Annotated in this window: 47 protein-coding genes and 1 tRNA gene (2 of these 48 running past the window's edge); 18 read left to right on the forward strand and 30 right to left on the reverse strand. The window is 67.5% G+C overall.

Translation table 11 applies throughout. The annotated features are described in order from the left end of the window. A protein-coding gene (locus AC3IPM_RS13550) for a phytoene desaturase family protein (RefSeq protein ID WP_489300446.1) crosses the window boundary here: on the reverse strand, window positions 1–110 show its 5' end (the start). It extends 1,489 nt beyond the left edge of the window; 110 of the gene's 1,599 nt are visible here — the first part of the coding sequence; it begins with the start codon at window positions 108–110; the stop codon falls past the left edge of the window. A 337-nt stretch (window positions 111–447) separates the two neighbouring features. Here AC3IPM_RS13550 and AC3IPM_RS13555 point away from each other — a divergent pair, with 337 nt between their 5' ends. From AC3IPM_RS13555 to AC3IPM_RS13565, 3 genes are all read left to right on the forward strand, one after another. Beyond that, a complete protein-coding gene (locus tag AC3IPM_RS13555; RefSeq protein WP_489300447.1) occupies window positions 448–3,438 on the forward strand; it encodes a TonB-dependent receptor plug domain-containing protein in 2,991 nt (996 codons plus the stop codon). Window positions 3,439–3,633: 195 nt separating this feature from the next. Further along, complete coding sequence (locus AC3IPM_RS13560; protein ID WP_489304143.1) at window positions 3,634–5,742, forward strand: M13 family metallopeptidase; 2,109 nt, start codon at window positions 3,634–3,636, stop codon at window positions 5,740–5,742. 327 nt (window positions 5,743–6,069) lie between these two features. Next, window positions 6,070–8,079, forward strand: a complete 2,010-nt coding sequence (locus tag AC3IPM_RS13565; RefSeq protein WP_489300448.1) for a M13 family metallopeptidase — start codon at window positions 6,070–6,072, stop codon at window positions 8,077–8,079. A 108-nt stretch (window positions 8,080–8,187) separates the two neighbouring features. Here AC3IPM_RS13565 and AC3IPM_RS13570 read toward each other — a convergent pair whose 3' ends face one another. The 8 genes from AC3IPM_RS13570 to AC3IPM_RS13605 all read right to left on the reverse strand — a co-directional run bounded on the left by AC3IPM_RS13570 (window position 8,188) and on the right by AC3IPM_RS13605 (window position 16,801). Next, window positions 8,188–9,846, reverse strand: coding sequence for a saccharopine dehydrogenase family protein (locus AC3IPM_RS13570; protein ID WP_489300449.1), 1,659 nt, complete (start codon window positions 9,844–9,846; stop codon window positions 8,188–8,190). Window positions 9,847–9,859: 13 nt separating this feature from the next. Further along, a complete protein-coding gene (locus tag AC3IPM_RS13575) occupies window positions 9,860–10,531 on the reverse strand; it encodes a rhomboid family intramembrane serine protease (protein WP_489300450.1) in 672 nt (223 codons plus the stop codon). A 75-nt stretch (window positions 10,532–10,606) separates the two neighbouring features. Continuing rightward, window positions 10,607–10,975, reverse strand: a complete 369-nt coding sequence (locus AC3IPM_RS13580) for an MGMT family protein (RefSeq protein WP_489300451.1) — start codon at window positions 10,973–10,975, stop codon at window positions 10,607–10,609. Continuing rightward, window positions 10,972–11,895, reverse strand: coding sequence for a DMT family transporter (locus AC3IPM_RS13585; RefSeq protein WP_489300452.1), 924 nt, complete (start codon window positions 11,893–11,895; stop codon window positions 10,972–10,974). Before AC3IPM_RS13585 ends, AC3IPM_RS13580 begins: the two co-directional genes overlap by 4 nt. 88 nt (window positions 11,896–11,983) lie before the next feature. Further along, window positions 11,984–13,339 carry a glutathione-disulfide reductase gene (gene gorA / locus AC3IPM_RS13590; RefSeq protein WP_489300453.1) on the reverse strand — a complete coding sequence of 452 codons (1,356 nt, stop codon included), beginning with the start codon at window positions 13,337–13,339 and terminating at the stop codon, window positions 11,984–11,986. Next, window positions 13,336–14,586, reverse strand: coding sequence for an NAD(P)/FAD-dependent oxidoreductase (locus tag AC3IPM_RS13595; RefSeq protein WP_489304145.1), 1,251 nt, complete (start codon window positions 14,584–14,586; stop codon window positions 13,336–13,338). Before AC3IPM_RS13595 ends, gorA begins: the two co-directional genes overlap by 4 nt. 2 nt (window positions 14,587–14,588) lie before the next feature. Further along, window positions 14,589–15,764, reverse strand: coding sequence for a DUF418 domain-containing protein (locus tag AC3IPM_RS13600; protein ID WP_489304147.1), 1,176 nt, complete (start codon window positions 15,762–15,764; stop codon window positions 14,589–14,591). Window positions 15,765–16,321: 557 nt separating this feature from the next. Next, window positions 16,322–16,801, reverse strand: a complete 480-nt coding sequence (locus AC3IPM_RS13605) for an FKBP-type peptidyl-prolyl cis-trans isomerase (RefSeq protein ID WP_489300454.1) — start codon at window positions 16,799–16,801, stop codon at window positions 16,322–16,324. Window positions 16,802–16,910: 109 nt separating this feature from the next. On the opposite strand from AC3IPM_RS13605, the gene AC3IPM_RS13610 reads away from it, so the two are divergent. From AC3IPM_RS13610 to AC3IPM_RS13620, 3 genes are all read left to right on the forward strand, one after another. Beyond that, a complete protein-coding gene (locus AC3IPM_RS13610) occupies window positions 16,911–17,453 on the forward strand; it encodes a C40 family peptidase (protein ID WP_489300455.1) in 543 nt (180 codons plus the stop codon). A 131-nt stretch (window positions 17,454–17,584) separates the two neighbouring features. Then, the gene (locus AC3IPM_RS13615; RefSeq protein WP_489300457.1) at window positions 17,585–18,361 is read left to right on the forward strand and encodes a C40 family peptidase; all 777 of its coding nucleotides are present in this window, start codon (window positions 17,585–17,587) and stop codon (window positions 18,359–18,361) included. Between the two features lie 244 nt (window positions 18,362–18,605). After that, entirely contained in the window at window positions 18,606–19,943 is a 1,338-nt protein-coding gene (locus tag AC3IPM_RS13620; RefSeq protein WP_489300458.1) for a sigma-54 interaction domain-containing protein, read from the forward strand. Window positions 19,944–19,953: 10 nt separating this feature from the next. Here the strand turns inward: AC3IPM_RS13620 and AC3IPM_RS13625 are convergent, their stop codons facing one another. The 7 genes from AC3IPM_RS13625 to AC3IPM_RS13655 form a co-directional block, all read right to left on the reverse strand. After that, a complete protein-coding gene (locus tag AC3IPM_RS13625) occupies window positions 19,954–21,270 on the reverse strand; it encodes a transporter (protein WP_489300459.1) in 1,317 nt (438 codons plus the stop codon). Between the two features lie 47 nt (window positions 21,271–21,317). Further along, window positions 21,318–22,076 (reverse strand): hypothetical protein, encoded by a 759-nt coding sequence (locus tag AC3IPM_RS13630; protein WP_489300460.1) that lies wholly within the window; start codon window positions 22,074–22,076, stop codon window positions 21,318–21,320. A gap of 8 nt (window positions 22,077–22,084) precedes the next feature. Continuing rightward, on the reverse strand, window positions 22,085–22,777 hold the full coding sequence (locus tag AC3IPM_RS13635) for a C39 family peptidase (protein ID WP_489300461.1): 693 nt from the start codon (window positions 22,775–22,777) through the stop codon (window positions 22,085–22,087). A 135-nt stretch (window positions 22,778–22,912) separates the two neighbouring features. Then, window positions 22,913–24,313, reverse strand: a complete 1,401-nt coding sequence (locus AC3IPM_RS13640; RefSeq protein WP_489300463.1) for an adhesin — start codon at window positions 24,311–24,313, stop codon at window positions 22,913–22,915. A gap of 44 nt (window positions 24,314–24,357) precedes the next feature. Further along, window positions 24,358–24,996 (reverse strand): hypothetical protein, encoded by a 639-nt coding sequence (locus AC3IPM_RS13645; RefSeq protein ID WP_489300464.1) that lies wholly within the window; start codon window positions 24,994–24,996, stop codon window positions 24,358–24,360. Next, the gene (locus AC3IPM_RS13650) at window positions 24,993–25,523 is read right to left on the reverse strand and encodes a hypothetical protein (protein WP_489300466.1); all 531 of its coding nucleotides are present in this window, start codon (window positions 25,521–25,523) and stop codon (window positions 24,993–24,995) included. The genes AC3IPM_RS13645 and AC3IPM_RS13650 overlap by 4 nt, the downstream gene beginning before the upstream one ends. A gap of 502 nt (window positions 25,524–26,025) precedes the next feature. Then, window positions 26,026–27,354 carry a dicarboxylate/amino acid:cation symporter gene (locus tag AC3IPM_RS13655; RefSeq protein WP_489300467.1) on the reverse strand — a complete coding sequence of 443 codons (1,329 nt, stop codon included), beginning with the start codon at window positions 27,352–27,354 and terminating at the stop codon, window positions 26,026–26,028. A 149-nt stretch (window positions 27,355–27,503) separates the two neighbouring features. On the opposite strand from AC3IPM_RS13655, the gene AC3IPM_RS13660 reads away from it, so the two are divergent. Genes AC3IPM_RS13660 through AC3IPM_RS13680 form a run of 5 tightly spaced genes read left to right on the forward strand, consistent with a single transcriptional unit; the run spans window position 27,504 to window position 32,230 of the window. Beyond that, a complete protein-coding gene (locus AC3IPM_RS13660) occupies window positions 27,504–29,213 on the forward strand; it encodes an alkaline phosphatase (RefSeq protein ID WP_489300469.1) in 1,710 nt (569 codons plus the stop codon). Further along, a complete protein-coding gene (locus tag AC3IPM_RS13665; RefSeq protein WP_489300471.1) occupies window positions 29,213–29,770 on the forward strand; it encodes a WG repeat-containing protein in 558 nt (185 codons plus the stop codon). The genes AC3IPM_RS13660 and AC3IPM_RS13665 overlap by 1 nt, the downstream gene beginning before the upstream one ends. Window positions 29,771–29,778: 8 nt before the next feature. Continuing rightward, a complete protein-coding gene (gene tilS, locus AC3IPM_RS13670; RefSeq protein ID WP_489300473.1) occupies window positions 29,779–31,065 on the forward strand; it encodes a tRNA lysidine(34) synthetase TilS in 1,287 nt (428 codons plus the stop codon). A gap of 36 nt (window positions 31,066–31,101) precedes the next feature. Next, window positions 31,102–31,362: an exodeoxyribonuclease VII small subunit gene (locus tag AC3IPM_RS13675; protein ID WP_489300475.1), complete on the forward strand. Its 261-nt coding sequence runs from the start codon at window positions 31,102–31,104 to the stop codon at window positions 31,360–31,362. After that, window positions 31,352–32,230, forward strand: a complete 879-nt coding sequence (locus AC3IPM_RS13680) for a polyprenyl synthetase family protein (protein WP_489300476.1) — start codon at window positions 31,352–31,354, stop codon at window positions 32,228–32,230. The genes AC3IPM_RS13675 and AC3IPM_RS13680 overlap by 11 nt, the downstream gene beginning before the upstream one ends. Window positions 32,231–32,328: 98 nt before the next feature. On the opposite strand, the gene AC3IPM_RS13685 is transcribed toward AC3IPM_RS13680, so the two are convergent. Beyond that, window positions 32,329–32,706, reverse strand: coding sequence for a DUF4870 domain-containing protein (locus tag AC3IPM_RS13685; protein ID WP_489300477.1), 378 nt, complete (start codon window positions 32,704–32,706; stop codon window positions 32,329–32,331). A gap of 76 nt (window positions 32,707–32,782) precedes the next feature. After that, on the reverse strand, window positions 32,783–34,150 hold the full coding sequence (gene pmbA / locus AC3IPM_RS13690; protein WP_489300478.1) for a metalloprotease PmbA: 1,368 nt from the start codon (window positions 34,148–34,150) through the stop codon (window positions 32,783–32,785). 68 nt (window positions 34,151–34,218) lie between these two features. Here pmbA and yjgA point away from each other — a divergent pair, with 68 nt between their 5' ends. After that, complete coding sequence (gene yjgA / locus AC3IPM_RS13695) at window positions 34,219–34,821, forward strand: ribosome biogenesis factor YjgA (protein WP_489300479.1); 603 nt, start codon at window positions 34,219–34,221, stop codon at window positions 34,819–34,821. A 41-nt stretch (window positions 34,822–34,862) separates the two neighbouring features. On the opposite strand, the gene tldD is transcribed toward yjgA, so the two are convergent. The 4 genes from tldD to AC3IPM_RS13715 are packed head-to-tail and all read right to left on the reverse strand — an operon-like array spanning window position 34,863 to window position 42,329. Next, window positions 34,863–36,308, reverse strand: coding sequence for a metalloprotease TldD (gene tldD / locus AC3IPM_RS13700; protein WP_489300480.1), 1,446 nt, complete (start codon window positions 36,306–36,308; stop codon window positions 34,863–34,865). Between the two features lie 53 nt (window positions 36,309–36,361). Then, a complete protein-coding gene (locus tag AC3IPM_RS13705) occupies window positions 36,362–40,222 on the reverse strand; it encodes a YhdP family protein (RefSeq protein ID WP_489300482.1) in 3,861 nt (1,286 codons plus the stop codon). A 45-nt stretch (window positions 40,223–40,267) separates the two neighbouring features. Beyond that, window positions 40,268–41,755, reverse strand: a complete 1,488-nt coding sequence (gene rng / locus AC3IPM_RS13710) for a ribonuclease G (RefSeq protein WP_489300483.1) — start codon at window positions 41,753–41,755, stop codon at window positions 40,268–40,270. After that, window positions 41,748–42,329 carry a Maf-like protein gene (locus AC3IPM_RS13715; RefSeq protein WP_489304149.1) on the reverse strand — a complete coding sequence of 194 codons (582 nt, stop codon included), beginning with the start codon at window positions 42,327–42,329 and terminating at the stop codon, window positions 41,748–41,750. Before AC3IPM_RS13715 ends, rng begins: the two co-directional genes overlap by 8 nt. Window positions 42,330–42,459: 130 nt before the next feature. On the opposite strand from AC3IPM_RS13715, the gene AC3IPM_RS13720 reads away from it, so the two are divergent. From AC3IPM_RS13720 to AC3IPM_RS13730, 3 genes are all read left to right on the forward strand, one after another. Beyond that, window positions 42,460–43,194 (forward strand): SIMPL domain-containing protein, encoded by a 735-nt coding sequence (locus tag AC3IPM_RS13720; RefSeq protein WP_489300484.1) that lies wholly within the window; start codon window positions 42,460–42,462, stop codon window positions 43,192–43,194. 238 nt (window positions 43,195–43,432) lie between these two features. Beyond that, window positions 43,433–44,098: an energy transducer TonB gene (locus tag AC3IPM_RS13725; protein WP_489300485.1), complete on the forward strand. Its 666-nt coding sequence runs from the start codon at window positions 43,433–43,435 to the stop codon at window positions 44,096–44,098. A 183-nt stretch (window positions 44,099–44,281) separates the two neighbouring features. Further along, window positions 44,282–47,107 carry a TonB-dependent receptor gene (locus AC3IPM_RS13730; protein ID WP_489300486.1) on the forward strand — a complete coding sequence of 942 codons (2,826 nt, stop codon included), beginning with the start codon at window positions 44,282–44,284 and terminating at the stop codon, window positions 47,105–47,107. A 153-nt stretch (window positions 47,108–47,260) separates the two neighbouring features. Here AC3IPM_RS13730 and AC3IPM_RS13735 read toward each other — a convergent pair. The 8 genes from AC3IPM_RS13735 to AC3IPM_RS13770 form a co-directional block, all read right to left on the reverse strand. Continuing rightward, window positions 47,261–47,337, reverse strand: a tRNA-Asn gene (locus tag AC3IPM_RS13735). A 70-nt stretch (window positions 47,338–47,407) separates the two neighbouring features. Next, on the reverse strand, window positions 47,408–47,878 hold the full coding sequence (rlmH, locus tag AC3IPM_RS13740; RefSeq protein ID WP_489300487.1) for a 23S rRNA (pseudouridine(1915)-N(3))-methyltransferase RlmH: 471 nt from the start codon (window positions 47,876–47,878) through the stop codon (window positions 47,408–47,410). Window positions 47,879–47,964: 86 nt separating this feature from the next. Continuing rightward, complete coding sequence (gene rsfS, locus AC3IPM_RS13745) at window positions 47,965–48,405, reverse strand: ribosome silencing factor (RefSeq protein WP_489300488.1); 441 nt, start codon at window positions 48,403–48,405, stop codon at window positions 47,965–47,967. A gap of 58 nt (window positions 48,406–48,463) precedes the next feature. Continuing rightward, window positions 48,464–49,129: a nicotinate-nucleotide adenylyltransferase gene (gene nadD, locus AC3IPM_RS13750; protein ID WP_489300490.1), complete on the reverse strand. Its 666-nt coding sequence runs from the start codon at window positions 49,127–49,129 to the stop codon at window positions 48,464–48,466. Window positions 49,130–49,134: 5 nt separating this feature from the next. Further along, window positions 49,135–50,172, reverse strand: a complete 1,038-nt coding sequence (holA, locus tag AC3IPM_RS13755) for a DNA polymerase III subunit delta (RefSeq protein ID WP_489300491.1) — start codon at window positions 50,170–50,172, stop codon at window positions 49,135–49,137. A gap of 28 nt (window positions 50,173–50,200) precedes the next feature. Further along, the gene (locus tag AC3IPM_RS13760; RefSeq protein ID WP_489300492.1) at window positions 50,201–50,812 is read right to left on the reverse strand and encodes an LPS-assembly lipoprotein LptE; all 612 of its coding nucleotides are present in this window, start codon (window positions 50,810–50,812) and stop codon (window positions 50,201–50,203) included. A 172-nt stretch (window positions 50,813–50,984) separates the two neighbouring features. After that, window positions 50,985–53,633: a leucine--tRNA ligase gene (leuS, locus tag AC3IPM_RS13765; protein ID WP_489300494.1), complete on the reverse strand. Its 2,649-nt coding sequence runs from the start codon at window positions 53,631–53,633 to the stop codon at window positions 50,985–50,987. 172 nt (window positions 53,634–53,805) lie between these two features. Then, window positions 53,806–54,414: a DUF998 domain-containing protein gene (locus AC3IPM_RS13770; RefSeq protein WP_489300495.1), complete on the reverse strand. Its 609-nt coding sequence runs from the start codon at window positions 54,412–54,414 to the stop codon at window positions 53,806–53,808. Window positions 54,415–54,545: 131 nt separating this feature from the next. Between AC3IPM_RS13770 and trxA the strand changes: the two genes are divergently transcribed. The 3 genes from trxA to AC3IPM_RS13785 form a co-directional block, all read left to right on the forward strand. After that, window positions 54,546–55,409 carry a thioredoxin gene (gene trxA, locus AC3IPM_RS13775; protein WP_489300496.1) on the forward strand — a complete coding sequence of 288 codons (864 nt, stop codon included), beginning with the start codon at window positions 54,546–54,548 and terminating at the stop codon, window positions 55,407–55,409. 216 nt (window positions 55,410–55,625) lie between these two features. After that, on the forward strand, window positions 55,626–57,284 hold the full coding sequence (locus AC3IPM_RS13780; protein WP_489300497.1) for a FecR family protein: 1,659 nt from the start codon (window positions 55,626–55,628) through the stop codon (window positions 57,282–57,284). Continuing rightward, window positions 57,281–57,671 carry the 5' end (the start) of a CHASE2 domain-containing protein gene (locus AC3IPM_RS13785; protein WP_489300498.1) on the forward strand. It continues 1,232 nt past the right edge of the window, so 391 of the gene's 1,623 nt are visible here — the first part of the coding sequence; it begins with the start codon at window positions 57,281–57,283; the stop codon falls past the right edge of the window. The genes AC3IPM_RS13780 and AC3IPM_RS13785 overlap by 4 nt, the downstream gene beginning before the upstream one ends.

The raw sequence follows: 57,671 nt of genomic DNA on the forward strand, positions 1-57,671 counted from the left end.
AGTACCAGCACACGGCGTCCGGCACGGGCCAGATAGGCGGCGCAGACCAGTCCGTTGTGGCCACCACCAATGATGACCGCATCCCAGGTCTGCGCAGAGAATTTTCCCATGGCCGATGTATACACCGACCCGCCGCTGATCGTCTCACCCCTTCCCGGCATGCAGCCTGACACCCGGTGAAATCACTCATCGCGCAAATTGAGACCAATACCCGCATTCATGCACCACTCATAAAGATCCTGTCGAAAACGCATGAACATGGGCAAGGCCTTGTATTTATTGCACTTTATTGACAAGGCAGGTGGATTTTCGTTCATATAGCCCCATGCAATATGCACTTCTCGTTAAGCCCATGTTAGGTTTGGGTGAATTCAGAACGGACTCTGAACTACACCAAAACGGCCGCAATGGAACAGGCCGAACTACTTGATCAGGGGATCCATCGAGATGACCAACCACCACACCCGTCCGCTGCGCCACCCGTTGACCTCCGCCCTGCTTGTCGGCCTGCTGGCTGCCAGCGCAGCACCGGCCTTCGCACAGAGCGCCGCACCGGCCGACGCGATCGACCTGGACAAGGTCACCGTGACCGGCTCGCGCATCGCGCGTACCGGCTTTGTGACGCCCTCCCCGGTGACAGCGATCACCGCCGAGGAAATCCGTGCCACCGGCGCCAACAACATCGGCGACCTGATGACCCGCCTGCCGGCACTGACCCCGACCTATACGCTGGGCAACTCCACCCGCTTCATCGGCACCGCCGGTGTGGGCCTGATGGATCTGCGTGGCATGGGCACCTCGCGCACGCTGGTGCTGGTCAATGGCCGCCGCCATGTCGGCGCGACCTCCGGTTCGGCCGCGGTCGACGTCAACACCATCCCGGTGGAATGGATCGAGCGCGTTGAAGTGATCACCGGTGGTGCCTCGGCCGTGTATGGCGCCGATGCCGTGGCCGGCGTGGTCAACTTCATCATGAAGAAGTCCTTCGACGGCGCTGAAGTCCGCGCCCAGACCGGCATGGCCGATGAGGGCGGCTTCAACCGCTCGTTCGTCAGCGCCTCGGCCGGCACCGATTTCGCCAATGGCCGCGGCAACGCCGCCATCGCACTGGAATACAGCAAGCAGGACCGTTTCGTGCGTAGCGACCGCGCGATCGGCAAGGAATTCCTGGTCTCGGTACCGAATCCGAACTACGACCGCAGCCGGCCGTCCAGCGAAAGCAACCCGGAAACCATCCTCAACGGTCCGGGTGGCAACCACTCCATCTCCTTCGGCGGTACCTTCACCCTGGGTGCCTTCTCGCCCGCCAACAAGGCCACCTGGGGCAACCGTTACCAGTTCAACCCGGACGGCACCTACCGCCCGCAGCGTTATGACGGCTTGATGCCCAGCACCACCAGCTGCACCAACTGCGACTTCGCCGACCTCAACTCGGTGGCCGACCTGCAGCCGGCGTTCGACCGCAAGAGCGTCAACACGGTCGTCAACTTCGACCTGAGCGACAACCACCGCCTGTACTTCGAAGGCAAGTACACCGAGACCGAATCGGACTTCCTGGCCCAGCCGTCGTTCGACCAGACCCTGCGCATCCAGCGTGACAACGCCTACGTCAGCCCGCAGCTGCGTGCGCTGATGGCCGCCAATGGCGCCACCCAGCTGACCCTGAGCCGCTTCAACGTGGATGCCGGCCAGCGCGGTGAGCACGTGGAACGCAATACCCAGCGCTTCGTGCTCGGCCTGGAAGGCAATCTGACCGAGAACTGGACCTACGACGTGTACGGCAACTGGGGCCAGAGCGAAGTCAAGCGCTGGAACCTCAACAACCGCATCAACGAGCGTTGGCAGGCCGGTCTGGACACCGTGGTCGACCCGGCCAGCGGCAAGATTGTCTGCCGTACCACCCTCAATCCGCTGGCGACCAACCCGAACAACGGCAACCGCGTGTACTCCCAGTTCGCACGCGAAGGCTGCGTGCCGTTCTCGGTGTTCGGCAACGGCGCAGTCACCGAGGCCGCCCGCAACTGGATGAACGTCGATTCGTTCAACTACTCGCGCCTGCAGCAGTCGGTGTTCAGCGCCTCGCTGGCCAATGGTTCGCTGTTCAGCCTGCCGGCCGGTGACGTCGGTGTCGCCGCCGGTGTCGAGTACCGCCGCGAAAAGAGCCGCGAAATCACCGATCCGCTGGCGGCACAGGGCCTGACCTTCCTCAACGCCATTCCCAACCGCATGGGCAAGTACGACGTGCGTGAAGTGTTCGTGGAAACCACGGTGCCGCTGTTGGCCGACATTCCCGGCATCTACAACCTGACCATGGATGCTGCCGGCCGCTGGTCGGACTACAGCAGCATCGGCAAGACCACCACCTGGAAGGTGGGCCTGGACTGGACCATCATCCCCAGCCTGCGTGCCCGCGGCACCTTGTCCCAGGCGGTGCGCGCACCGAGCATCGGTGAGCTGTACAACCCGCAGAGCGAGAACTTCGCCACCGTCAACGACCCCTGCAACTACCTGGGGACCAACTCCAACCGTCCCAGCACGGCGGCCGACCCGGCGCTGCGCCAGGCCAACTGCACGGCGATGGGCGTACCGGTGGGCTGGATCGACACCTACACCGCAACCCGTCCGGGCGTCAGCGGCGGCAACCCGGACCTGAAGCCGGAACGCGCACGCAGCTTCACCTACGGCTTCGTCTGGCAGCCGGAGTTCCTGGAAGGCTTCGGCATGTCCGTCGACTACTGGTGGATCAGCCTGAAGGACGCGATCGGTGCGGTCTCCGCGCAGACCAATGCGACCCGTTGCGTGGATTCCCCGGGGGGCATCAACAACAAGTTCTGCGGCTTCATCGAGCGTGCCCCGGCCGGCGGCAAGACCGATGCTGGCGGCCGCACGTTCCCGGAACATTCGATCAGCCGCTGGGTTGCGCTGAACGAGAATCTGGCCCGTTCGCGCCGCGTCGGCGTGGATCTGGAAATGGACTATCGCTTCAAGATCGCCGAGGGCGACACCGTGGTCCGCCTGGTCGGTACCCGTCTGCTGCAGTCGCGTGAATGGGCCTTCCAGGACTTCCCCAACGAGTACGACGAGAACGTCACCTGGGTGACCGACCCGCGCTGGCGTGGTGCCCTGCAGACCAAGTACGCGCTGGGCCAGTGGCGTGCTTCGTGGGACCTGAACTACGTCAGCAGCAACCTGCGCGTGCAGCCCAAGAGCTACCAGTCCAACCCGGGCCAGACCAGCCCGATCCGCAACGGCTCGTTCGTGTACCACAGCTTCCAGGCGGGCTACCGCTTCCCGGGCAACAAGATCGACGTCTACCTGGGCATGGACAACGTGTTCGACAAGGATCCGCCGGTGAACTACTTCGGTTCGGACGTGGGTTCGGCGATGTATGACAACATCGGCCGCTACATGTACATGGGTGCCACCTACAAGTTCTGATCCGTCAGGACCGGAAGCCCCCCCGCAGACCCGGCCTTTGCCGGGTCTGCTTTTTCACGGGTACCACCGCCCCCCTTGCACCCGGCCATGACCTTCGACACCCTTGCAGGCCGGGCCAGCGGCGTATCGTCTGGCCCAAGGCCCCGCTGGGGGCACGCCCACGCAAGACTTTTCGGCCTGGAGGCCATACACGTGATCGCTCGCACTCCCAAGATTGTTCTGCTGACCCTGGCCGTTTCGGCCGCGCTGGTCGGCTGCGGCAAGAACGAAACCCCGGCGACGGACAGCGCGGCCTCCACCGCCGCCCCGGCTGCCGCTGCTGCCACCAACTACACGCTGGACGAAGGCAAGCTGCCCGCCTACAACGCGTTCCACCCGTCCGACCTGGATGCCAGCCTGGACGCCTGCAGCGCGTTCGGCGACTACGTCAACAGCAAGTGGCTGGCCGCCAATGAAATCCCGGCCGACCGCACCAGCTGGGGCGCCTTCACCATCCTCGACGAGCGCTCGGTTGCCGTGCAGCACCAGCTCGCCGAGCAGGTCGCGGCGGTCAAGAACCCGAACGGCATCGAGAAGATCGTCGGCGACTTCTGGGCCACCGGCATGGACGAGGCCAAGATCAACGCCCAGGGCATCGAGCCGCTGAAGGCCGACCTGGCCGCGATCGACGCGCTGCAGAACAAGGACGCCGTTGCCGACTACCTGCGCAGCAGCGCCGCCAAGGGCGAGAACGTGCTGTTCGGCTTCGGTCCGGAAGCGGACTTCAAGAACTCCAGCATGAACATGGCCTACGCCAGCCAGGGCGGCCTGGGCCTGCCGGATACCACCTACTACACCGACGCCAAGAACGCCGACAAGCTCAAGGCGTACGAAGCGCACGTGGCCAAGGTGCTGGAACTGTCCGGCGTGGCTGCAGCCGATGCGGCCAAGCAGGCCGCCGACGTGGTCAAGTTCGAAACCCGCCTGGCCAAGGCCTCCAAGTCCAGCGTCGAGCTCTCGCGCGATGTCTCGCTGTACTACAACCCGGTCTCGGTCGCCGATGCCGACACGCTGACCCCGAACTTCAGCTGGAGCAAGTTCTTCGAAGCCCAGGGCGTTGCGGCACCGGAGAAGTTCTCGCTGGCCATTCCCTCCTTCCACCAGGAAGTGAGCAAGGCGCTGGGCGACACCGACCCGTCGGTGTGGCGCGCCTACCTGCGCTTCCACACCGTCGATGGCGCCTCGCCGTACCTGAGCGACGCCTTCGTGGATGAGAACTACGCCTTCTACGGCAAGACCCTGAACGGCCAGAAGGAACAGAAGCCGCGCTGGAAGCGCGTGCTGGGCACCATCGAAAGCGATGCCGGCGATGCATTCGGCCAGCTGTACGTGAAGGTCGCCTTCTCCCCGGAAGCCAAGGCCAAGATGGAAGAGCTGGTCAAGAACCTGGCCGCCGCGCTCAAGGAGCGCATCCAGGGCCTGACCTGGATGAGCGATGAGACCAAGGCCAAGGCGATCGCCAAGTGGGAAACCTTCACCCCCAAGATCGGCTACCCGGACAAGTGGCGTGACTGGAACGGCCTGACCACCGGTCGCGACAGCTACCTGGGCAACGTGCGTGCGGCCAACGCATTCAACTACAAGTGGGCCCTGTCCAAGATCGGCAAGCCGGTGGACAAGACCGAGTGGGGCATGACCCCGCAGACCGTCAATGCCTACTACAACCCGCTGCAGAACGAGATCGTGTTCCCGGCCGCCATCCTGCAGCCGCCGTTCTTCGATCCCAAGGCCGACGACGCGCTCAACTACGGCGGCATCGGTGCGGTGATCGGCCACGAAATGACCCATGGTTACGACGACCAGGGCAGCCGTTTCGGGCCGACCGGCAACTTCGAGAACTGGTGGACCGCCGCCGACACCAAGAACTTCAGCGGCCTGACCGGCAAGCTGGTCAAGCAGTTCGACGGTTACAAGGTGGACGGCCAGGCCGTCAACGGCAAGCTGACCCTGGGCGAGAACATCGCCGATCTGGGTGGTGTCGCCACGGCCTACGATGCGCTGCAGAAGGCCTCGGCCGGCAAGGAAGATCCGAAGGTCGACGGCTTCACCCGCGATCAGCGCTTCTACTTCAACTGGGCCACCGTGTGGCGCACCAAGTACACCCCGGAGAACGCCAAGGTCCGCCTGGCCACCGATCCGCACGCCCCGGCGCAGTTCCGCGCGATGGGCGCGCCGTCGAACCTGCCGACCTTCGCCGCGGCCTTCCAGTGCAAGGCCGGCTCGCCGATGGTCCGCGCCGGCGACCAGCAGGTAGTGATCTGGTAAGCCTTCGCGTTACCGCGTGATCCGATGCAGGCAAAGGCCCGGGATATCCCGGGCCTTTGCTTTTTATCCCATTGGAGGGGCGTCTCACGCCCAGATCAACAGCAGCGGTTTCGTTCCGGGTGTGAGGCGAGCAGCGGGGCCCGCGCCCCAGCCACCTGCACCGCAGGGCCCTACACGGGGAAAATGCACCGTGGACCTCTCCCGCAGATGGGAGAAGAACCTTTGTTTCTTGGGCTCGCGAGCCGCGCTGCACCGCCCTCCATCACGCTCTTTTCGCTTTGCTTGGTACACTCGCGCGATCTTCAATCCTCGATGGATTTGCTTTACATGCCCAACTTCCGTCCGCTCGCCATCGCCCTGGGCCTGAGCCTGGCCTCCCTGGTCATTGCCAACGACGCGCACGCCGCACCGAAGAAGAAAGCCGGCCGTGCGCCGGCGGTCAGTGCGCAGTGCAGCGACTTCTACGATGCCACCAACGCCACCTGGCTCAAGGCCAACCCGGTGCCGCAGACCGGTGCCACCACCGCGCTGGGGCAGCTGGCCGAGCGTACCCGCGTACAGCAGCGCGAGCTGCTGGATGCGTCGATGAAGGCACCGCAGGGCAACGTGCAGAAGCTGCTGGGCGACTTCTGGGCCAGCGGCCTGGATGAAGCGGCGGTGGAGGCCGACGGTTCCAATCCGATCGCCCCGCTGCTGACCCGCATCAACGCGATCAAGAAGGCCAAGGACGTCCCGGCCTCGATCGCCGCGCTGCATCAGGTCGGCATCCCGGTGGCCTTCAACTTCGCCCCGGACGTCGACCTCAAGGCGCTGGACCGCCACATCGGCTACTTCATGCAGGGCGGCATGGGCCTGCCGGACCCGGCGTTCTACACCCGTACCGATGCCGACACCGTTGCGCTGATGGGCCGCTACCGCAACTACGTCAAGCAGATCCTGGCGCTGACCGGCACCCCGGCCGCCAAGCTGGACGCCGAGTCGCAGGCGGTGATCGCACTGGAAACCGAACTGGCACGCAACGCGCAGTCGCTGGCCGGGATCAACAACCCGTTCAACAACTACGCACCGATTTCCACCAAGGACCTCAACAGCCGCTACCGCAACCTGCAGCTGGATGCGTTCCTCAAGGTGCAGGGCGTCAACGACGACCTGGTCTCGCTGTCCGACCCGGCCCTGTTCAAGCAGCTCGACGGCATGGTCACCCGGATCAAGCCGGACCAGTGGAAGGCCTACCTGCGCTGGCGCGTGGGTGATGCCATGGCGCCGTACCTGTCCAAGGCCTACCGCGATGCGGAGTTTGAATTCCGTGGCCGCGTGATCCGTGGCGAGACCATCGCCCCGGCGCGCTGGGAGCAGACCCTGGATGCGATCAACGTCGCCGCCGGCCCGATGCTCGGCCGCGAATACGCCGCCAGGCACCTGTCCGCCGATGACCGCCGCCAGGCTGCGCTGATCGTCGACAAGATCCGCGAAGTGCAGATCGATGCAGTCAAGCGCAGCACCTGGATGAGCGCCGAGGCCAAGACCGAGGCGCAGGCCAAGCTGGCCGCGCTGAAGATCGAGATCGGCACCCCGCTGCGCGATCTGGATTACACCGTGCAGCCGATGGGCCGTGGCAGCTTCGGCGGCAACATGCTGATCGCCTCCACCTGGCGCCATCGCGAAGAAATGAAGCGCATCGGCAAGGGCAATGCCGACCGTCGCTGGGACGTGCTGCCGCAGCAGCCTGCGCTGGCGTATGACATCGCGCAGAACCGCCTGATCGTCACCGCCGCGGTGCTGCAGGGCCCGGTGTTCAATGCCAAGGGTGATACCGCCGACAAGTTCGGCAGCTACGGCGCGCTGGTCGCGCACGAGCTGACCCGCGCCATCGACGCCAAGGGCGCGCTGGTGGATGCCAAGGGCGAGCTGCGCAGCTGGTGGACCCCGGCCGACAAGACCGCCTGGACGCTGTTCGGCAACCGCGTCGCGGCGCAGTACGGCAGCTACGACTTCCCGGGTGTGAAGGGTGCCAAGGTCAACGGCGAGCTGACCCGCGAAGAGAACCTGGCCGATCTGGCTGGGTTGGAACTCGCCTGGGAGGCCTACAAGGCGGTAGAACCCAACGCCAAGCCGGCGGCCCAGCAGGGCTTCTTCCGCGCCTGGGCCAGCCTGTGGGCGCAGCAGCTGTCGCCGAATGAAGCGGCGCAGCGCTTGAGCTCGGACATCCTGGCTCCGGGCCGCTGGCGCACCAACGGTGCACTGTCGAACCTGCCGGCCTTCGGCGCGACCTTCAGCTGCAAGCCGGGCCAGCCGATGCAGCGCGTGGAGAACGACCAGATCAAGGTCTGGCGTTGAGTCCCACCCGAAAGTGTTAGTCAGGAAGGGCGCCCATGAGGCGCCCTTCTTTTTGGCAAAGGGCAAGTGCAAGTGCCGTCTTCTGCTGGGTCAGGCGCGCGCGTTGGGTCAGCCTTGCGGTTGCAGGGTGCCCTGGTAGGCGGCGATCAGGCCGATGAGCGGCGCGGCGATTTCGACGTTGAAGACGAAGCGTCCATCGCGTTCGGTCTCGAAGGTGCACCCGCCCGGCATCAGTGCCCTCGGCAACGGGATGCCCAGGCAGGACCAGCGCCGCGGCACCAGCAGCAGCCGGTCCTGTTCGACCACCAGCGCCAGCGCGATATCCACGATGCCGAAGCGCTCCACCAGCAGGTGCGCGTTCCTGCCCTGCCCGCGCCGTTGCCATGACGAGAAGGTACGTCCGGCGAAATCGCGGCTCCAGCGCTCGCCACCCGCCTCCGGCGAGAAGGCAACCGTGACCGGTACATCGCGTCCCGCCGGCGGGAATCCAATCACGCCGCCGACGATTCGCGACAGCAGCCCGCGCCCCCGTCTCACCTCGGCCGTGCCCGTCCACCGGCACGGCTGCGGCGCGGCATGCAGCGCCTGCACCTGCGCGGGCAGCGCATCGAATGCCGTTCCGAGCACCTGCTTATATAGCGCGGCGTCGGGCATCTCGCGGCGGAAGCCGGTGTGGATCGAACGACCCGCGAACAGGCGATCGTAGTCGGACAGTTCCAGCGCGCGGGTGGCCGCGCGTGCGCCCGGTGCAGGTCGCTCGCCCGTCAGCAGTTTGCGTACCACCGATTCGATCGCCATCGAAGGAATGTAGGGGCCATCGTCGCCCTCGGCGAGCAGATGCCAGCTCTGTTCCACCGGCACACCCGCACGGGTACCGGTGGCGCGGATGAACATTCCGCCGCGGTGCTCACCGAACTTCATCCGGTTGAGCACCGTGTAGAACACCCGTGACAACGGCACCAGCGATGGCAGGTGCAGCTGCGCGCGTGCCTTGGCCAGCAGGTTGAGGATGCGATGCAGCACCTCCGGCACCGGGCCGGCCCCCATCCAGATATCGGTCAGCTGCGGGTGCTCGGGCGGAATCACCTGCAGGTCGGGCACATCGACCAGCGAGAAATGCAGGTTGCGCAGCGGTACCTTCCCCGGCACGGCGATGGTGTAGCGCAGGCTTTCGGCCAGGCCCAGGCCGTGCCCGCGCGCACCGTTGCGCTGCAGCTTCACCGGTGAACCGGCATAGCCGACCACCGCGCGCATCACGTTCAGGCCGATGCCGGCATAGGGCGACGGCGCGATACCGCCCTGCACCGTCACGATGTCCATGTGCTGCGCCATCGCACGCAGCACCGCCGCGGTAAGCACCGGGAAACTGCTGACCCCGGACAGGACGAACACATTGGCGGCGTTGGCGCGCGTGTCGAACTGCGCCACGCCGAACACGAAATCGGCGGCGTCGGCGAAATCCAGGTAATCCACGCCCGCCGCGATGCAGGCGTCGATCACGCTGTAAGGACGATCGCCATAGTCCTGGAACGGACCGGAGGCATCCACCAGCAGATCCGGTCGCTCGGCCGCCAGCACCGGTTCGATCTGCTGGCGATCCACGGTCAGTGGGCGTACTGACGCGGCACCTGCATACGCGCTGCAGAAGGCAGTGGCGGCATCCAGGTTGCGGCCGCAGATGAGCAGCTCCAGCGCGGGAAGATCCGCCAGCAGTTCGGCCAGGCGTCCGCCGAACACGCCGTAGCCGCCCAGAATGAGGATCTTCATGCGTGCGCCAGGGCTACTTCACCCGGCGCAGATGGTTCGGCCGTGGCCCACCCGGCGGGCGGCGCTTGTTGAACGGCGACTGCCCGCGCCAGTAGCGGATCAGCAGCCAGCCGAACAACATGCCACCCAGGTGCGCGAAGTGCGCCACGCCCGGCTGCCAGCCGGTGGCACCGAACACCAGTTCCATCACGCCGAACAGGATCACGAAGGTGCGTGCCTTCATCGGGATCGGCGGGAACAGCAGCATCACCCGCTGGTTCGGGAACAGCATGCCGTAGGCCAGCAGCAGGCCGAACACGCCACCAGAGGCGCCCAGCACCGTGGCCGGATCCACCAGCATCGTGCCCACCAGCAGCTGGCACAGGCCGGCGCCGGCCACGCACACCAGGTAATAGGTCAGAAAGCGCTTCTCGCCCCAGGTCTGCTCCAACGGCGCGCCGAACATGAACAGCGCGAACATGTTGAAGAACAGGTGCATGAAGCTGCCATGCAGGAAACCGTAGGTCAGCAGCTGCCAGGGCTGGAAATTGCCGCCCGGCGAGAACGCATCGAAGTCGCCCCGCAGCGGTTGCAGCATGAAGGGTTCAAACGTGCTGTTGCCGAGCAGGAACGGCTGCTGCAGCACGAACAGCACGATGTTGGCGATCAGCAGCGCCTTGGTGACAGTGGGCAGTCGCGGGAACATGAGGGCATCCTATGGAACTGCACCCATCATAGCCGCAGCGCCCTGCCCTGGCTGGCAGGGGCATGCGCGGCCCGCTCAGCCCGGCCCCCACACCGCCGCGTCCAGGTCGTCGGCGCGGCTGCGCGGCATCTGCTTGACCCGACCGCGCTCGATCGCCACGCCTTCGGCTCGCAGCCGCTGGCTCTGCTCGCGCCAGCCATGGGAACCTTCCGGCATGGCAATGCGCCCGTCCGAGCGCAGCACCCGGTGCCAGGGCAGGTCCGGGTCTTCGTTCTGGCCCAGCACCCGCGCCGTCAGCCGTGCGCGGCCCGGCAGGCCGGCCTTGGCCGCCACCTGTCCATAGCCCATCACCTGCCCGCGCGGAATGGCCCGGATCACCGCCAGGATGCGTTCGCGCGCCTGTGCGGCCGCGTCTTCCGGCGATGCCAGCGGCGTTGCCTTCACGCGCGAACGCGGCTGACCAGCAGCACGCCGACCAGCACCAGCGCCGTCCCCAGGATCTGCCAGGGGCCCATGGGTTCGTCGAGCAGCCATAGACTCATCACGATGGTGGATACCGGGCCGAGCATACCGACCTGGGCGGCCAGCGACGAGCCGATCCGCTTCACCGCCAGCATGATCGCCATCACCGGCAACACCGTGCACACCGTCGCGTTGATCAGGGACAGGGTGTACACCGGCGTCGGCGCGCTCACCAGCACCGACCACGGATGCAGCACGGCGAAGTGCGCCACGCACAGCACGCAGGCCACACAGCTGGCATAGGCGGTCAAGCGGATCGCACCGATCCTGGCCACCACCTGGCCGCTGCCGAACAGGTACAGCGCATAGCTGAGCGCACTGGCGAACACCAACGCGCTGCCGAGCACGATGCGCCCGCCCTCCAGCTGCAGGTCATGCCCGAAGGCGAGCAGTACGCCCAGATAGCTGAGCCCGAGTGCGGCCAACTGCCAGCGTCCCGGCCGCTTTTTCAGCAGCACCAGGCTGATCAACAGCACCAGGGTCGGATTGAGATACAGGATCAGCCGCTCCAGGGTGACGCTGATGTACTGCAGGCCCTGGAAGTCCAGCAGGCTGGACAGGTAGTAGCCGGTAAACCCCAGCCACACCACCCGGCCCCGGTCCGCCCAGGACAACGCCGTGGCGCGCCGCGCCGACCACACCGCCAGCAGTGCGAACAAGGGAAAGGCCATCAGCATGCGCAGCGCCAGCAGCGTGGTGGCATCCACCCCGTGCCGATACGCCAGTTTCACGATGACGGCCTTGCCGGATGCGGCAACCGCGCCGATCGCGGCCAGCGCGATGCCACCGGCAGCGATACGGGCGGAGGACGTGGCGAGGTGGGCAGGCGCTGGGGACGACATCAGGACGGCACACGGCCGCGCGGGGCGGCCGGGTCAAGGGTGGGATCGCTATTGTCGCATGGGCTAGACGCGGGCCGTTGCTGCGCCTTCAGCGCATCAGTACCACTTCTTCTGCCGAGGTCGGGTGGATGGCGACGGTGTCGTCCAGCTGTGCCTTGGTCACGCCCAGCTTCACCGCGACGGCGAAGCCCTGCAGGATCTCGTCGGCGGCATCGCCAAGCAGATGCACGCCGACCACGCGTTCCTCCTCGCCCACGCAGACCAGCTTGAACAGGCTGCGCTGGGTGCCGTCGGCGAGTGCCTGCAGCATGGGACGGAAATTGCTGCGGTACACGCGCACATCGCCGTGGCGCTCACGCGCCTGTTCCTCGCTCAACCCTACCGCGCCGAGCGCCGGATGCGAGAACACCACGCTGGCCACATTCTCATAGTCCATCTTCGCCTGCGTTTTTCCACCGAACAGGCGATCCATCAACGTGCGCGCGGCGGCGATCGCCACCGGGGTCAGCCCGACCTTGCCGGCGATATCGCCCAGTGCATACACGCTGGGGACCGCCGTGGCCTGCCATGCATCGACCTCGACCTCGCCCTTCTCGCCGACCACGATGCCCAGTGCTTCCAACCCCAGTCCGGCGCTGTTGCCGCGACGGCCGGTGGCGAAGAACAGCGTGTCGAAGCGTGTTTCATGTGGGCCCTCATCGCCGTGGGCGATCAGCGCCTCACCCTCGCGACGCAGCTCGCGCAGGCGGTAGTTGAAATGCAGCTGCACGCCTTGATGGCGCAGGTTGTCGGTGAGCTGCGCGGTCAGTTCCGCATCGAAGCGTTCCAGCAGGCGCTCGCCGCGCACCAGCAGCGTGACCCGGCTGCCCAATGCCTGCAACAGGCCCGCCAGCTCCACTGCGATGTAGCCCCCGCCGACGATCGCCACGTGCGCCGGCGCGCTGCACAGGTTGAAGAAATCATCCGACACCGAACCCAGCTCGGCACCGGGAATATCCGGCCGCTGCGGGTGTGCGCCGGTGGCGATCAGCACGTGCGTCGCGCTGATCTGCACGCCATCGCTGCACTCCACGGTGTGCGCGTCCACCAGCCGCCCCTTGCGCGGTACCCGCACGATGCCGCTGGCATCCAGACGCTTGAGGTAGCTGGCGTGGATATTGGCGATATAGGCCTGGCGATGCACCACCAGTTCCTTCCAGTCCAGTGCCGGGCGTACGGGCACATCGAAGCCCATCGCCGCGGCCAGCCCGATCCGCTCGGCCAGGTCGGCGGCCAACCACATCGCCTTCTTCGGCACGCAGCCGACATTGACGCAGGTGCCGCCCAGTTCGCCGGGCTCCAGCATCGCCACCCGCTGGCCATGCTGCGCAGCGCGGAAGGCCGCTGCCAGGCCGCCGGAGCCACCGCCCAGCACGATCAAGTCATAGTCGTAATGCGTTGTCATTGGAATCGCTCAACTCGGTAAGGGGCAGGATCCAGCGCCGGCGGCGTGCCGGTGATCAGGTCGGCCATCAACTGTCCGGTGCCCACGCTCATGCTGATCCCGAGCATGCCATGCCCGGCCGCGAGCCAGACGTGAGGATGCGCCGGAACACGGCCCAGCAGCGGCAGATCGTCCACGCTCATCGGACGCCAGCCACACCACTGTTCCTGCAGAACGGGGCCACGTGGGTGGTGCAGATACAACGCGGCGGCGGCATCCAGCGCGCGCAACCGCGTCGCGGTAAGGCGTGGGTCGCGACCGCAGAATTCCATGGTGCCGCCCAGCCGCAGCGACTGCTCCCAGGCGATCACGAACACCGAATGGTCCTTGAGCACCACCGGACGCCGAGGCACCTGCACCGGCCGCGCATAGGTCAGCGAATAGCCTTTGCCGGGCTGGATCGGAATGCGCAGGCCCAGTTGTCGGCCCCATTGCGGCGACCACGGCCCTGTGCCCAACAGCAGGTCGCTGGCGCGGCGCACCCCGTGCGTGGTCTGCACGCTCACCCCGCCCTCCTGCGGGTGCAATGACAACACCCGGCACTCCTCTTCGATGATCACCCCGCGCTGCTGCAGCACGCGCGCGAGCGCGGCAGTGAAAAGGTCGGGGCGCAGCTGGGCATCGCCGGGAAAGTGGATCGCACCGGCCAGCCCCTCGCGGAACGCCGGATGCTGGCGACTGTAGTCCGCACCGTCTTCGATCCGCGTCGCGATCCCCAGCGCATCAAGCGCGACACACTCGGCCGCATGCCGCTCGAAATTGCGCGGATCGCGGAACACATAGTCCAGGCCCTGCGTCTGGAACTCGCAGTCGAGCGCGTAGCGCTGCACCCACTCGCCCAACCGACGCCGTGAGTCGTTGAGCAGGGCCGCGCGGCTGCGGGTGCTGTGCAACCAGTCGTGTGCGTTGCAGCGCCGGGCGAACTGGAACAACCAACGCCACAGCGCCGGATCCAGCCGCGGCGGGATATACAGCGGTGCCTGCGGCGACAGCATCCACTGCAGTGCGCGCCACGGAACACCCGGTGCCGCCAGCGGGGGCGCGTGGCTGGGGGTGATGGTGCCGCAGTTGCCGTGCGAGGTGGCCGCGCCGATCCGGCCGGCCTCCAGTACCCGCACCGAACGGCCGGCCTCGCTCAAGGCCAGCGCGGTGGTCAAGCCGATCGCACCGGCGCCGACCACCAGCACATCCTGCGCGCGCCCGTGCATGCTCAGGCCTGCGCCACCGATCGCCGCAGGGGTGGCCACCGGCCATAGGTCAGTGCGCGCCAGATCCACTCCAACGGACCAAAGCGGAAGTGACGCAACCAGACATGGCTGATCACCACCTGCAGCGCGAACACTGCCAGCGCGAAGGGCACCTGCCAGAACCGCGGCATGCTCTCGAACGCGCCCAGGCCATACCCGTAGAACAGCCACGTGCACACCAGCGACTGGCCGATGTAGTGGGTCAACGCCATCCGCCCCATCGGCGCCAGCCATGCCAGGTGCGCGCGCAGATGCACGATCCAGCCCAGGTAGCCCAGGCACATCAACAGCCCGGCCACCGACGACAGCGCATAGGCCATGCCGCTGGCGGCACTGAAACTGCCCGGTGCCACGTAAGGCACCCAGCACGCGCTCACCAGCATCAGCACCAGGCCGATCGGCAGCGCGCCCCAGCGCAGCCGTCGATACAGCCGCTCGAAACGCACTGGCGTTGCCAGCGCGCCGCTGCGTGCAAACCAGCTGCCGATCAGGAACATGCCCAGCACTTCCGGCCCGATGATCAGGATCGCCGACAGACTGGCCCCCAGATCACGCAGGCGCTGTCCCACCGCATCGGCCCAGCTGCCATGGCCGTACGCCTGCCGCTGCAGTTCCACCGTACTGCCGACGTTGGCCAGCGCATCGCGCAATGGCACACCGCCATCTTCCACAGGCAGGGTGCCCCCGATCGTCAGCCCGAGCAGGACCATCAACGCCGCCGCGCTCAGGTAACAGACCACGCCCATTGCCGGCAGCCAGCGCGTGGGCGCTTCGCGGAAGGCCAGCAGTGGCATCGACAGCATCGCGTACATCACCAGGATGTCACCGGACCAGACCAGCACCGCATGGCACAGGCCGATCAGCAGCAGTGCCACACTGCGGCGCACGTAGAACGGGGTGAAGTCGCGGCGTGCAACCTCGGCGCGCTGGGCCATGATCGCAAAGCCCGCGCCGAACAGCAGCGAGAACAGGGTGAAGAACTTGCCCTGCACCAACACGTAGATGAGCGCGTCGGTCACGTAGTCCAGACCGTGCCAATGCGGATCGATACCGGTAAAGGCCAGGTCCAGCGGCCCGCTGAACGCCTCCATGTTCATCAGCAGGATGCCCAGCAGCGCGACCCCGCGCAGGATGTCCATGACCGTGATGCGGTCGCCGGCATCCACCGGCTGCAGGGGGAAAGAAGCAGCGTTCACAGACTATCCGCGGACCAGGGCGGCCATTATGCCGCTGCATCGGGCCACGCGTGCGGGCCAAATCCGAAGCAACAGCGCGGCGCTGTAGGTGGGTCGGGTACGCGGGCCCCGATGCCCTTGCCGGCGAATGTCCCCCGGCGCCGGCCTGCGGCCGTCCCCTCCTCCTTTACTTCGCCCGCAAGGGCATCGGGGCCCGCGTGTAGAGAGCACTGGGCGCCGCAGAAGCGCCGGGTTTTACAGTTGCGTTCCGAAGCCGAGCCCCCTTTGTGGCTGGCAGGCGACTGGGCAAAGTAAAGGAGGAGGCCGTCGCCGCCCGGCGGTGGCCGGGGGACATTTGCCAAGGCGCCTGCCAGCCACAAAGGGGGCCCCAACGCGCGCCACCCGCCCAGACGAAGACGGAACCGCACTTGCAGGTCGCCACTACACAACCGCGCCGGTGAAGCCCCCAAAAAAAACGGCCCGCCAAGGCGAGCCGTTCCATCACACCAGGGCGCTTGGCCTCAGTGCTGGTGACCACCGTCGCCGTGCACGTGACCGTGCTCCAGCTCCTCGGCCGCCGCTTCACGCACGTCCACGATCTCCACCGAGAAGTGCAGGTCCTTGCCGGCCATCGGGTGGTTCAGATCCACGTCCACCACGCTCATGCCGACCTTCTCAACGGTCACCGCGCGCGGGCCGAAGTTGGTCTGCAGCACCACCTGCTGGCCCGGAATCAGCTTGCTGGTACCGAAATGCTTCTTCGGCACGCGCTGGGTCAGACCCTCGCGGCGCTCGCCGTAGGCATCGGCCGCCTTGACGTCGACCTCGAAGCTGGCGCCGGCTTCCTTGTCCATCATGGCGTTTTCCAGGCCCGGAATGATGTTGCCGTGGCCGATCAGGATCGCCAGCGGATCACGGTCCTTGGAGCTCTCGATCGGTTCCTGGCCCTGCTCGGACACGGTGTAGTGGAAACGGACGACGCTGTTCTTCTCGATCTTCATGCGCAACTCTTGCTGGAGGCTGCCGGGGCAGACGGGTGAGGAGGGTTGTGGCCCACCGGATACGCCGCCATCATGACGGCCTTCTGAGGTGGCGCATTATCCGGACATCATGCAGCTGACGCCAGTTTCGCCCGCAACCCGCCCGAACCTTCGCCTGGCCCTGGTGCTGATCTGCGCCGCCGCGCTGTCCGCCTGTGGCGGCGGCAAGACCACCCGGCCCGCCCCGCCGCCGGCCTCCACCCAGGTCTGGCCCAGCGTCAGCCCCAACGACCCGCAGGCCGCCAACGCCGTGCTGATGCGCGCCATCGGCCTGGTCGGCACCCCGTACCGTTACGGCGGCAACACCCCCGAATCCGGTTTCGACTGCAGCGGCCTGGTCACGTATGTCTACCGCGAGATGCTCGATCTCAAGCTGCCGCGGACCTCGCGCGACCTGGCGGCCATACAGGGGCCGAAGATCGAACCCAAGCGGCTCGCGTCCGGCGACCTGGTGTTCTTCGGCAGCCGCGGCAACGTGTCCCATGTGGGCATTTACGTCGGCGAAGGGCGCTTCGTACATGCCCCCACCACCGGTGGCACGGTCCGCCTGGACTCACTCGACGGCCCCTATTGGAAAGACCACTACACCGGTGCGAAACGTGTCCTGCACTAAGCTGAACAGGGCGAATGGCCAAAAATGTGACGGGCATCACTGCCATCAAAACGAAAATTTAACGAAATTTGTACCTAATCACCGCTCTTACACGGCATGATCACCCATCGTTTTTATTCAGTGACCGCCGCGTGACGACAGACGACCTGACTTGCCAAGGCCAGACCGCCGCCCCCAGGCGCACCATCCGCCCCGCTTTCCTTGCTTTCGCGCTCTGCCTGTCCAGCCTTCCGGCCTGGGCACAGACCGCACCCGCAGCTGCTGTCGACGCCGCCCCGGCTGGCTCCACCGCTGCCCCCGAATCCCCTGCCGCCGCCAAGCTCAAGGCTGACGCGCCGGCCCGCAGCAAGGCTGATGCCGCTGCCAGCGCCACCCTCGCCGCCCTGCTGCCGCACCTGGCCGCCAACGACACCATTCCCCTGATGGACCGCTCGGCGATGTTCGCCGGCGATCTCAGCCGCCTGCTCGCCAACTACGACGCCAGCTCCGCCAATGGCGCGGTGGTGGGCGGCGCCGCCGACAACGGCAAGGTGCAGTCGCTGCTGCGCCGTGCCATGACCCTGCTGGGCACCCCGTACCGCTGGGGCGGCACCTCGCCGGACAGCGGTTTCGACTGCAGCGGCCTGGTCGGCTATGTGTTCCGTACCGCGCTGGGCATCGAGCTGCCGCGCGTCTCGCGCGAAATGGCCCATGACGGCGACGCCGAGCTGATCAACGACCGCAACGCGCTCAACGCCGGCGACCTGGTGTTCTTCGGCCGCAAGGGCCGGGTCGACCACGTCGGCATCTACGTCGGCGAAGGCCGCTTCCTGCATGCCCCGAGCACCGGCAAGGACGTCCGCGTCGACAGCCTGGTCAGTGGCTACTGGGGTGCGAAGTTCATGCAGGCCCGCCGCGTCGATCTCTGACCGCTGCGCCGGTACTGCCGCCAAAGGCCGCTGCCCTGCAGCGGCCTTTTTCGTTTCCGGGCCCTGGGCTTGGCCGCTGCCGCCGCAAACCGGCGTTGTTTCTTCTGTCGTACCGGCAATCGCTTGCCGCCGACTCGCCCCTGCCCGGCCCTGCCGCGCGGGCGCGGACCCGGACGTGGGGCGGAACGTCCGGGCAACCGCCAGTACCCCGAAGCCGCCCGAGATCCTTCCAACAAGGTGACGCATGGCGGCAGTCCCTGATTTTCCGGCACGGTGTGTGATCTGGTTCGGGCAGCCGCCCTCGGCGGAGCGCATGGCGCTGGCCGCGGCCGGCTGGCAGGTGCGCGGGGTCGCCAGCGACACCTGCGTGGCCATCGGCATGCGCGGCAATGACCAGGTGGTCGGCCTGCTCGACCTGCGCCAGGGCGTGCCCGACAACCTGGCCCATCTGCAGGCCCTGCTCGACGAGCACCGGCACATGGCCCTGCTGGCGATCCTGCCCGCCAACCCGCAGCGCGCGCCGGCCACGCTGGAACCGCTGTTGGCCGCCTGCGTGGCTACCTACACCGCACCGCTGGACCTGTCCCGGATGGTACTTCGGCTGCAGCAGCTGGCCGGTGACGCATCTGCACCGGTCGCCCACGGGCCGCAATCGCTGATCGGCGAGAGCGCGGTGCTGCAGGTCACCCGCGCGGCGATCCGCAAGTTCGCCCCGGTCGAACTGCCGGTGCTGATCACCGGTGAAACCGGCACCGGCAAGGAACTGGCGGCGCAGGCGCTGCACGCGCTGTCACCGCGGCACGCGCGCCCGTTCCTGGCGGTCAACTGCGGCGCCATCCCGGCCACGCTGGTGCAGTCCGAACTGTTCGGCCATGAGCGCGGCGCCTTCACCGGCGCGGCCAGCCGACGCCTGGGCCTGTTTGAAACCGCCACGGGCGGCACCGTGTTCCTGGATGAGATCGGCGACCTGCCGCTGGATGCGCAGACCAACCTGCTGCGCGTGCTGCAGGAAGGCACGATCGAGCGGGTCGGCAGCAACCGGCCGCTGCAGGTCGATGTCCGGGTATTGGCTGCCACCCATGTCGACCTGGAGCAGGCGGTGGAGCGCGGGCAGTTCCGACGTGATCTGTTCTACCGCCTCAACGTGCTGCGGCTGGCGCTGCCGCCGCTGCGCGAACGGGGCAGCGACATCGCGCTGCTGGCCCAGCATTTCCTCGACGACTTCCGCCATCGCCACGTCACACGTGCGCGCGGCTTCAGCCGCGAGGCCATCGCCGCCCTGGAGCGCTTCCGCTGGCCGGGCAACGTGCGCGAGCTGCTCAACCGTGTGCAGCGCGCGGCGATCGTCACCGATGGCGAGTTGATCGGTATCGCCGACCTGGAGCTGCTCCCGGCCGTGGCCGAGGTGCCGCAACGGCTGCTGCACGATGCACGTCAGGTGGCCGAACGCGAGATCCTGCTGCGCGCGCTGCGCCAGAGCGACTTCAACATCACCGCCTGTGCGCGCCACATGCAGGTCTCGCGGGTGACGGTGTACCGGTTGTGCCGCAAGCACCAGCTGGCCCTGCCCGAACTTCGCTGAGCACACGCGCTCACAGCATGTACGGCACCTTGAAGGCCAGGGTGAAGTCCGGCGCGTCCGGGGTCAGGCCGATCCCGAGCAGGGTGACCAGGGTGGTGTTCTGGTTGAGCGCATAGGTGATGCCCAGGTTGAGCGTGCCGGCATTGGCATCGCTGCCGATCACCTTGACCCACTGCCCATCCTTGAACCGGGTCGAGGCGCGCCCGCTGAGTTTGTCGCTGAAGGACAGGCTCAGGCTGGTGCGTTCGTTGAAGGCGAATGCGACGCCGGCCCCGAAGTAGTACGAGCCGCCCAGCTTCACGTCGCCCGGATTGACCGTGTCCGGATTGGAATCCAGGTCGCTGAAACCACGCGGGAAGGAATGGATGTAGCCGATGTTGGCGAACAGGATCGCCGGGTCGGCGGTCTTCACCGCCGACAGGCCGATGTTGGCCTGCCAGACCCCGTTGCCGGTGGGTTGTTGTACCGGCACGGCAAAGCGGATGAAGTCATCGTCATCGCGCTCCAGCACCTTCCAGTCCAGCCCATAGGGCGCGCGTCCGGTGGGTGCGGTCGCGCCAACGGTGAGCACGGTTTCCGGCCAGCGCCCATGCTCGCCGAACAGTTTGTAGTTGGCGCTCAGGCCGATGTCGCCGATGCCGTTGCCGTCGGTTTCTTCCTGCGCGATCGCCGCGGCCGAGCCGCCGGCACCGCCCTTCTGGTACACGGTCTTGCGCGCCAGGTAAGGCACGTCCAGGTTCAGGGTCAGGCGGGGGCTGACGCCCCAGCGCGCGGCCAGATTGTAGGTGAGCGTGTCGGACTCGACGTTCTCGATCGCGATGTTGCCCAGGAAGATCGCATCCAGCGCGAGGAAGCCGTTGAGGCTGATCTGTTTGCGGTCGTAGCGCGAGTAGGTGAGGCTGTTTTCCAGCGTGAAGCGACGGCTGAACAACGCCGCCTGCTGCTGCTTGACGTCATCCACGCTGCGCCGCGATGCCTGCTTGGCCTCGGCCGCTTCGGCAGCGCTGCTGGCATAGCCTTCGCCGCTGACCGGGGCCGCCGGCGTACCGGCAGGCAGGCCCTGCTGCGGCATCGCCGTGCCACTGCTGCCGGCCACCGGTGCGGTCTTGCCCGACAGCCGTGCCTGCATCGCCTGCACCTGCATGTCCAGTTCGCGCAGGCGGCGTACTTCCTGCGCATAGTTGGCCTTGAGTGTTTCCAGCTGCCCGATCAGCGCCTTGACGTCGGCCTCATCGGCCGCCGTCGGCGTCTGCGCATGCGCGCCTGCCGCGCTGATCAATGCCAGCGCCGCCAGCGCCAGCGGTGTTGCCCGTATCGAGGTGTGCATTGGCTTGGCCCACGGTTGTGTTCTCGCTCCCCCTGCCCGGCCGGGACTTACTGGCCGGGTCCCATGCCGACGCCGCGCGCCAGCGTCATCGCCTGCGCCACGTTCTGGCTCAGCGGAACATTGCTGGCCAGCGACTGCCGGACCAGGTCGATCTGCATGCGGTTGCTGACCGCCTGGCCGTCACTGGCCAGGGCGATGCTCTGTCCGACGCTGCCATTGCGGATCCACTGCTGGACCGCACCGACACCTTCAATCTGCAGCTGCACCCGGGCGGTGTTGCCGTCCAGTTGCGCCACCGCGCTGACCCCGCCCTGCTGGGCGCTGGCCAGGGTGCCGCTGCCGCCGGTCGTGGTCGGCGCACTGCCATCGCGCACGTTCAATTGCGTGGTGTTGTTGGCCAGGTTGCCGTCACCGGCTACCTGGATGCTCTGGGTCAGCCCGGCCACGTTCTGCAGGCCGCTGCTGTCCACGCTGCGTCCGGGGGTGACCGGCAGCGGCGCATCGGCGGCGGTGACCACCACGCTCGGCGTGAAGCTGATCTTCGGCGTCCCGCCCTTGCTGAAATCCATGCCCAGCGTCATCGCGCTCTGCGCGGCCTGGGCCCCGCTCTGCCACCGCGAAATCATGGTCACGCCAAACCACGCCACGCTGTTGCCGTTGACCGTATAACGCCCGCGCATCAGGTTCAGCTCGGGATCGGGTATCTCGCGCAGGCCCTTGCCGGGCCGGCCTTCATCGGCATGTGCCGCTGCCATCCCCAACAGGGTCAGCAACAGCACGCCGGGCGTCCACAGTGCGATGTTCATGGTGCCTCCTAGAACAGATCGGCATGGGTGAAGCCGAAATCCACCAACTCCGCGTCGGTGATCGGCCCTTGCCGGGCATACAGCGAGCGCGCACTTGGCCGCTCGCCAGGCTGCAACAGCACCGTGTTGCGATCGAAGTCACTGCCGATCACGACGAACACGGCGCGCGACGGCCACGCCTTGAGAAATTCACTGACGGTCAGGCTGCGGTTGCCCAGGATCGGGTCCGCCACGTCCACCAGATCCCCGCGGACCTGCTTGAGGACCACGAAATGGCGGAAGCCACGCACATCCATCAGCACCAGTCCGGGCACGCGCAGCGAGCGCAGGCGCTCTTCGTTGACGCGGTAGCCGCGCCCCCGCATGCCCATCGATTCCACATACCGCTTGATGTCCAGCAGCGAAAAACCCCGCTGGTGGACCAGTTGCGGGTCCGACACCCCCATCATCCCTTCGATCACCGTGCCTTCGTCGGCTTCCAGGTGATAGGCGTAACGCAGGATCGTGGCCAGTGCGGCCGCGCCACAGCTGTAATCGGTGTGCTGGCGCACCACGTTGCGGAAGCGTCGCTCCTGCATGCTCTCCACATGCTGGGTCAGCACCGCCCCGTTGGGCAGCACGCCGCTGAAGCCGATCTCGCCGGCACGCAGCGCGCCCAGCGGTGACAACAACAGGCAACAGCACAACGCACGGATCCACATCGGCCTGGCTCCAGCTGAGGAAGGAGCCCCTGCCCCAAAGGGGGAGAATGGGACAGGGGCCCCCGGGAGCCCGGCCATTGGCGGATGGCCGGGTTTGTTGCGCTCAACGCTTGCTGCTTGCGAAAACGGTCACGCTTACTCGCCGGTACCGCCACCGCCGCCGGTGGACGGCTGGGCCACGGCCAGGGCCAGGCTGTTGGCCTGCAGGTTGCCGGTACCCGCAGCCACGTTGGCCCCGATGTTGCCGGAGGCGCCGGAGAACGCACTGCCGGACAACGCCGCGGTGTTGGTGGCATCCACCGCCACCCAACGGGTGGTGGACACGGTGCCGCTCAGGCTCGCGTACAGATCGGCCACACCCAGTTCGACGAACCGGCTGGTGCCGCTCTCGTCGGTATCGAAGGCAATGCCGCCGACACCTTCGCGGTTCGGGTTCGCCGTCGCGTTCTGGATCTCGTTGTCCATGTCGATGTGCCCGGTGCTGTTGCCACCCGGGTGCGGAAGTTCACCACTCCAGGTATCCAGGTAGTAGTTGTCCTTCTGGTAGGCGCTGCCGCTGCCGCTGTAGGTGCCTGCGCCCACGGCCAGGGTGCCACCGGCCACGCGCCCACGCAGGCTGACGTTGACGGTATCGGTCATGGACTTCAGGTAACCCGCGTTGGCCACGGTGTTGCCCGTGGACACCTGGTTGGAGCTGATGCTGGAGGTGGCATAGGCACTGGTGGCCACCGAGGCAGCGAGCGCGTTCTTCTGCTCGTTGTTGTTGCCCGAGGCGACGTTGGCGCCGATGTTGCCGGACGCACCGCTGAACGCATTGCCGCCCAGGCCCGCGGCGTTGGTCACGCCGGAGTTGAGCGTGGTGTTGCCGGCGCCGTACTGGTTGACGAAGACCTCGGCGTCGGCCATGCCGAAGCTGAAGGAGGCATCGGCGGCCGACAGCGAGGCCGCGTTGTCCTGCGCGTTGTTGTCACCGGCGGCAACGTTGAAGCCGAGGTTGCCGGAGGCATCGGAGCCGACGTCATCGGCAATCGATGCACTGTTGGTGACCAGGCTGTTGCCCGCGTTGTTGTTGGTGATCGACTGACGGTTGTCGATGATCGCGATCGCCGCCGAATCCAGGTCGATCGAACCGGTGATTTCCGGATCGCCGGAGAAGTTGACGTCCGAACTCAGGCGCATGTCCTTCTCAAGATTGACATCGACGCCGTGGTTGTTCTTTTCCTTGCGCTCGTCAGCCTGGATGTTGCTGTGCTCGTTCACCGTGACATTGCGGTTGCGGGTCACGTTGCTGTTCACCGTGGTGTTGCTGGTGGAATTGTTGTTGGTGGTGTTGTTGTGGGTCCGGTTCCAGGTCCGCGAATCGGTGTCGGTATCGGTGTTGGTGTTGGTGCGCGTCTCGGTCACGTTGTGTACGTGGTTGATGTTGGCACTGCGGTTCTGGTCATCGCGATCATTGCCCCAGCCATTGGCGCCGGCTGATGCGGATGCGGCGGCAATGGCCAGCGCAAGTACGGTCCGTTTCATATTGGTGTTCATGGTGCCCTCTCTCTCATCACAGACAATCGGGTGGATGTGACTGCTCACGGGGTGGACTGCACCGAAATGCCCAACTGGTTAGCGGTGGCGTTGCCGGATCCCGCGATCTGATTGAGTTGCAGGACGCCGTCGAATCCCTGCAGCGCGGTGGCTTCCACCGCCACGCTGCGGGTTCCCGCCGGCCGACCGCTGTTGGCGGTGCCCTGCCCCCCTGCTGACGCAAGCGCCCCTGACGCGGCCAAGGCCTCGTCGTTCGACTCGCGTATGCCCTGTTGCGCCAGCGTGGCGGTCACGACGTTGAGCGTCGCGTTGCCGGTACCGCTGGCCTGATTGATCATGGCGATGCCACTGGCACCGTTCAGTGCCTGCCCGCCGATAGTGGCGCTGGCGTCCATCGCGCCGTCGCCGAGCGCCAGGTTGTCGGCCTGTCGCTGCTGTGCGTTCACGGCGATGCTGGCGTGCCCGCCGTTGGCGATGCCCAGCAGATTGGCCTGCTGGTTCAGATCGCCGGCCACCATGTTCACGGTGATGGCGCCGGTGGCGCCGGCCAGCGCACGGCCGTCGATGCGGCTGTGATTGAGATAGGACAACATCGCGGCGTAGTCATCGGCCTGCTGCGCGCACAGCGGCAGCGGACACAACGCGGCGACGACCAACCCCACGGACCACACGCGGCGGTTCATTTGCCCGGCCCGCCGGCAGGTTGCCCCAACGGGAACTGCGCCAACGCACCGCGCACCTGGTCGGCAATCCCGCGCGTCGCTCCGCCCACCGCGCCCATCGGCCCGCCGATGGCGCCACTGAGCTGGTTGCCGGACAACACACCGTTGTCGGTGGCCCCACCCAGCGCATGCGTCACCGTCGTGCCGGTGACACGCTCGATCGTGGTCGTCGCATGCACGCTGCCGGCACCGCTGTTGGAGCCCAGCGCGGCATAGTCATCGTCGCTGAGCTCATCCATCCCCGTCGACGTACCCAGCGCCTGCCCCACTTCGCGCTTGGGCGAAGGATCGGCGATCAACGCCACGCCCGGCGGCGCCGGCCGATACGCCGGCCGTGTCGGCACATCGCGCAGCAACACCATCTCACCCGGCTGCGCCTTCACCCCTTGGCGCGCACCGGATGCCTGCGCCACCGTCGGCAGCGCCATGACCAACGCCAGCGCCCAGACCCACGATGGTGTTTTCCTGTATTCGGCAACGCTGTCCATGGCGACCTCCCGGAAACATGCGGAGGGATAGAGCAGCATTCGTGCCAAGTGCAAGAGGCCTGCTGTTGCAGGGGATTACCCCTGTCGCAGGCGTCGTCTCGCAACAACCTTGTTACAGCTTCGTTGGAAATAACACGGTATGAACAAGCGCATCACACCCCGACAGGCCCGCTGCAGCTGGCGGCGGCGTGGGTGTATCGAAGGTGTTACACCACGCGTTACACCCTTTACGGTGCGCGGTCAGGTTTGGCCGCGAAGGGCGTTGCCAAGCATGGCTTGGCACTACCGAGCCGCTTCGGCTCTCCCGGATGCACCAACCCAGTGTGCGAGGTGCGGCGTGTGCGGGTATCCGGGACTGTCCACGACATGGATGTCGTGGACAAGCCTACAGGGACGTATTTACGGCGTGTCCCGGATACCCGCACACGTCGCACCTCTCCCAGGATGCCGCAGACGCCGCTGTTGCTGTTGCTGTTGCTGTTGCTGTTGCTGTTGCATGCACTCAGGACGAGCGTTTCTCCAACTCGTCCACGCCCAGGTTGGTCGACGGATTGTCGTATACCGCCTGGTCCAGCAACCCGGTTTCCTTGGCCACCAGCACCGGCACCAGCATCTGCCCCGTCACGTTCGTCATCGTCCGCATCATGTCCAGAATGCGGTCGATCGCGTACAGATAACCGATCGTCTCCAGTGGCAGGTTCGCCGCGCTCAAGACCACCGTCGCCATCACCACTGCCGTACCCGGTACACCGGCCGTACCGAAACTGCCCAGCACCGAGGCGATCAACACCACGATGTACTGCTCCGGCGTCAACGGCACCCCCGTGTACTGCGCGATGAACACCGCACACAGCGCCGGATAGATCGCCCCGCAGCCGTCCATCTTGATACTCGCCCCAAGCGGCACCGCGAACGAGGCGTAATCCTTGTTCACCCCCAGGTTGTGCGTGATCGAACGCATCGCCGCGGGCATCGCCGCAAAGCTCGACGAACTCACGAACGCCACCTGCATTCCCGGCGCCGCGCCGCGGAAGAACTTCAACGGGTTCAACCCGTGCGCCAACAGCAGGCTGCCGTACACCACCACGATATGCAGCGCGCACGCCACATACAGGGCCAGCACGAAATTGCCCAGCGGCAGCAGCTTCTCGAACCCATAGCTGCCCACCAGCCCGGCGATCAGACCGAACGTCCCCAGCGGCGTCATCTCCAGCACGAAGCGCGTCACCTGGATCATGATCTCGCTCATCTGCCCGGTCAGCTTGCGCGCCTCGGCGACCTTGTCGCCCAGCTTCACCATCGCAAAACCCAGCAGGCCGGCAAAGAAGATCACCGGCAGGATCGACCCCCGCCCCGCCGCCAGCACCGTCTCACCGGCCGCATTGACCCGGGTCCCGATCCCGCTCAGCGCATAGAACACGTTGGACGGCACCACATCCATCAGCACCTTCACCACGCTGGGCACTTCGCGCGGCGTATAGCCGTGGTCCATGCTCAGGCTCAGGTTGCCCGTGCCCGGCTGCATGATCGTGCCCACCGCCAGCCCCACGCACACGGCCAGCGCCGCGGTGATGATGAACCACAGGAACGTCCGCCCGCCCAGCGCCGCCACCGACTTCTGCCCGTGCAGCGAGGAGATCGCATTGATCACCGCGAAGAACACCAGCGGCACCGCGATCATCTTGATCAGCGTCACATACAGATCGCCGAGCGGACCGAACCACACTTCCGCGGCCGGGCCCAGCAACCAGCCGGCCAGCGCACCCAGCACGAAGCCGCCCAGCACGCGTTGCCAGAACGGAATCCGCAACCACGCAGAGACCAGCTTCATGAGCATTCCAGAGAGGATTTGACAGCTAGGCACCTTAGCCCAAGCCGGCCCGGGGAACGAGACGCACACGGAAAATCAGCGTGTCATCGGCGTGCCTTGCGGCATTCTGCATAATGAACGCCCGTTTCACCTATGAGATATGCCTGCCCATGTCCCGTTCCACGTCCCTGGTGGCGGCCATCGCCGCCACCCTGCTGCTCGGCGCCTGCGCCAGCACCTCTCCCGCCTCCAGCGCCTCGGGCGCGGTCGTGGTCGACGTCCCCGCCGTGGCCCACCCGGCCGGTGAAACCCCCCAGTGGTGGTACCGCAGCGGCGCCGCCCGGGCCGCCGGCAGCGGCGCCATGGACGGCAAGGCCAAGAACGTGATCCTCTTCCTGGGTGACGGAATGAGCCTCACCACCGTGGCGGCCGCGCGGATCTTCGAAGGCCAGCGCAACGGCAACCCCGGTGAAGAGAACCTGCTGTCCTGGGAGCGCTTCCCGGCCACCGCCTTCAGCAAGACCTACAACACCGACTCGCAGACCCCCGATTCGGCCGGCACCATGACCGCCATCACCACCGGCGTGAAGACCCACATGGGCGCCATCGGGGTCAGCGCGGGCACCCGCAACGACTGCGCCGACAGCTTGAACAAGGGCCTGTTGACCTGGCTGCAGCTGGCCGACAGCGCCGGCATGGCCACCGGTGTGGTCACCACCGCCCGCCTCACCCATGCCACCCCGGCCGCTACCTACGCCCACTCGCCCGAGCGCAACTGGGAAAGCGATGCCGACCTGTCCGCCGAGGCCAAGGCGGCCGGCTGCACCGACATCGCCCAGCAGCTGCTGTCCACCGCGCGCTACGGCCGTGGCCCGCTGGTGGCCTTCGGTGGTGGCCGTGCCCAGTTCACCAATGTCGAAGAACGCGACCCCGAGTACGACGACAAGGTCGGCCAGCGCCTGGACGGGCGCAGCCTGGTCAGCGAATGGCAGCAGGCCCACCCGCAGGGCGCCTATGTCTGGAACGCCAAGCAGTTGCAGGCTGCCGCCAAGGCTCCGGCCATCCTCGGCCTGTTCGAGCCGGACCACATGCGTTACGAGATCGAGCGCAAGGACGACCCGTCCGGCGAGCCCAGCCTGGCCGAACTGACCCAGGCCGCCATCGCCAACCTGTCCCGGCACCAGGAAGGCTATGTGCTGATGGTCGAAGGCGCCCGCATCGACCACGCCAACCACAGCGGCAACGCCTACCGCGCCCTGACCGACACCGTTGCGCTGTCCGATGCCGTGCGTGCCGCCGTGGAGGCCACCTCCGACCAGGACACCCTGATCATCGTCACCGCCGACCACTCGCACACGCTCAACTTCGTGGGCTACCCGGCGCGCGGCAACGCGATCCTGGGCAAGGTCAAGGACAAGGGCGGCGAAGACGGTGCCGGCCAGCTTGACGTCGCCCGCGACGGGCTCGGCCTGCCGTTCACTACGCTCAGCTACGCCAACGGCCCCGGCTACACCGGCGCCACCAACCAGCAGCCGGCCGGGCCAAAGCGCTACCCGCACAACCCGAGCAGCTTCGAGGCCGCCAGCGGTCGTCCCGACCTCAGCCACGTGGACACCGAAGACCCGGACTACATGCAGGAAGCGCTGGTCCCGACCAAGAGCGAAACCCACGGCGGCGAAGACGTCGGCATCTGGGCGCGCGGCCCCGGCAGCAAGGCGGTACGCGGCACCATGGAACAGAACACGATCTACCACATGATCGTGCAGGCCACCCCGCGTCTGCGTCAGCGCCTGTGCCAGGCCGGCACCTGCGATGCCAAGGGTGTGCCGGTGGACCTGCCCAAGCCGACCGCCTTCGAGCGCAAGGCCGACGCCAACTGATGGCAGCCGTGCCCACGCAGGCAGGCACCCGGGGCCGGGTTCGGTCCCTGCTGCTGGTCGCCGGGCTGCTGGCAAGTGCCAGTGCGTGGGCCGCAGGTGCCGACTGCCAGGCCCTGACCGAGGAGGACGGCCTGCAACCGCTGCAGGGCTGCCACTTCATCGACGGACGCCTGCAGCTGGACGCCAACGCGCTGGCGGCACTGCCCTACGACCAATACGGGCTGGCCGCGGTACACACCGCGGATGGCTACCACTACGTCAAGGCCGACGGCCGGCAGCTGCCGGTCATCACCTTCGACAACGGGCCGGATTACGTGGTGGAAGGACGCTTGCGGGGTCGCATCGGCACGCGCATCGGCTATTTCGATACCGAACTGCATCAGGCGTTTCCAGCCACCTTCGACTTCGGCTGGGCCTTCGATGCGGGCGTGGCCCGGGTCTGCAATGGCTGCGTGCGCGGCATGCCGGACGACCATGGCCACATCGCCATGGTCGGCGGCACCTGGTACCGGATCGACCGCAACGGCCGGCCCGCCTACGACATCGCCCCGCCGTGACCGGCGCCATGGCCCCCCTGCTTCCCGCTGCGCCCGCGTCGCCCACGCCGGTGCTGGTCGGCTTCAGTGGTGGACTGGATTCCACCGTGCTGCTGCACTGGCTCGCCCAGTCACCGGCGCAACGTGCAGCCGGCCTGCGTGCGCTGCATGTGCATCACGGGCTGCAGGCCGTCGCCGACGACTGGGTCGACCACTGCCGCGCGCTGTGTACCGCCTGGGGCATCGCGCTGCAGGTGATCCATGTCGACGTCGCACGCGACAGTGGCCAAGGGCTGGAGGCGGCGGCACGCCATGCCCGCCGCGACGCGTTCGCCAACACCCTGCAACCCGGTGAACTGCTGGCCCTGGCCCACCACCGCGACGACCAGGCCGAGACTTTCCTGCTGCGTGCCCTGCGCGGCTCGGGCGTGGATGGGCTGGCCGCGATCAAGCCGCAGGCCGCGTTCGCCGCCGGCCACGTCTGGCGTCCATTGCTGCATCATCCGCGTAGCGATCTGCTCGCGTATGCGCGCGCCCACGACCTGCGCTGGATCGAAGACCCCAGCAATGCGCGCGACGATGCCGACCGCAACTTCCTGCGCCTGCACGTGCTGCCACTGCTGCAGCAGCGCTGGCCACAGGCCGATGCCGCGTTCGCCCGCAGTGCAGCGCTGTGCGCGCAATCGCAGCGCCTGCTGGAGGTCTCCGATCGCGACCTGCTGCGCCGCTGCACGGTAGCGCCGGGCGTGCTCGACAGCGCCCGTTTGTTGAAACAACCACGCGAACGTCGCGCGCGCCTGCTGCGTCGCTGGGTGCGCCAATGCGGGTTGCCGCCGCTGCCGTCCTCCGGCATCGAAGCAATCGAACGCGACCTGCTGCCGGCCGCCCCCGATGCCGATGCCCAGTTCGCCTGGCAGGGCGCGCGCATCCGCCGCTGGCGTGGCGAGCTGCACCTGCTGTCCACCACCTTGGCGCTGCCGCCGCATTGGAGCGTGCACTGGGATGGACGCGCGCCGCTGGCGCTGCCCGATGGGGGCCAGCTCGAACTGATCGGCGCCAAGCGCCTGCGCACTGCCCTGCAGGTCAGCGCACGCCGCGGCGGTGAGCGCATCCAGCTGCCCGGCCGCACCCATTCACATGCGCTCAAGGACCTGCTGCAGCAAGGCGGCTTGCCGCCCTGGCAGCGCCGCCAGCTGCCGTTGCTGTTCGACGGCGAGGTGCTGATGGCGGCCGGCGACCGGGTCATCGCCGCACCGTTGCAGCAGTGGCTGGATGAACACAACGCCCGCCTGCACTGGACCCCGGGCGCGGCGTGAATTGACCCCGCCGGATTGGCGCATCACACTTGTCCCATGCCCAAGAAGTCCCCCAACGAAACCTCCCCGGTCGCCCACTTCGAGCAGTCGCTGGAAGAACTGGAACAGCTGGTGGAGAAGATGGAAACCGGCGACATGAGCCTGGAACAGTCGCTCAGCGCCTACGAGCGCGGCGTCGGGCTGTACCGCCAGTGCCAACAGGCGCTGGAACAGGCCGAGCTGCGTGTGCGCCTGCTCAGCGATCCAGCCCAGCCCGACACCGCCGTAGCGTTCGATCCGCCCAGCCATGACGGTTGAGGCCACGTTCGCGCGTTGGCGCGATCGTATCGAAAGCCAGCTCGACGCCAGCCTGCCTTCCCCCGAACATGCCCCGCAGCGCCTGCACCGGGCGATGCGCTATGCCGTGCTCGGCGGCGGCAAACGCATGCGTCCATTGTTGGTGTACGCCAGCGGCCAGGTGTTCGGCGCCGATGAGCATGCGCTGGATGCGCCGGCGATGGCGGTGGAACTGATCCACGCCTATTCGCTGGTGCACGACGACCTGCCGGCGATGGACGATGACGCCCTGCGTCGCGGCCGCCCCACTACCCACATCGCCTTCGATGAAGCCACTGCGATTCTCGCCGGCGATGCCTTGCAGACTCGTGCCTTCGGCCTGCTGGCCGATGCCGCGCTGCCGGCGATACTGCGCGTGCACTGCCTGCAGACCCTGACCCACGCCTCTGGCGCGGCCGGCATGTGTGGCGGCCAGGCGTTGGACATCGACGCCACCGGCCACCTGCAGCCGCTGGCCGACCTGCAGCGCATGCATGCCTTGAAGACCGGCGCGCTGATCCGCGCCGCGGTGCGCATGGGCGCGCTGTGCGGCGACGCGCCGCAGCACGACCTGACCCAGCTGGATGATTTCGCCCATGCACTGGGCCTGGCGTTCCAGGTACGCGATGACATCCTCGATGTCGAAGCCAGCTCGGAGCAGCTGGGCAAGACCGCCGGCAAGGACCAGGCCCAGGAAAAGTCGACCTTCCCCGCCCTGCTCGGCATGGACGGCGCCAAGGCCGAACTGGCCGCGCTCAGCCAGCGCATGCACGATGGTCTGGCCGGGTACGGCGAACACGCCGATGCGCTGCGTGCGCTGGGGCGGCTGGCGGTGGAACGCGATCATTGATGCTGCGGTGATCGACCCACGGTCAATCGCTACACGCGATACAAAATGAAAACGCCCGGCGTTGGCCGGGCGTTTTTTTATCACGCGTGCGGCTGGGATTACTTGATCAGGCGCAGGGTGAACGGGTAACGGTAGGCTTCGCCGTTGTTGGCCTTCACGGCGGCGATGATGCAGAACACGATGTTCAGCACACCCACCAGCGGGGCCAGCAGGCCGCCGATGATGACGATCATCAGCACGAAGCAGATCAGCATCGCGATGGTGATGGTGATCTGGAAGTTCAGTGCTTCCTTGGCCTGGTCGGTGACGAAGGACTTGCTGCTGTCGTCCTTGTTGATCATCCAGATGATCAGCGGGCCGATGAACCAGGTGAAGATACCCAGCAGGTGGGCCACCAGCGCCATGGTGCGCTGTTCGGCCGGGGCCACGCCGGTCGGCGGCGGCGGCGGGGCGGTGACGTTTTCGAATTCGCTCACGTGAAACTCCTTGTCCGTTGTGTGGGTGATGCGTGGCAGGCTCCCCGCCTGCCATGAGCAGCCGGAATAGGATACGTCAATCGTTGCCCGCTACGGTCATCCGGCCGACCAGAATCGAGCCGACCTGCACATGCGAGCGCGGGTCGATGTCACCGCCGACCGCTTCGATGCTGGCGAACATGTCCTTGAGGTTGCCGGCGACCGTGATGCCGTCCACCGGGTAGCTGATCTCGCCGTTCTCCACCCGGAAGCCGCCCGCCCCGCGCGAGTAGTCGCCGGTGATGCTGTTGACGCCCTGCCCCATCAGTTCGGTGACCAGCAGGCCGTCGCCCATCTGCCGCGCGATCGCGGCCAGGTCCCCGGCATTGGCGCTCACCTTGAGGTTATGCACGCCACCGGCATTGGCGGTGGTCGGCAGGCCCAGCTTGCGCGCCGAATAGCTGCCCAGCACATAGCGCTGCAGCACACCGTCGGTGATCAAGGCTGAATTGCGGGTGGCCACGCCATCGCCATCAAACGCGGCCGAGCGCAGGCCGCGGCGCAGCAGCGGCAGTTCCTCGATGGCGAACCAGTCCGGGAACAAGCGGGTGCCCACGCTGTCCAGCAGGAAGCTGGCGCGGCGGTACAGCGCGCCGCCGGACACGGCACCCAACAGATGGCCGATCAGCGAACGCGCCACCTCCGGCGAATACAGCACCGGCATCTGCGCGGTCGCCATCGAACGCGGCTGCAGCCGGGCCACGGTGCGTTCGGCGGCGCGGCGGCCGATCGCCGCCGGCGACTCCAGGTCTTCACGGGCCAGCGCGCTGCTGTACCAGCCGTCGCGCTGCATGCCATCGCCCTGCCCGGCGATCAGCGCGCAGCCGATCGAATGGTGGCTGCTGCGCTCGCGCCCGATGAAGCCGTGCGAGTTGGCGTACACCGACAGGCTGGTGGCGGTGGCCGCCGAGGCGCCATCGGAATTGCTGATCCGCGGGTCCACCTCGCGCCCGGCCGCTTCGCAGGCCAGGGCCAGGTCCACTGCCTGGTCGGCGCCCAGTGCCCAGGGGTGCCAGCCGTCCAGCTCGGGGAACTCGCGGGCCATCAGGGCCGCCTCGGCCAGGCCGGCGGCCTCGTCGTCCTCGGTATGCCGGGCAATCGCACAGGCCTGGGCCACGGTCGACTCCAGGCTGCCGTCCTGCAGGTCGGCGGTGCTGGCACTGCCCTTGCGCTGGCCGAAGTAGACGGTCACCGCAATGCCGCGGTCGCGGGTCGATTCGACCGTCTCGACCTCGCCCAGGCGCACATTCACATCCAGCCCGCGCTCTTCACTGCAGCTGACCTCGGCCTGGGTCGCGCCCATGGCCTGGGCCCGCTCCAGCAGGCGCTGGGAGATATCGGCCAGCTGCTCCAGGCGCTGCAGGCTGTCGTCGGCCGGGGAGACTTCAGGGGAGATCACGTTCAATGCTTTATCCTGTACGGGTGAGTGCCCGGCGCAACGCGGGGCACAGTTCTGGATGTGGAAATAAGACGATGCGCGGACGCGACGAAGATACCGGTGAATTCCTTGACATCAGCCGTAGCCAGAACCGCCGGGACGCACTGGACGTGCTGGCCCTGGGCGAGAAGCTGGTGTCGCTGACCCCGGCCCAGCTGGCCCGCGTGCCGGTGCCTGAAGACCTGCTGCCGCACATCGCCGAGGCCAAGCGGATCACCGCTCATATCGCGCACAAGCGCCAGCTGGCGTTCCTGGCCAAGCATATGCGCCGCGAGGATGACGCCACCCTGGATGCGATCCGCGATGCGCTGGATGTGAACAGCGATACCTCGCGCCGTGAAGTGGCCGCCATGCACCGCGTCGAAGACTGGCGCGAGCGTCTGATGAAGGACGGCGACAAGGCGCTGGGCACGCTGCTCGACGAATACCCGCAAGCTGACCGCCAGCAGCTGCGCACGCTGGTGCGCAACGCCCAGGCCGAACGCGCCAAGAACAAGCCGCCGCGTGCCTTCCGCGAGATCTACCAGGTGCTGCGTGCGTTGATCCTGCCGGCCGCGCTGGGCCTGGATGGCGCCGAGGCGACCGACGCCGAAGTCGACGTCGCCGCACACGACAGCGACGAGAACGCCGACGACTGAGTCGCGTCGGCGGCGGTGCGCGGGCGCGGGCATCACGCGGCTCAGGCCTGGGTACCGCCCACGGTGATGCCATCGATGAGCAGCGAGGGCTGGCCCACGCCCACCGGCACGCTCTGGCCATCCTTGCCGCAGATGCCTACGCCCTGGTCCAAGGCCAGGTCGTTGCCGATCATGCGTACCTTCTGCATGGTTTCCGGGCCGTTGCCGATCAGGGTCGCGCCCTTCACCGGCGCGGTCACCTTGCCGTCCTCGATCAGGTAGGCCTCGGTGGCCGAGAACACGTATTTGCCGCTGGTGATGTCGACCTGGCCGCCACCGAAGTTCACCGCATACAGGCCGCGCTTGACCGAACGGATCATCTCTTCCGGATCGTGCTGGCCTGCCCGCATGTAGGTATTGGTCATGCGCGGCATGGTCATGTGCGCGAACGATTCGCGGCGGCCATTGCCGGTCGGGGCGACGCCCATCAGGCGCGCATTGAGCGAATCCTGCATGTAGCCGACCAGGATGCCGTCCTCGATCAGCGTGGTGCACTGGGTCGGATGGCCCTCGTCATCGATGTTGAGCGAGCCACGGCGGCCGTCCAGGGTGCCGTCATCGACGATGGTCACGCCCGGGGCGGCCACGCGCTCGCCGATGCGCCCGGCGTAGACGCTGGTGCCCTTGCGGTTGAAGTCGCCTTCCAGACCGTGCCCGACCGCCTCGTGCAGCAGCACGCCGGGCCAGCCCGGGCCGAGCACCACGGTCATCACCCCGGCCGGGGCCGGGATCGCCTCCAGGTTCACCAACGCCTGGCGCAGCGCTTCGCGCGCATAGCCCTCCGGGCGCCCGTCGGCGAACAGTTCCTCGTAGCTGTAGCGGCCACCACCACCGGAATAGCCGGATTCACGGCGGCCATGCTGCTCCACGATCACCTGCACGTTCAAGCGCACCAGCGGGCGGATGTCGGCGGCCAGCACGCCATCGCTGCGCGCGATCAGCACCGTGTCCACACCGCCGGACAGGCTCACCATCACCTGCTGCACGCGCGGGTCGGCCGCGCGCAGGTAGCGGTCCAGGCGCTTGAGCACCTCGACCTTGACCTCGTTGCCGATCCCGTCGATCGGGTCCAGTGCGGGGTACAGCGCGCGCCCGGCGCCCTTCACCAGCGAGCGGGCCGACTGCGCCCCACCCTCCCGCGAGATCGCGCGGGCCGATTGCGCCGCGGCCAGCAGCGCGTCGCTGTGGATGTCGTCGGAGTAGGCGAAGCCGGTTTTCTCACCGGCGATGGCGCGCACGCCCACGCCCTGCTCGATCGAGTGCGCACCGTCCTTGACGATGCCGTCTTCCACGCTCCAGCTTTCACGCCGGGCGTGCTGGAAATACAGGTCACCAAAATCGATCCCCGGCCCCAGCAGGGTGCCGAAGGTGCGTTCCAGGCCGCTGGCATCCAGCCCGGCGGGCAGCAGCAGGCGGTCTTGGGCGAGAGTGAGTGCGTTGTCGGTCATGGTCTTGATCTGTGGGCGCGGGCCGTTATCGCAAGCCGGGCGCGGAAAAGGGGTCAGCGCGCCGGTACAGGCCGTATCGCCGGTTTGGGGGCATCGTCGCGGTCGATCACCTCGACCTTGGGCTCGGCCCAGGGGCCGGTGACACGGTAGGTCTTGGCACCGATCTCGCCCAGTGGCTTGCCCAGCACGGCATTGGCCGCCGCACCCACCGCCGCACCCACCGGCCCACCGGCGACCGCGCCGACGATGGTCAGCAGGTTGCCCGAGCGCGGGTTGACGTCGATGGTCTGGTTGAACTGCTGCCGGCGCAGGTCGGTTTCGCCGCGGATGCGGATGTTCGCCGCCGGGCCTTCGATCATCACCTTGTCGGTGGTGGCCATGCCGTCGGCGAAGGCCAGCGTGCCTTCGATCTGGTTGAAGGCGAAGCCCTTGGAGAAGAAGTCGCGGAAGTCGAACATCAGCCGTCGCGGCAGCTGGGTCACGCTGAGCAGGCCCAGCACGCGGCCGGCGCCGGGCTCCACTTCAAGCAGCTGGCCGTTGCGCGCATGCACCTGCATCTGGCCCTGCAGCGCGCCCAGCTGGAAGTCCGACGGACCGCCCTGCCAACCCGCATCCAGGCTCAACTGACCCTGGCCGCCGCGCAGCTGGCCGCCGTAATCCAGGTTCTGCATCAATCCGCCCAGGTCCTCACTGCGGACCTCGACCTTGAACTGGGTGCGTGCGGCCTCGCCCATGCCCAACCAGCGGCCCTGGATGTCGATCTCCTGCTTGGGCGCGCGGAACTGCAACTGGTCCACGCTCAGCCCGTTGCCGAACGGGCGCGTGCGCAGCACCGCCTGGCCGAGCTTGGCCTTGCCGAACTGCAGGTCCTCGATATCCAGCGCCAGCGGCGGAATCTTTGCCGGGTTGGTGTCATTGGCACTGGCCTGTACCCGCGCCGGCAGCACGGTGCCGCTGGGCAGCGTGATCGGGGCGCCATCGCCGGGCACTTTGACCGGGGTTGGCAGGGACTGCCAGTGCACCCGGCTGAGCTTGCCCACGATGGTGCCGCCATCGGCGTTGGGCACACTCAGCGTCCCGGCCAGCGACGGGCCATCCAGCGTCACGTCCACCGCGGCGGGACTGGGCCGCAACTGCAGCCGGGTCTGCGCGAACACGCCGCCGGCCAGCAGCAGCTGGCCGACCTGCACGTCGACCTGGCGCAGCGGCATCGGATCCTTGCCGTCACCGCCCGCCGGCGAACGTGCCAGCCCGATCCACTCCAGTGCATCCAGCGAACCGCTGCGGCCATTGATCGCCAGCCCGCTGGCCGGTGGCTCGCGGTCCACGCGGTCGCTGCCCAGGGTGACCTGCACGCCGGTCTGGTTGTTGTGGCTGCGCGCGGCCAGTGCCAGGCGCTGGCCGAAGGCCACGTCGATACGGCCGCTGCCCATCGGCAGCTGCGCGTTGACCGTGGTCGCCAGCGGCGTGCTGGCCGGCTTGTCCAGCGGTGCCGGCAGGTCCAGGCGGGTACCGACCAGATCGGTGTGCAGCTTGAGCAGGGTCGGCGGCAGCTGCTTGCTGCCGGCCGCCGGCTTGGGCATGGTCACCCCGATCGTCCAGCGCGAGGTGCCCAGGATGTAGGGCTTGAGCCAGTTCAGCTCCGGCGCGCGATCCAGCAGCACACCGGCATCCAGCGATGCGCTCAATTCCGATTCGAAGGCCTGTTGCGGGTCACGTACATAGCCGCCGGCACGCAGGCTGAGCAGGCCGTCCTGACCAAGGTGGCGCACCGCCAGGTTGTCCGCGCCGAAACCGTCGTGGCCGTAGCGCGCCTGCCCACGCATGTTGTCGAACGTCAGGTCGAAGCGCTTGTCGGCCAGCGTGGCGCCGTTGAGGTCGACGGTGCCCTGCAGGTGGCCGCCGCCCTGCTCATGGTGCAGCGGCTGCAGCAGGTCGAAGCTGACCGCGGCCGGGCCCTTGGCGCTGAGGTTGTCCAGCGTATCGGCGTAGGTGGCGTGCAGCGGGCTTTGTTTGAGCATGGCCAGCAGCGCACCGGCATCACTCTGGCTGGTCGCCTTGACGTACAGGTCGGAGGCGCCGAAATCGGCGATACCGGCATCGAAGTGGTTCACCGCCACTCCGGCCAGGTCACCGCGCCCGTGCAGCTCGAAGCCCGGGCCGATGAAGGCGATATCGGCATCGACCTTGTTCATGGTCGGCCAGTCGTGCTGGAAGCGGATGTTGCCGTTGTCGATGTGCCCGGTCGCCTCGAAGCGTCCGTTGTTCTGATCGAACGGCCAGTCTTCCAGGTCACCGGTGACCAGGCCGATGCCACCGCGCACCTGGCCGCCGACCAGGGCCGCATCCAGCCAGTCGGTGGCGCCCTTGCTCATCCTGGAATGGATCCAGAAGCGCTTGGCCGCGGTCATCGGCACGTCGTCCAGCTTGGCCGCCAGCTGCATCCACGGGCGGGTGCCGTTGTTCTGGAACCAGAGCGCGCCGCGCACGTCGGCGCCATAGTCGGTGCCCTGCACGCGCAGCGCCGGGGTGCCGATCCGCCAGCCACCGGCTTCGTCGCGCCATCCCACCAGGCTGCCGGCCAGGCGCACGTCATGGCGGGCGCCGAACCCGGTCGGCCAATCGAAATGCATCACCCGCGTCGGCTGCAGGTCCAGCTTGAAACCGTCCGCGTCGCCTTCGAAGCGGCCACCGACGCCGCTCAGGCCCGGCGCATGCCCGGCCGCGGCGAAGGCGATTTCCTCCAGCTCACCGTCGAAACTCAGCGGACCATCCTGCGTGCCGGCCAGCCGCACGCTACGCATGCGCACCTGTGGGGCCGCGTCATGCAGCCATTGGCGCAGGCCCGGTTCGATCCGGTCGCTCAGGGCCAGCCCGCGCAGCAGCGCGGTGGCGTCGATGTTGTCGCCGGCCACGGCGAAATGCTGGCCCGCCGCCACCAGCAGCCCGTCCAGCTGCTGGGTGGTACCGCCCATGCCGATGCGCAGCCGTGGGGCGTCGGCGCGCCAACCGCCCTGCACCCAGCGCCAGCGCGCGCGCAGCTGCAGGCTGTCCAGCTGCAGCTGCGACGGCTTGCCATCGGCCAGTGCCGCGCCACGCAATTGCAGGCCCTGCAGATCGGCATCGGTGGTGACCATCACCGGGCGGTGGTCGCGCAGGTCGACCCAGGCGTTGAATTCGCCGGTGCCCTGCTGCAGGGTCACCCCGCCGAAGCGCAGCAGGCTGGACCAGGCACGGAAGTCGGCCGGGTCAGCGGCCAACCAGGCCTGGCCGTCGCCCTTGCTGCGTTCGAAATCAAGCACGGCGGTGAGCGGTTGCGCCTGGACATCGGCCCAGGCCCGGGCGCCCACGCGCAGCCGCTGGCCGTCCACGCGCAGGCGCAGATCGATCCGCGGCAGTTCCGTCTGCAATGACAGCGACGGTGCATCGATGCGCAGGCGGCCACCGATCACCTGCAGCTCGCCGAGCCGGCGCAGCGCCTCCAGCGGATCGCCGCTGCCGCCCTGCGGCAGCCCGCGCACCGACCAGCGCCCATCGTCGGCGCGTTGCAGGACCAGCGCCAGGCCACGCAGGCGCAGTTCGGTCAACGAATGCCCGGGCAGCAGGCCGGCGTACATCGACACCAGCACTTCGGCTTCGCCGATGCGCAGCCCCTCACCTTCACCAATGCGCAGGCCCTTCAGGGCCAGCAACGGCCCGCGCCGGGTCCAGGCGGTATCGAGCTGGTCAAAACGCACCGGCTGGCCGGCGCGCGCGCTCAGCCACGCGGCCACCTGGTCAGGATGGCGCTCGGCCAGGGGCAGCAGTTGGCTGACGCTGCCCACCAGCAGCGCCACACACACCAGTACGATCGCCATTGCGTAGACAGCATGGCGGCGAATCCTTCGCAGTCGCAGTCGGAGCGGCGTGCTCATCGCAACGCGTGGACGCCCGCGCCCGAAGGCGCGAACGGGCGGCGATCAGAGCAGCACGACATCGAACTGCTCCTGCAGGTACTGCTCGTCCGCCTGGAAGCGGATGCTCTTGCCGAGGAACTCCTCCAGCTCGGCCACCGCGGTGGATTCCTCATCGGTGATCCGCGCCACCACCTTGCTGGAGGCGATCACCAGCAACCGCGCCGCGTCGAACTGGCGCACCGCCCGGGTGATCTCACGGAAGATTTCATAGGTGACGGTTTCAGCGGTCTTGATCGAACCCCGCCCGCTGCATTCCGGGCACGGCTCGGACAGCTGCCGCTCCAGGCTCTCCACGGTGCGCTTGCGGGTCATCTCGACCAGCCCCAGCGGCGAGAACTCGTACACGGTGGTCTTGGCATGGTCGCGGGCCAGCGCCTTTTCCAGCGTGCGCAGCACCTGGCGGCGATGCTCGGCATCGTCCATGTCGATGAAGTCGATGATGATGATCCCGCCCAGGTTGCGCAGCCGCAGCTGGCGTGCCACCGCCTGCGCCGCTTCCAGGTTGGTGCGGAACACCGTCTCTTCCAGATTGCGCTGGCCCAGGAACGACCCGGTGTTGACGTCGATCGTGGTCATCGCCTCGGTCTGGTCGATCACCAGGTAGCCGCCGGACTTCAGCGGCACCTGCTTGTCCAGCGCGCGGCCGATCTCGTCCTCGACCCCGAACATGTCGAAGATCGGGCGATCGCCGCTGTACAGCTCCAGCTTCTCGGCCAGCACCGGCATGTACTTGGCCACGAAGGCCTGCAGCTGGCCGAAGGTTTCCTTGGAATCGACCTTGACCTTGTCCACGTCCTTGCGGATCAGGTCACGTACCGAGCGCAGCGGCAGGCTCAGGTCTTCATAGATCACGCTGAGCGGGGCGGCATCGCGGCCACGGCGCTCGACCACGTTCCAGACCCGCGACAGGTAGGCCACGTCCTCGGCGATGGCCTCGGCCGGCTGGCCTTCGGCATTGGTCCGCACGATGTAGCCGTAGCCGCCGTGCTGGGCCGACAGCTCGGTCACCAGCGCCTTGAGGCGGGCACGCTCGGCCTCGTCCTCGATCCGCGCCGAGACCCCCACCACCTTGGACTGCGGCAGCAGCACCATGTAACGCGAGGGAATGCTGATCTGGGTAGTCAGGCGTGCGCCCTTGGTCCCGATCGGGTCCTTGACCACCTGCACCACGATGTCCTGGCCGTCGCGCAGCAGCTCCACGATCGGCACCGACGACGGCGGCGGCAGCGTGGTGCCCTCGGTATCGGGGCTGGCCACCGGGGCCGGGCGGATCACATCGTTGGCGTGCAGGAACGCGGCGCGCTCCAGCCCGACCTCGACGAAGGCGGCCTGCATGCCCGGCATCACCCGCTGCACCTTGCCCTTGTAGATGTTGCCGACCACGCCACGGCGCCAGCCGCGCTCGATGTGCAGTTCCTGCAGCATGCCGTTCTCGATGACGGCAACGCGCGTTTCGCGCGGGGTGACATTGACCAGGATTTCTTCAGACATGGGCGACTCCCTTCAGTTCGAACGTCCGCAGCAACTGCTCGGTCTGTTGCAGGGGCAAACCCATCACACCCGAATAGCTTCCCGCCAGGTGGCGGATATATCGTTCGGCGCCGCCCTGGATGGCGTAGGCGCCGGCTTTGCCCATCGGCTCGCCGCTGGCCACGTAGGCCGCGATGGCGTGCTCGTCGAGGTCGATGAAACTGACGTCCGACACCACCAGCACCCCGTCATGACGGCCGGCCGCGACCAGCGCCACGGCGGTCACCACCTGGTGGGTCCGCCCGGACAGCCGCCGCAGCATGGCCGCCGCATCGGCGGCATCGACCGGTTTGCCGAACACCTGGCCATCGAGCACCACCTCGGTATCCGAGCCCAGCACCACCGCCTCGGGGTCATCGCCGACCAACGCCAGCCCGGCCCGGGCCTTGTCGGCCGCCACCCGCTGCACATACGCCAGCGCGGACTCATCGGCCGCGCGCACTTCGGGCACGTCCAGGTCCAGCGCACGGAACGGTCGGTCCAGGCGGCTCAGCAATTGGGTTCGTCGGGGCGAACGGGAGGCAAGATAAAGCATCGCGGAAGCATAACCTGTGGCCACTGTCTGAATCGAAAGCAACACGATTGAAAACGGATCGACCCCGATAAAGCTCACGGGACGTTCATCGCCCCGACACCAACCTCAACGCCTTCACAAGGAGATGTACATGCGCCGCCCGTCCCTGTCCCCGTTGCTGCTCGCCCTGTCCCTTGCCCTGGGAACTTCCATGACCGCCAACGCCCAGACTCCGACCGCCATCGCCGCACCCAGTGACGGCACCCTGCTCAACATCTCGGCCAATGCCGAAGCCAAGCGCGTGCCGGACGTGGCCACGCTGTCGGCCGGCGTGGTCACCCAGGCCGTCGATGGCAACAGCGCGATGCGCCAGAACGCCGAACAGATGGTCAAGGTACTGGCCGCGATCAAGGCCGCCGGCATCGCCGAGCGTGACGTGCAGACCAGCGGCGTCAACCTGAGCCCGCAGTACCGCTATGCCGACAACGAGGCACCGAAGATCACCGGCTACCAGGCCAGCAACACGGTTAGCCTGAAGGTGCGCGACATCGCCAAGCTGGGCAAGGTGCTCGATGCGCTCGCCGCACAGGGCGCCAACCAGATCAACGGCCCGCAGTTCGAGATCGACCAGCCCGAGCCGGTCTATGACGAAGCCCGCCTGGCCGCGCTGAAGAAGGCCCAGGCCCGTGCCGAAACCTACGCCAAGTCGCTGGGCCTGCGTGTGCGCCGCATCGTGAGCATCTCCGAGAGCGGCGGCGGTGGCTTCCGCCCGATGATGATGATGGCCAAGTCGGCCGGGATGGCCGCCGATGCCTCCACCCCGGTCTCGCCGGGCGAATCGGCGGTGTCGGTCAACCTGGACGTGGTGTTCGACCTCGGCCGCTGATCCGCGCCACGGCAATACCCCATGACGGCGCCTGCGGGCGCCGTCATGCTTTCCAGCCGTCTGACCCTCGCCCCGTTCCTGAGCGCCAGCCAAACACCTACACGCCCCCTGACTTCCGGCCCGTGCCCGGCTCCGGTATTGCTGTCATTGCGCGGCTCCGTTCAGTGCATTCCCGCCAACCCCACCGGTCGCGCCCGCACGTTTGATGTTCCCGCACATCTGGCAAGGAGAGTGGAGCATGGTCCGTACGCATCCCCCGGTAGTCCCCCTGCAACTCGAGGTTTCACGCGTGCTCGGCTGGAGCACGGCATTGGCGATCCACCTGCTGGCCCTGATGCTGTTGCTGATCCCGGCCGCCTACGTCGGCGCGCCCACCCCACGCGAGCGCGTTCGGGTGCCGATGCTGATTCCCCCGCCCCCGAAGCCCATCGAGCTGCCTCCCAGGCACCACGAACCGGACTTCATCAAACCGGCGCCGCCGAAGACCGTGATATCCAAGCCGGCCCCGCTGCCGCCGCCGACCGCCACGGTCGAGGACCAGCTCGCGGTGCCGCCACTGCCCGCCGGTGAGATCCAGACGCCGACGCTGGCCCCGGCCGACCCGACCCCACCGGCCGGCGCCGGTGAAGGCGTGCAGCTGCAGTACCGCAGCGCACCGCCGCCGGCCTACCCGATCCAGGCCATCCGCGACCACCAGCAGGGCACGGTGCTGCTGCGGGTCCGGGTCGAGGCCGACGGCAAGGCCTCCAGCGTGACGATCGAGCGCAGCAGCGGTTCGCGGGCCCTGGACAACGCCGCCCGCCAGCAGGTGCTGCGTCACTGGCGGTTCGTTCCGGCCAAGGTCGACGGGCAGCTGGTGCCGGCCGACGGGCTGGTTCCGGTCAGCTTCTCGCTGCCCGACTGAGTCGCTTCCGGCACGGGTTGCCGACGCCGGCAACCCGTGCCTTCCATCGCCGATCAACGGCCACGCGAATTAAGCAATTTTTCACACTTACGTCACCTGTCGGAAACCTAGATTGTCGCCGTCGTCACCTGTTTTGGTGCCGATCCATCGTCATCGTTGGTTTTCCCAGTCAGGAGAGAAGCTGTGAAACACCCGATCCAACGGCTCAACAGCAGCCGCAATAGCCTCGCCCATTCCATTTCCACCGTACTCGCCGGCAGCACCCTGCTTCTGGTCGGAGCGCTGGCATCCTCTTCTGCGTTCGCCCAAGAGCAGGCCACCAACCTGGACCGGATCACGGTTACGGGTTCGAACATCCCCCGCACCAATACCGAAACGCCCTCCCCCGTCCAGGTGGTCACCCGCCAGGAAATCGACCGTACCGGCAAGACCACGGTGGCCGAGTACCTGCAGACCCTGACCGCCGATGGCTCCGGCTCGATTCCCAAGACCTTCGGCAACGGCTTCGCCGGTGGCGGCGCCGGCATCTCGCTGCGCGGCCTGGGTGCCGGTTCCACCCTGGTGCTGTTGAACGGGCGCCGCATGGCGACCTATGGCCTGGCCGATGACGGCCAGAAGGTCTTCACCGACCTGAGCACCATTCCGCTGGATGCCGTTGAGCGCATCGAAGTGCTGAAGGACGGCGCCTCGGCGATCTACGGCTCCGACGCCATCGCCGGCGTGGTCAACATCATCCTGCGCGGCGACTTCAACGGCGCGATCCTGCGAGGCTCCTACGGTACCTCCGGCGACGGCGACGGCAATGCCAAGAAGGCCACCCTGACTGCCGGTACCGGCGATCTGGCCACTGACGGCTGGAATGCGTTCTTCAGCCTGGACGTGGGCAAGACCGACGCGATCAAGATCAGCGACCGCAAGAACCGCAAGTGGATCGGCACCGGTGACATCCGCCCGTGGGGCTATGGCAACAATGCCCAGTTCCTGGGAGGCGCCTATCTCAATGGGCGCACCAGTGGCGGTACCGGCCCGAACGGCTCGGTGTTCGACGACCGCGCGGTGACGCCCACCAGCCCGGCCTTCCTGGTGCCGCTGCCAGGCTGCCAGGGTCTGACCACCATCCCCGGCCAGACCGATGCTTCGGTGGCCCAGAACGGCTGCCTGTGGGATCCGAACCAGCAGTACCGTGACCTGACTCCGGAAGAGAAGTACGTCAACGTGTTCGGCCGCGCCAGCTTCGCCTTCGGCGAGGGCGGCGAGATCTACACCGAGATCGGCTACTCCAAGAAGGAAACCACCTTCAGCAACACGCCTTCGGCCGTGTCCGGCAGCTGGGGTTACCCGGAAGGGCCGCGCAATGCCAGCAGCGGCCTCGGTGCCGTGGTGCTCAGCCCGACCCATCCGGACAACCCGATCCCGGGCCAGGCCTCGCGCCTGCGCTACTCGGCTTGGGACGTCGGCCCGCGCGTAACCAACAACACCAACGAGTTCAACCGCTTCCTGGTGGGCGTCAAGGGTAACTGGGGCGACTGGAGCTACGACACTGCCTACCTGCACTCGGGTACCGACCTGGTCAACAAGCGCACCGGCTTCCTGCGCTACAGCGCCGTGCAGTGCGCTCTGGGCAACCCGACCTGCGCAGGTGGCGTGTGGCGCATCGGCGACAACGCCGGGCTGAACTCGCAGGCGCTGTACGACTACATCTCCCCGACCATCAGCGCACGCGCCAAGTCGAGCCTGGACATGTTCGACTTCACCGTGTCGCGCAGCCTGATGGACCTCAAGGGCGGCCCGCTCGGCCTGGCGCTGGGTACCGAATGGCGCAAGACCAGCAACAGCCTGACCCCGCAGACCTACACTGACGCCGGCGACATCATCGGTCTGGGCTATTCGGCCTATGACGGCACCCAGAACGTGTACGCCGGCTACGTCGAGTTGTCCGCGCCCGTGCTGGAGCAGTTGGAACTGTCTGGCGCCGTCCGCTATGACAAGTACGAAAGCGGCGAAGGCAAGGCCACGCCCAAGCTGGGTGTGAAGTGGACCCCGGCCGACTGGATCGCGGTCCGCGGCAGCTATGCCGAAGGCTTCCGCGCCCCGAACCCGGCCGAGAACGGCGACGGTGGCCTGGCCGCCTTCTCCAACGCCCGCGATCCGGTGCGTTGCGCCGCCAGCCCGCCCGCCGATGTCGGCACCAACTGCTCGTCGCGTCCGGTGGCGATCATCACCCGTCCGAACAAGGACCTGAAGCCGGAAGAGTCCAAGAGCTACTCGTTCGGTATCGTGCTGCAGCCCACCTCCAGCACCTCGCTGACGGTGGACGCATGGCAGATCAAGCGCACCAACGAAATCGCCCAGGGCGCCACGGCCGATGCGATCGCCGCCGGCAACGTGCTGCGTGATATCGACCTGATCAACGGCGTGGCCGGCACCGGCAGCATCCTGGCCGTCAACACGGCCTACATCAACGCCGCCTCGACGCGGGTCCGCGGTATCGATACCGATATCCGTCAGACCTTCGACATCGGCCCGGGTCAGCTGGAAATGGACCTGCAGTGGAGCCACGTGCTCAAGTTCGAGCGCACCGACAGCGATGTGACCGTGGACTACGCCGGTACCCACGGCAACTGCGACGTCACCAACTGCATCGGCACCCCGAAGGACCGCATCAACTTCGGCACCACCTGGAAGCAGGGTTCGTGGAGTGTCAGCGGCGTCGCCAACTACATCTCCAAGATGGACAACACCGACTACCGCGGCCCGGATGGCTCGTACCAGTTCTCCTACGCCGACGGTACCGACGTCACCAAGATCTCCTCGTTCACCACCTTCGACCTGTCCGGTCGCTGGAACATCACCGAAGCCTTCGAGCTGAATGCCTCGGTGCAGAACGCGTTTGATCGGATCGCCCCGCTGGATCCGACCACCTACGGTGGCGTGAACTACAACCCGCTGCACTTCAGCGGCGCGATCGGCCGCTACTTCACCGTGGGGGCCAAGTACACCTTCAACTGATGTAACGATCTTGGGGAACGAAGAGCCCGGGCATTGCCCGGGCTTTTTGTTGGCGCGTTGACCGGCAGGAACCACGCGCAAAATGGGCTTTCCCCACAGAGGGAAGTAGAACCAAAAAAAAAGCCTCGCATCGCTGCGAGGCTTCTCAAAACTTGGCGCCCGAAGTTGGACTCGAACCAACGACCCCCTGATTAACAGTCAAGTGCTCTAACCGGCTGAGCTATTCGGGCGGGGTGCGCATTGTAGCCCGTTTTTCGCAGGATGTAACCCGTTTACGCCGAACTTTGTTCACCCGTGTTGTCACGCGCGGTGATACGGATGGTTGGCCAGCATCGCCGCAGCGCGATACAGCTGTTCGGCCACCACCAGCCGCACCAGCATGTGCGGCAACGTCAGCGGGCCGATCGACCATTTTTCATCGGCCAGTGCCGATACCTCCGGCGAGTGCCCTTCCGGCCCCCCGATCAGGAAAGCCAGGTCACGGCCCTGACCGCGCCAGTGCTCCAGCCGCTGCGCCAACTGCTCGGAACTGAGCGGGCGGCCCGGCACATCCAGCGCCACCACATAGGCATTCTTCGGCAGCGCGGCGATCACCCGCTTGCCTTCATCCTCGGTGGCACGGCGCGCATCGCGGCCCTTGCCGCGCAGGCCCGGCTCGATTTCCACCAACTCGAAGGGCAGCCAATGCGAGAGCCGCTTCTGGTACTCGGCGAAACCCTGCGCCACCCAGGACGGGGCGCGCTCACCGGTGGCGATCAACCTGGCTTTCATGCTGTGCTCCTTTCGGGCCTCCACTGCGGATGCCCACAAACGGCAACGGCGCCATCGGGCGCCGTTGCGGACCGCTCACAGGCCGATCAGCGCCCGCGGTAGTCGTCGTCGCTATCGCCGGCAAACCCGTCGTCCAGGCCCGGCGGCTGGTCGCCAACGGTCCACAGGCGCTCCAGTGCATAGAACTCACGCACGCGCGGCAGCATCACGTGGACAACCACGTCGCCCAGGTCGACCAGCACCCACTCGGCTTCGCGCTCGCCTTCCACGCCCAGCGGCATCACGCCCAGCTTCTTGGCGAACTTCACCACTTCATCGGCGATGGACTTGACGTGACGGCTGGAGGTGCCCGAGGCGATCACCATGTAATCGGCGACGCTGGACTTGCCGATGACATCGATCTCGACGAGATCCTTGGCCTTCAGTTCTTCGGTGGCCTTGCGCACGCACTCCAGCAGCTGCGGGACGGAGGGCGCCGGGTTCGGCAATTGGACCTTGATGGTCTGGGGCTGGGCTTGGTTGCTCAAAGCGGGTGAACTCGATAAATGTGAGGCGGATTATACGGGCCCGGGGCCCGCCGCGTATTCACGTGGCTGACAGGCCATACAGGCCGCGGTCGGTGATGTAGCCGGCCACCGCCTCGGGAAGCAGGCTGCGCCAGTCCCCGCCGTGGGCGATCCGCTCACGGACCTCGCTGGCCGATTCCCGCCGCAAGGGCGCCTGCAGACGCAGCAGCCGGCCGGCCGGGGCATTGAACAGTTCGCGCTCATGCGCGGCCCAGCGCCCCGCCAGAGCAACCTCCAGCGGCGCGGGCAATGCCTGCTGCAGGGGGCTGCCGGGGCGATCGGCGACGATGAAATGGGCCAGTCCGAACAAGTCCTGCCATTCATGCCAGCTGGGCAGGCCCAGCAGGCTGTCGGCACCGACCAGCCAGGCCATCGGTTGCCGCGGGCCCAGCTCGGCGCGCAGCTCGCGCAGCGTGTCCACACTGTAGGAAGGCACGCCCGGCTGACGCGCGGCGCGGTCCAGCTCGCGCCGGTCCAGCAGCAGGCCGGGCTCCTCGCCGATGGCCAGGGCCAGCATCTGCGCACGCTGCTCCGCATCGGCGCCCGGGGCGGGCCGGTGCGGCGGGTCGGCCGCAGGCAGCAACCGTACCGCCACCTGCAGCTGGTCGCGCGCGGCGCGCGCGATCGCCAGATGGCCCAGGTGCACCGGGTCGAAGGTGCCGCCGTAATAGATGCGCAGGCCCATGTGGCTCAGGCGCGGGCCAGCAACCGTACCGCGCGGGCTTCAGCGACCGCGATCAGCAGGCGCTCCAGGCCCAGCCAGGGATCGCCGTCGGCGCGGCCCTTGGCCATCCGATCGACCAGCCCGGCTTCGGCCACGAAACGCTCCCAGCGCTTGGCCTCGGGGTGCCGCTGCAGCGCGCGCTTGAACGGCGCCTGGCGCGATTCCCAGATCCCTCTGCTCTTCATTTCCGCGCCGAGGTTGCCGCCACGGGCCTGCACCCGCGCCAGCGCGGCGGTGGACAGCAGCTCGCGGATCACCATCGGCATCAACGCGGCCACCGCCTCGCCCTCCCCGCGCAGCCCGGCCAGCATCCGCAGCACCGCTGCCGGTTGCCCGGAGAAGGTGGCTTCAAGCAGGCGGAACACGTCGTAGCGGGCGGCGTCGGCCACCAGCGATTCCATGGTCTCCACATCCAGGGTCTGGCCGCTGGCCAGCAGCGCCAGTTTGTCGATTTCCTGGGCGGCCGCCAGCAGGTTGCCTTCAACCCGCTCGGCCAGGCGCTGCACTGCGGCCGGGTCGGCGCGCAGGCCCTTCTGGCGCAGCCGGCGCTCGATCCACTCGGGCAGTTCGTGCGGCTTGATCGCCCACGCCACCGACAGCACGCCGACGCGGCTGACCGCCTCGACCCACTTGGTCTGGTGCGCCTTGCTCCATTCATTGCAGGTGATCAGCAGGATCACGTCCGGTGCCGGGTTGGCACAGAACTGCATGATCACCTCGGCGCCCTCTTTGCCCGGCTTGCCGCTGGGCAGGCGCAGTTCCATCAGGCGACGGGCACTGAACAGGCTGGGCGCGTTGAAACTGCCTTCGACCTGGTTCCAGTCGAAATCGCGGCCGTCGGCGTCGAACACTTCACGCTCGTCGATGCCATCGGCGCGGGCACGGGCGCGCACCGCATCGGCCGCTTCCAGCACCCGCAGGGTTTCCGGGCCGGCGATCAGGTAGACCGGGGCCAGCGCCTGGCTGGCCGGTTGGCTGGCGAATTGTTCGGGGCGCAGTTCCATCCGGCAGGCCGATCCGCAGGCGGACCGGTCAGTGCCCCTGCGGCTTGTCGGCCGGAATCGTCATGGCCGGTTCGACCGGCGGCTGCACCGGCATCGCCGCGTCGGGCTTGGCCGTTGCAGGCTTGACCGGCACGCGACCTTCCATCTCGGCACGGACCACGCTGTCGATGCGGCGCATGATCGACGCCGACATTTCGCGGCGCAGTTCGTCGGCCAGGATCTCGCGTTCGGTGGTGGTACCGGTGGCGTCGGTGGGCGGGGACACGTAGTCGCGCGACAGTTCGATCACCTGCTGCGGCACCAGTTCACTGCCATCTTCGCGGCGGAAGATGAAGATCACCGCATAGCGCAGGCTGTATTCCTGCGCACGGCCCTGGGCGTCGATCGCGATCGGCAGGTCGCCCCAGCGCTCGGACAACACCTGCAGCTGCGCGGCGGGCGTGCTGCTGTCGGATTCGGCGATCTGCGCCCCGGAGGCCTGCAGGCCCCGACGCAGCAGCTTGGCCAGTTCACTGTACGGCGCGGTGGATACCACCTTCACTGCGGCGGTATCGGCCGGCAGCATCAGCTTGTTGCGCAGATGGAAGCCACAGCCGGCGAGGGTTGCGGTCAGGACGAGGGCAAGCAGGAATCGGGTCATGGACACAGTCTGGAGGAGCCGGGCGGTCGCGGCAACAGGCATAGAAGATGCCCGATGCCACGTGAACGTGGCTTGAGATCGCACGCGGTGCGGCCATCGTCGCGATGGCCCTTGCTATGGCGGCGGATCGGGCCGCCGGATGCAGGTGGTGCACCCGGCGGGCCGGCATCGATCAGCCCTGGGGGGCTGCCACGATGTTCACGATCTTGCCCGGCACGATGATGATCTTGCGCACCACCAGGCCTTCCAGGAACTTGGCCGCGTTCGGCTCGGCCAGGCCCAGCGCTTCAACCTGGTCGCGCGACGCATCGGCGGCCACCTCGATGGTGCCACGCAGCTTGCCGTTGACCTGCACGGCCAGGGTCAGCGCATCGCGCACCAGCGCACTGTCATCCACCTGCGGGAACGGCTGGTCTTCCAGCAGTGTCTCGCCGTGGCCCAGCACCTGCCACAACGCGTGGCTGGCATGCGGGGTGATCGGGTTGAGCAGCAGCACGGTGGCCTGCAGCGCTTCCTGGCGGACCGCACGGCCCTGCGCGCTGCCGTCATCGAACTTGGCCAGCGCGTTCATCAGTTCCATCACCGCGGCGATGGCGGTGTTGAAGCTGTGGCGGCGGCCGTAGTCGTCGCTGACCTTGCCGATGGTTTCGTGGGTCTTGCGGCGCAGTGCCTTCTGGCCGGCATCCAGCGCCGCCACGTCCAGCGCCGGGGCAACCCCGTCGTCGGCATGCTTCTGCACCTGCACCCACAAGCGACGCAGGAAGCGCGCCATGCCATCCACACCGGCTTCGTTCCACTCCAGCGACTGCTCCGGCGGCGCGGCGAACATCGAGAACAGGCGCACGGTGTCGGCGCCGTACTTGCCGACCATCACCTGCGGGTCCACACCGTTGTTCTTGGACTTGGACATCTTCTCGGTGCCGCCGATCACCACCGGCTGGCCGTCGGCGATCAGGGTGGCGCCGGTGATGCGGCCGCGCTCGTCGCGCCGCACGTCCACGTCGGCCGGGTTGATCCAGTCCTTGGAACCGTCCGGGTTCGGGCGGTAGTAGGTTTCCGCGATGACCATGCCCTGGCACAGCAGGTTCTGCGCCGGCTCGTTGCTGTCCACCATGCGCGCATCACGCAGCAGCTTGTGGAAGAAACGGAAGTACATCAGGTGCAGGATCGCGTGTTCGATGCCACCGATGTACTGGTCCACCGGCAGCCAGTAGTTGCCGCGCTTGTCCACCGCATCGCGGGCACCCGGGGAGGTGTAGCGCGCGTAGTACCAGCTCGACTCCATGAAGGTGTCGAAGGTGTCGGTCTCGCGCTCGGCCGCGCCGCCGCAGTCCGGGCAGGTGGTCTTGCGCCATTCCGGATCGGCCTTGATCGGCGAGCCGGTACCGACGAAGTTGACGTTTTCCGGCAACACCACCGGCAGCTGTTCTTCCGGCACCGGCAAGGCACCGCACTTGGGGCAGTAGATCACCGGGATCGGGCAGCCCCAGTAACGCTGGCGGCTCACGCCCCAGTCGCGCAGGCGGTAGTTGACGCGGCGCTGGCCCTGGGCCTTGCGCTCGAAACGCTCGGCCAGTGCCTCGAACGCACCCTGGTAGTCCAGGCCGTCGAACTCTTCGGAGTTGACCAGCTCGGTCTCGCGGGTCTTGTCGCCGTACCAGTCCTGCCAGCGCGTGGCGTCGTAGGCACTTTCTTCCTTGCGCAGCGCCTTCAGGGCGATGACCTGACGGATCGGCAGGCCGTACTTGTTGGCGAATTCGTTGTCGCGCTGGTCGTGGCCGGGCACGGCCATGACCGCACCGGTGCCATAGCCCATCAGCACGAAGTTGGCGACCCACACCGGCACCTGTGCGCCGGTGACCGGATGCACGGCGCGCAGGCCGGTATCCATGCCGCGCTTTTCCTGGGTTTCCAGTTCGGCTTCGGACACGCCGCCCTGCTTCATTTCCGCCAGCAGCGCAGCCAGGGCCGGATTGGACTTGGCCGCATGCTGGGCCAGCGGATGCTCGCCGGCGATGGACACGAAGGTCACGCCCATCACGGTGTCCGGACGGGTGGTGAACACGCGCAGCGGATCGAGCACGCTGCCGTCGGCATCGCGCACGTCGAACTGGATTTCCAGCCCTTCGGAGCGGCCAATCCAGTTGCGCTGCATGGTCTTGACCGAATCCGGCCAGCCCGGCAGTTCATCCAGGCCGTCCAGCAGTTCCTGGGCGTAGTCGGTGATGCGCAGGAACCACTGCGGGATCTCGCGCTTTTCCACCAGGGCGCCGGAGCGCCAGCCGCGGCCGTCGATGACCTGCTCGTTGGCCAGCACGGTCTGGTCGACCGGGTCCCAGTTCACCACCGCGTTGCGGCGGTAGGCCAGGCCCTTGCGCATCAGCCGGGTGAACATGCGCTGTTCGTGCACGTAGTACTCGGGCGTGCAGGTGGCGAACTCACGCGACCAGTCGATCGCATAGCCCATGGCCTTGAACTGGCCGCGCATGTGCTCGATGTTGGCGTAGGTCCACTTGGCCGGCGCGGTCTTGTTCTTGATCGCCGCGTTCTCGGCCGGCAGGCCGAATGCATCCCAGCCCATCGGCTGCAGCACGTTGTGGCCGGTCATCCGCTTGTAGCGGCTGATCACGTCGCCGATCGTGTAGTTGCGCACGTGGCCCATGTGCAGCGCACCGGACGGGTACGGCAGCATCGAGAGGCAGTAGTACTTCGGCTTTTCCGAAGACTCGTTGACCTCGAAGGCACGGGTGGCGTCCCAGAACTTCTGGGCGGCGGATTCAACCTGCTGCGGATCGTAAACGTTGGGTTCGACGCTGGTCATGGAAACGCTAGTGCGGCGGCAAAGCGGGACAGAGTACCGCAGTGCGGCATGGGGCTCCAATCGACCCATTCAACCCTTTCGGAAAAACCCTTCATCCTGTTGAATTATCAGGGGATTGCACGACATCAGGGAAAACCGCCGCCATCGCCCAGCGCACGTCCGCGCGCCCCGCTCAGGCGCGCCGGGCACGTCCAACGACAGACAGCACGCTCACCAGCCACAGCAACCAGCACGCATAGGCCAGGCGCTGCGCGATGGGCGCTGGCAACCAGGCCTGCAGCACGAAGGCGGCCAGCACCATCGCCAGACCGCAGCCCAGGTGCAGCAGCGCCGGGGTCCGCCAGCCTGGCAGGCGCAGCGCGCCGATACCGAACATCAACGCCCCCGGCACGAACGCCAGCACCCACAGCATCCACGCACTGGCGTGGTACTGGCTGGCCGGGCTTTCGATGTCGCTGGCATCCAGCGGCAGCAGGCCCATCGCAGCGAAGGCCAGCCCGGCCAGCGCCAGCAGCTGCACCCCCACCCGCATCGACCATGGCGCGGTGCGCGGCACCCGTCGCAGCAGACGCACCCCGACCGCGCAGGCCAGCAGCCCGGGCAGGACAAAGCCCAGCCAGCTGAACGCCTGTGCATGCGGCACGCCGATCGCGCCCAGCAGCGCCACCGGGTGGCCCAACGGATCGAAGCCGGGCAACGCCGCGCCAAAGCCCAGCACCGCCGCCACGAACAGGGCGGCGGCCAACGGACCGAGGGTGCGGTCGACATTCTGGGTACGCATACGGGTTCTACCAGGGTTGAAGACAATGCCGCGCATTGTCACTGGTTTGCCGCCATCGCGGCAGCCGGGGTTGCGTCCGGACGCGGCCGGCACCATACACTGGCTACATCTATATCGTTGACCCTGGACTCATGAGCGAACTGCCCCACGTCTTTGATGCCACTACCGAAACCTTCGAAACCGAGGTACTGCAGAAGTCGCTGCAGACCCCGGTGCTGGTCGACTTCTGGGCGACCTGGTGCGAGCCCTGCAAGACCCTCGGCCCGATGCTGGAAAAGCTGGCCGGCGAGTACCACGGCGCGTTCGAGCTGGCCAAGGTCGATGTCGACAAGGAACAGCAGATTGCCGCGGCGTTCCAGATCCGTTCGGTGCCCACCGTGTTCCTAGTCAAGGGCGGCCAGCTGGTCGACGGCTTCCCCGGCGCCCTGCCCGAAGGCCAGCTGCGCGAATTCCTGGCCCAGCACGGGGTGCTCCCGGCCGAGCCGCCGGTCGAAACCGAGGTCGAGGCCGAGCCGGCACCGCTGGATCCGCAGGCCCAGGTCGATGTGCTGCGCGCGGCGATCGCCGCCGAGCCGGACAAGGACGAACTGAAACTGGACCTGGCCGTGGCCCTGCTGCAGACCGGCGGCAGCGCCGAAGCCGGTGCCTTGATCGATGCATTGCCGGCCAACCTGGCCACCGATGACCGTGCGATCCGGACCCGCGCGCGGCTGGACTTCGCCAATGCCCTGCTGGACGCACCGGCGCCGGAACTGCTCGACGCCCGCATCGCCGCCGATGGCAGCGACCTGCAGGCGCGCTACCTGCGTGGCGTGCAGCTGCTGTTGTCCGGGCAGGACGAGGCCGCGCTGGAGCAGTTCCTGGAGATGCTGCGGCGCGACCGCACCTACAACGAAGGGTTGCCGCGCAAGCTGCTGATCGATGCGTTCAAGGTGATCGGCGACGACGACCTGGTCAGCCGCTACCGCCGCCGGATGGCCTCGCTGCTGTTCTGAGCCGCGCCCCACCGATGGGGTGGAATACGACGGCGGTGCACCCTGCGGGGGCACCCCGTCGCTTGGCGTGACGTGCGTCACGTTCAGAATCTCTGCACGACTCCCGGGCAATAATGCCGGCGTGGCGCATTGGACGCCGCGATCCATTCGGGGGGATGTGGTCCGGGCCATCGGGGCCTGCACGGCGGAGCCCCGTTCAGCAGGGCATTGATGACCGTGAGTTCGACCCCTAAGCCGCACCGCTGTTCGCTGCGCGCCCGCCTGCTGATGCTGGTGGCGCTGCTGCTGCCTGTGTTTTCCCTTTCCGCGCAGGACTGGACCTATCGGGTCCGGCCCGGCGACACCCTGTGGGATCTGGGTGCGCGCTACCTCAAGCCGAATGTGCCCTGGGAACAACTGCAGGCGCACAACCGGGTCAGTGACCCCTATCGGCTGCCGCCCGGCAGCCAGCTGAAGTTCCCGATCGCCTGGCTGCTGGTGCAACCGGCACCGGCGCGGGTGCTGGCGGTGCGCGGCCTGGTCCAGGTCGGCGACGAGGGCCACGGCACGCTGCACGATGTGGTCGAAGGCGAACTGCTGAAGATCGGCCAGCACCTGCTGACCGGGGCCGATGCCAGCGTCACCATCGCCTTCGCCGACGATTCGCGCCTGCAGCTGCGCGAGAACTCACGGCTGCGCCTGGACCAGTTGAGCCGGTACGGCCACACCGGCATGGTGGATACCCGCCTGCGCCTGGAACAGGGCCGCAGCAGCAACCGGGTCACGCCGGCGCGCGGCCCGGCGTCGCGCTACATCATCGATGCGCCCACGGCGACCAGCAGCGTGCGCGGCACGGTGTTCCGGGTCAGCGCGGGCGGCGATGGCCGCAGCGCGGCCACCGAAGTGATCGAAGGCAAGGTGCAGGTCGGCAATCCGCGCGGCCAGCGGCTGGTCACCCGTGGCCATGCCAGCCGCAGCGCTTCGCTGGACGCCCGCCCGGGCGAAATGGAAGCCCTGCTGCCGGCGCCGCTGCTGGACCGCACCCAGCTGCGACTGGATCCCCTGCCCGCCCAGCTGGCCTGGTCGGCCGTGGACGGCGCCGCGCGCTACCGGGTGGATGTGGTGCGTGCCGACCAGCCCGACATCCTGTTGTTCTCCGATGACACCGACGCCACCGCGCTGACCGTGCCCGACCTGCCGCCCGGCACCTTGCGCCTGCTGGTGCGTGCGATCAGTGCCGACGGCGTGGAAGGCCTGGATGTCGAGCGCGACTTCCTGGTGCGCGACCAGCCGAGCCCGCCGCTGACGTTGCGCCCGGTCAACCAGCAGACGGTCAACAGCGCCCGCCCGCGCTTCGAATGGAGCCAGGTCAGCGGTGCCGAGGCGACCGTGCTGCAGATTGCGCACGATCCACAGTTCCTGCAGCCGGTGCTGGAGCAGGAAGGCCGCGGCACCCACCTGCGCCCGGCCCAGGACCTGCCCGCAGGCGCGTATTTCTGGCGGGTGGCCTCGCGCGATGGCCAGGGCCACCGGGGCCGCTTCGGACAACCGCTGGCGCTGACCATCAGCGATGCGCCGGTCGATCCGGCGTTGCAGCCGCCGCAGGCGGCCAAGGGCCAGCTCACACTGCGCTGGCAGGCGGGCGAACCGGGCCAGCGCTATCGCGTGCAGCTGGACCGCAAGGGCGATTTCGCCCAGCCGCTGCTGGATCGTGAAGTCGAGCAGCCCGAGGTGTCGCTCAAGCGCCCTTGGCACGGCACCCTGCACGTGCGCGTGCAGTACATCGAGGAAGACGGCTACGCCGGCCCGTTCTCGCCAGCGCAGCAGGTCAAGCTGCCATGCCGCACCTGCTACGGTGTCGGCGGCGGTGCGCTGCTGCTGTGGCTGCTGCTGTGAGACCGCTGGCGCTGCCCTGGCCGCACCGGATCGTGCTGTCGATCCTGGTCGGCGTCCTCGCCGCTGCGGCCAGCCACTGGCAGTGGTTCTGGAAGCAGGACGAGGCGGTCTATGACACCTATGTCGGCAGCTGGGACTACCGCCCCGACCCGCGCCTGCTGATCATCGCGATCGACGACAACAGCCTACAGCAGATCGGCCAATGGCCGTGGCCGCGCTCCACCCACGCGCGCCTGCTCGACCGCCTCACCGCCGCCGGTACCCAGCGCGTGGTGCTGGACCTGATGCTGTCCGAACCGGACCGCCAGGACAGCGCCCGCGATGCCGAACTGGCCGCGGCCATCCGGCGCAACGGCCACGTGGTGTTGCCGGTGCTGGCCGCGCCGG

This window comes from Stenotrophomonas sp. GL_111 (genome assembly GCF_057835245.1).

Bases quoted from the DNA above. Each gene is read 5' to 3' on its own strand.
- AC3IPM_RS13650 (WP_489300466.1), bottom strand. From the start codon at position 25,523: ATGGACAGCGTTGCCGAATACAGGAAAACACCATCGTGGGTCTGGGCG.
- AC3IPM_RS13770 (WP_489300495.1), bottom strand. From the start codon at position 54,414: ATGCGTACCCAGAATGTCGACCGCACCCTCGGTCCGTTGGCCGCCGCC.
- AC3IPM_RS13565 (WP_489300448.1), top strand. From the start codon at position 6,070: ATGCCCAACTTCCGTCCGCTCGCCATCGCCCTGGGCCTGAGCCTGGCC.
- AC3IPM_RS13605 (WP_489300454.1), bottom strand. From the start codon at position 16,801: ATGAAGATCGAGAAGAACAGCGTCGTCCGTTTCCACTACACCGTGTCC.
- nadD (WP_489300490.1), bottom strand. From the start codon at position 49,129: ATGGGCCTGCGCATCTATTACGGCGGCACCTTCGACCCGGTGCACCTG.
- trxA (WP_489300496.1), top strand. From the start codon at position 54,546: ATGAGCGAACTGCCCCACGTCTTTGATGCCACTACCGAAACCTTCGAA.
- AC3IPM_RS13635 (WP_489300461.1), bottom strand. From the start codon at position 22,777: ATGTGGATCCGTGCGTTGTGCTGTTGCCTGTTGTTGTCACCGCTGGGC.
- AC3IPM_RS13575 (WP_489300450.1), bottom strand. From the start codon at position 10,531: ATGTTCCCGCGACTGCCCACTGTCACCAAGGCGCTGCTGATCGCCAAC.
- AC3IPM_RS13725 (WP_489300485.1), top strand. From the start codon at position 43,433: ATGGTCCGTACGCATCCCCCGGTAGTCCCCCTGCAACTCGAGGTTTCA.
- AC3IPM_RS13555 (WP_489300447.1), top strand. From the start codon at position 448: ATGACCAACCACCACACCCGTCCGCTGCGCCACCCGTTGACCTCCGCC.
- AC3IPM_RS13665 (WP_489300471.1), top strand. From the start codon at position 29,213: ATGGCAGCCGTGCCCACGCAGGCAGGCACCCGGGGCCGGGTTCGGTCC.
- AC3IPM_RS13720 (WP_489300484.1), top strand. From the start codon at position 42,460: ATGCGCCGCCCGTCCCTGTCCCCGTTGCTGCTCGCCCTGTCCCTTGCC.
- gorA (WP_489300453.1), bottom strand. From the start codon at position 13,339: ATGACAACGCATTACGACTATGACTTGATCGTGCTGGGCGGTGGCTCC.
- yjgA (WP_489300479.1), top strand. From the start codon at position 34,219: ATGCGCGGACGCGACGAAGATACCGGTGAATTCCTTGACATCAGCCGT.
- AC3IPM_RS13680 (WP_489300476.1), top strand. From the start codon at position 31,352: ATGACGGTTGAGGCCACGTTCGCGCGTTGGCGCGATCGTATCGAAAGC.
- AC3IPM_RS13585 (WP_489300452.1), bottom strand. From the start codon at position 11,895: ATGTCGTCCCCAGCGCCTGCCCACCTCGCCACGTCCTCCGCCCGTATC.
- AC3IPM_RS13705 (WP_489300482.1), bottom strand. From the start codon at position 40,222: ATGAGCACGCCGCTCCGACTGCGACTGCGAAGGATTCGCCGCCATGCT.
- holA (WP_489300491.1), bottom strand. From the start codon at position 50,172: ATGGAACTGCGCCCCGAACAATTCGCCAGCCAACCGGCCAGCCAGGCG.
- AC3IPM_RS13610 (WP_489300455.1), top strand. From the start codon at position 16,911: ATGCAGCTGACGCCAGTTTCGCCCGCAACCCGCCCGAACCTTCGCCTG.
- tldD (WP_489300480.1), bottom strand. From the start codon at position 36,308: ATGACCGACAACGCACTCACTCTCGCCCAAGACCGCCTGCTGCTGCCC.
- AC3IPM_RS13640 (WP_489300463.1), bottom strand. From the start codon at position 24,313: ATGAACACCAATATGAAACGGACCGTACTTGCGCTGGCCATTGCCGCC.
- AC3IPM_RS13625 (WP_489300459.1), bottom strand. From the start codon at position 21,270: ATGCACACCTCGATACGGGCAACACCGCTGGCGCTGGCGGCGCTGGCA.
- AC3IPM_RS13645 (WP_489300464.1), bottom strand. From the start codon at position 24,996: ATGAACCGCCGCGTGTGGTCCGTGGGGTTGGTCGTCGCCGCGTTGTGT.
- AC3IPM_RS13760 (WP_489300492.1), bottom strand. From the start codon at position 50,812: ATGACCCGATTCCTGCTTGCCCTCGTCCTGACCGCAACCCTCGCCGGC.
- AC3IPM_RS13595 (WP_489304145.1), bottom strand. From the start codon at position 14,586: ATGCACGGGCGCGCGCAGGATGTGCTGGTGGTCGGCGCCGGTGCGATC.
- AC3IPM_RS13660 (WP_489300469.1), top strand. From the start codon at position 27,504: ATGTCCCGTTCCACGTCCCTGGTGGCGGCCATCGCCGCCACCCTGCTG.
- rng (WP_489300483.1), bottom strand. From the start codon at position 41,755: ATGTCTGAAGAAATCCTGGTCAATGTCACCCCGCGCGAAACGCGCGTT.
- AC3IPM_RS13655 (WP_489300467.1), bottom strand. From the start codon at position 27,354: ATGAAGCTGGTCTCTGCGTGGTTGCGGATTCCGTTCTGGCAACGCGTG.
- leuS (WP_489300494.1), bottom strand. From the start codon at position 53,633: ATGACCAGCGTCGAACCCAACGTTTACGATCCGCAGCAGGTTGAATCC.
- AC3IPM_RS13600 (WP_489304147.1), bottom strand. From the start codon at position 15,764: ATGGACATCCTGCGCGGGGTCGCGCTGCTGGGCATCCTGCTGATGAAC.
- AC3IPM_RS13630 (WP_489300460.1), bottom strand. From the start codon at position 22,076: ATGAACATCGCACTGTGGACGCCCGGCGTGCTGTTGCTGACCCTGTTG.
- tilS (WP_489300473.1), top strand. From the start codon at position 29,779: ATGGCCCCCCTGCTTCCCGCTGCGCCCGCGTCGCCCACGCCGGTGCTG.
- AC3IPM_RS13570 (WP_489300449.1), bottom strand. From the start codon at position 9,846: ATGAAGATCCTCATTCTGGGCGGCTACGGCGTGTTCGGCGGACGCCTG.
- AC3IPM_RS13675 (WP_489300475.1), top strand. From the start codon at position 31,102: ATGCCCAAGAAGTCCCCCAACGAAACCTCCCCGGTCGCCCACTTCGAG.
- rlmH (WP_489300487.1), bottom strand. From the start codon at position 47,878: ATGAAAGCCAGGTTGATCGCCACCGGTGAGCGCGCCCCGTCCTGGGTG.
- AC3IPM_RS13620 (WP_489300458.1), top strand. From the start codon at position 18,606: ATGGCGGCAGTCCCTGATTTTCCGGCACGGTGTGTGATCTGGTTCGGG.
- AC3IPM_RS13715 (WP_489304149.1), bottom strand. From the start codon at position 42,329: ATGCTTTATCTTGCCTCCCGTTCGCCCCGACGAACCCAATTGCTGAGC.